Raw genomic sequence first — 56,951 nt, 5'->3', positions numbered from 1 at the left:
GGTTGACAGAATCTAGTATTTGCACAAAAATTCGAGTTGACAGTCCCTAGGATTTGCACCCTTTTGGAGATGATTGATGCCCCAATCCCAGCATCCGAGTGAACTGGAGCTAAGTCTCGAACCTGAGTTCCTTGAAGTGGTCTGTAACAACGCCCTAGACGCTGCTTATCTCGCTCTAGACGCTGCATCTACTGACGACGATACCAACTGGACGAAGGGAACGTTGCCCTATGGTCGGGTACACGGGCGTTTCAAGCGCATGCACCGTGATCACGCGTTGCCTTGGTTCCAGTTGGCCAACCAGACGATGGACTACACCATCAGCGTTAACGGGGTGCTATTGCAGGTGGTGATGGACGACCCGGATGTGCGCAAGAAGTCACATCGTCTCGCAGCCAGTCGCGTTGAACTGTATCAGTCCAGCTTGTTGGGCCCTGCTTGTGACCAGAACCTGACTTGGCGCCTCTATATCGACAGCGATGGGAACCCCGACGGGCCGACGCTCACGGCGACCATTTTGGGGTTTGATACCAACCGGAATGTGGTATGCCATTGGATTCACAACTACGTGCCTCTCGTGTCTGTTCGTACGACTGCGTACCCACAGGAAGTCGAGATCGAGGATCAAATGCCGACTCGCCGGAAGAAGGATGCTGGCCAGGGCGAGTCTCGAGATGTTGATGCGTCAGATGAATGACAGAACAGGTTTTTTGCAGCTAGGCGATGAGTTTTCGCCTGACAAGCTCAGGCTTGCCCGTTGCGCCGCTGGGAAGTCCCTGGCGGACATCGGCGAGCTGCTGAGTGTGACGCGCCAGTACGCCCACAAGCTTGAGGTGAACGCGATCCCATCGCCTACTCAGCTCAAGCAGCTTTCCGAAGTTCTGAAAGTGGACGAGAGTTTTTTCTTTTCGCCTCGTCGAAGCTCTGTTGAATTGGAGCAGTGCCACTTCCGTAGTCTCCGGGCCTCAACTCAGACGCTTAAAAAGACAATTGCAGCTCAGGTCGAGATGTTTGAGTTACTGGTCGACGAGCTGGTTAAGGAGGTCGACTTCCCGGTGGTTGGCTTCAACACTTTCGATGAATCAATCGATAGCTTGAGCAAGATTGAGCAGGCTGCCGAAAGGTTTCGACGCGAGCAGGGGCTTGGGCTTGGTCCCATTTCGAGCGTGACAAAGCTGGCTGAAAAGGTCGGCGTATTGGTGGTCGAGTTGACCGAAGCGGACGAACGGGTCGACGCCTTTTCGCTGTTTAACAAGCGCCCCTTAATCGTTCGTAGCACGGCTAAGGCAAGCCCTGGTCGTCAGCGGTTTGACCTAGCACATGAGCTTGGACATCTAATCATGCATCAGGGAATAGAGACCGGCTGCCGGCTGACGGAAGATCAGGCCAATCAGTTTGCCAGTGCATTACTGATGCCTCGAGCAAGCTTTGCTGCTGAGTTCCCTCCCATGCGTGGTCGTTACCTAAATTGGCCAGCACTCAAGGAGATGAAGCTCCGGTGGAAGGTGAGCTTTAAGGCGTTGATCTACCGCGCGCAGACCTTGGATTTACTCACGGCTGAGCAAGCAAAGTCGGGTTTTACGTACCTCAATCGAAAAGGTTTCACCAAGAGCGAAGAGTTCGATGAACTGATTCCCATGGAATCTCCAGCACTTGTCCAAAGGGCCATTAATCTTCTGGATTACGCCACCTGGAGGCGGGTGCTGAAGGACTCCGGTCTCACTTCAAAAATGGTGACAGAACAATTCTTGCTTGATGTGCCGGTCTCCCCCCTTCGCCTGGTAGCAAGCGAAGTCAAATAGGAGTGCGGAAGCTGTGACCACTCCCCAAGTGGTGGCGCCTCCCAAGCTTCCCGTCAAGCGATGCGACTTAAACAGATGCGGTGCAATTGGGTTTTCTCATTGCATGGGGCGAAGAAGTTGCTACTCGACCGCATCTATCTGAGCGATTAGCTGCTTATCTTGGTGTCTCAGAGTCCACCTGCTCAGTAGAGGTACTTGGACACCAGTGAGAATGACAGCTGTCTCGCTGAGCATGCAGGGCGTTTAGTGGCCCTGTAGAGCGAGGCTTGATAGCTGTCAGCTTTCTCCACTCCATTTGGACATTTCTTCATGGACGATTTTCTGCAATGCGTGGCTCTATTGCGAGCGAAGCACCACCGTCCGGCAGGCTTCAACCTGTTCTCTGTGCTGCGCAGCTCCAGTGATGAAGTGCGGCTGCACTCCCGCTTCTTGGCATTCCTACTAGATCCCAAGGCTGCCCACAACCAAGGTGCTGCACTGCTGAAGCTCCTTCTGGCGCGTCTCGGTATTGAGCAGTTTGATGTAGAGAGCGCCACTGTACTTACTGAGCACCAGAACATCGACATTCTCGTTCGCAACTCCTCCGGTCAGGCTGTGATCATCGAGAACAAGATCTACGCCAGCGATCAGGACGAGCAACTGTGGCGCTATCACCAACGCATGCAAGCTGAAGGTTGTGGGCAGATTTGGACGTCGTACCTCACCCTAGACGGCGCTGAGCCCAGCGAGCAGAGCCGCAAGTCCCTCCCTGTGATCCTCGTCAGCTATGAAGCTGAGATCATCGCCTGGTTGCAGGACTGCATTTCCGTGGTAGCCCGTGAGCCGGGTGTGCGCGAGAGCGTTTTTCAGTACATCGAGCTGCTACAAAAGCTGACGTCCAGTGGTCAAGGTGAGGTCTACATGAGCAAGTTGAAAGAACAGATCCTGCAAGGCGAGAATCTCTTCCTAATTGCAGATATCAACCACGCATTCAAGGCTGTACTGACTGACCTGCAGATCGATCTCTGGGCGCGTATGAAAGCCTACCAAGCACGTCAGTATCCGCAGATGGGCACCCCCGAGACCACAGCCACTAAGGATGCGGTTTCTGCCTATTACAACAAGGCCAAGAACAGCAAGCTCATCGGTATCCACTTCCCCTTCCACTTCATGGAGGGTGGGGTATACATCGAGGTTAACCACCGCCTTTACTGTGGCTACTACTGCGACGGCGAGGAGTTCCCCGAGGGGCGTGATCGCCTGATGGTGCTCAGCCGAAAGGTCGCTCCCACCACTCGAAATGCGGAAGATCTCCACTGGCAGTTTCCGAAAATCAACGTGAATTGCTACACCCCTTCCAATGAGGACTTGGCACTGCTCCGAGATCCGGAAGTGCGGGAGTCGATCGCAATCAATTTGGTCGATGACGCCAACACACTGTGGGAGCTGGCTCGCAAGCACTTCGAAACATTGGCTAGATAGGCATTCGGGACATAAACGAGAAGCCCCGCTGGGAGGCAGGGCTTCAAGACATCCGTCGCAGGGGATTTCAACGGTCGCGCCGATCCTTCGGCAGCAGATTCACTCTAGGCAGGATCCGTAGGGTGTTCCAGTCAGCATGTCGCGCTAGAGGCTCGTACTGGAGTCAATCACCCAGCCTGCCACAACCTCCTAACCAAACTCAGCAACCCATGCTCGGTAGATCAGGCTCTTACCTGCCCGCACTCGAATGCGGACTCCCGTCAGTGGATGGCGGTACGGAGGATCAGGTCCGCTGAAAACAGAGCGCGATGGTTCGTGATGTAACATCTTCAGTAGCTGCAACCGACTAATGCCATATTCCCGCATGAGGGCATTAATGGCGGACAGCAGCGCTCGATCTTCTTCCGAGAGACTAGACATCTGCGGTTCTCTCTGGCGATCTAATGGACAATGCCACACCGGTGCGCTGGGCATGCTGCCAGCTGTCGGTAGAAAATGACCCCGTCAGCACCTGGCATGAAATCGGCAGCAAGGAGCTATGCCATGACTAACCTTTCCAGCGCTCGTCCACTCCACCTGGATCAAATGGCGGCCGGCAAGCTGATTGATTGCTTCGTAGAGTGCGTCGAGGGCTCCAGCAGGCCGGCGTTCACTCGCACGCTTGATCGCACTGGCCAGAGGGACACCTCTGCGACACATATCGGACTGTTTCTTGCCTATCTGGAGCGGATGTATAACCACGCCATGTCCGAGGATGTCGAGTCCAGCAGTGAAAAGCTGCGGACCTTCCGAGAGGCCTTCAGAGGTATCGGAATCGAGTCCGGCCTGGGGGAAACTGTCTTTCTGGATGAAAGCGAAGGTCGTTACCTGACCCCTGAGGAAATGATGAACCTGCTGGTGAAGCGAATTCGTCTCAACAGCCAGGCATTACTGCCCGTATACCGCTGATAAGGACATAAGCAAGGCTTCCCTGGAGAGAGACTCCTGGGAAGCCTGTTGTGGTTGTCGTCTGTATTTTTCGGTCTGCCCCAGTCGCCAGTATGACCAATGCAGGGATGCCTCCTGCTGTCGATCAACCAAATGAGTTTGTGGGGGCAACGGCTCATTGATCGTGGCTGTCGAGTCTCTGCAGTCCCGTAGAAAAAAACCAATCCAGCACCTGGTATGAAACCAACAACCAGGTGCCACGCCATGACCACTGAATCCCTTTCCCAGTCCGCAATATCCATCGAGATCAAGAGGCTCGTAAACGCCTTTCAGTATTCGCATACTCAGTCGTTTCAGATGGCGACCGACACCACTGGTGAGTCGGTCGCAGTGACGACCTCGCTGACCCATGACATTTGGAACCTGCGGCGGATGTACGAGTTTGTCGTCGCTGCTGTGGATGGCTATGAGCTGAGCAGGCACCTTTCGGTCTTTCTGGAGGGATGTCAGAGCATCGGCATTGAGTTCAGCCCCTTGGTAGGCATGACCTGCCTCGATGAGAGCGAGAGCAGGTATCTGAGTCCCGAGGAAACCTTGGAGCTGCTGGTGCAGCGTATTCATGAGCTCACTCTCAGCCCTTCGTTTCAGCGTCTTCAGAATGACTGGAAGTACCACACCAAGCGGAGCGGGCGTAATGCGGTCAGCTATCTGCATCGATTGTTGGATCGCCACGGTCGGCTAGTGATCGTGCGAGCCCTGCTCACCTATTTGCCAGAGGCTGCTGAAGCGTTGCGTGTAGAGCAGGTTTTTGCAGACCTGGAGCAACTGATGCGTGAAAGAAAACGTCGCTCGATCAGTCGCTACGAGGTAGGCCACCTTTGCTCCGTGGAGCAAGACGGTACCGGCTTTTTCATCCCTGTAACGTTCTTCTTTGACGCGACCTACGTCAAAAGTGACTGGAACAAGGCCCATAGCCTCGGGGAGCTCTGGCGAGAGGTTACCGAGGGCAGGGGAGGTTACTGCTGCTGGAACCATGACAAGACGGTCAGCGCCGCGGATATGGGCATCGGTACACTGGATCGGAATGATGAGGTCGCGAAGGAAATTGCTGCCGACGTCCTAGAGCATCTCGCTCAAGCGAGTGGGCGACTGCAGATCAAACCATTGAGGGCTAAGCGAGTCCGCATTGGGTCGACGTGATAACCATTGAGCAGAGGAGAACGAAATGTCTGACTTTTACATCGACGATGATCGCGAAGGTACGCTGGACTTTGATCATGAAGCGGCAGCCAAGGCAGGCTATTTTGGCATTCCCATCGAGGACCTTGATGATGTTGCCTACAGGGAAATTGAGAAGGTGAGAAAGGGGCTGTAGGAGGGGCTGTACGGTCTTGCTCAACAGAATGCAGTTCACTGAGCTCTCGTTTCTCGACTGTGGATTCAATCGGCTCACACCAGATGCTGCGCGTTGCGTGAGCCGGAGATGGTCCTGATCGTCTCGCGCTGAGACGCGCTATTCGGACAGCGTGAACATCAGCGCCGCTGTCCCGCAAGGAAAAGTTGCTCCAAGCCTTGAAGGGTGCTGTCTACGAAGCGTTCGTTGGTGGTACCGGCAGGGAAGTGCAGCACATTGTGAATCACCAGCGAGGCCAAGCCGTGGATGTATGACCAACTGGAGAGCGATGCCCGCCGCACTTCGGCGCTGTCGACCTTGCTATCAAGCAGCTCGGCGATAATGCGGCGGAGTTCGCCAAAGGCTTCTTCACGCGCGTTTTTCAGCTCGATTGTCATGTTCCCATCCGCGAATTCCGGGCCAAACATCAGCTGATATAGGGCTGGATTACTTCGAGCGAAAGCAAAGTAGGCGAGGCTGGCGTTGCGCAACCTCTGCGTGCCAGCACTGTTCGCATCCTTGATGATCAGAACGCGAGCCAGTTCCCTGAATCCCTGTGCAGCCAGGTGGCCGATTAGCTCCGCCCGATTGGCATAGTGGTGATAGGCCGCTGTGGCGCTAACCCCCACTCGCTCCGAGACCGCTCGGAGCGAAAGCTTCGTCGGCCCCACTTCCTCAAGCATTTCCCGTGCGGCAGCCAGTAGCTGTGGGGCCAGGTTGCCCACGTGGTAGGTGTCACGAGTGCGGGGGGCGGTCTTGGACATCGGCGAGGACGCATGGTGATCTGAAGGTGGACTGGATCTTAACATGGGAAAATATCTTGACAGTGTAAAGATTGAATCTTAACTTGCGCTCCATAACAAAGCCGCTGGGGGCCTCCCCCTTGGCAACAGCCCGGAAGCCGGTGTGTGCAGGAGCCCTCCCACGCATTGCACAACCAGGAGCAGAAAATGACCGCGAACACGCCTGAGCTCGAACTGCCACTCGATCCTCTCCGCCAGAGGATCCATAGCGCCTTTGAGTCCCAACGAGTCTTCGCTCCGTCCTTGCGCGCGAGCACCGCCAGCGAGCGCATCACCAAGATTCGTCGACTTAAGACGACATTCCTGGCTTCCCTGAATGAGTTGAGAGCTGCTGCACAGGCGGATTTCGGCAAGCCTTCTGCCGAAGTGGATTTCTGGGAAGCCACCGCCGTGGTGGCGGAAGCGAACCATGTGATTCGCAACTTGGCGCGCTGGATGAGGCCGCGCAGAGTTGCCTCGACACTGGCACTGATGGGGACCTCCAGCCAGGTTCGTTGCGAGCCACGGGGTGTTTGCTTGATCGTGGCGCCGTGGAACTATCCGTTCAACCTCAGCTTCGTTCCGCTGATTGACGCAATCGCTGCTGGCAACACAGTAATCCTCAAGCCGTCGGAATTGGCTCCGCACATGTCGGCAGTCATCGCGAAGATTGTTCGAGAAACATTCGATGAGCATGAGGTGGCAGTTTTCGAGGGAGATGCGGAAACAGCAGCGGCGTTGTTGGAACTGCCCTTCGATCATGTTTTTTTCACCGGCAGCCCTAGATTGGGCAGCGTGGTGATGGCCGCCGCCGCCCGGCATCTATCGAGCGTCACCCTGGAGTTGGGTGGCAAGTCACCGGCAATCGTCGATGAGAGCGCCGACTTGGACCAGGCGGTGAGTCGGTTGCTGTGGGGCAAGTTCAGTAACGCTGGCCAGACCTGCTTTGCTCCGGATTACGTGCTAGTGCACGAGAACGTGCAGGAGGCATTCCTGGCTCGCTTCAAGGCTGCGATCGAGCGCACTTATGGCAGCGATGCGGAGACGCGCATGGCAAGCAGTGACTTTGCCAGGATCGTCAATGACCGACACTTCCTGCGCCTGCGCGCACTGCTGGATGATGCCAAACAGCGTGGGGCTACGGTGATCGTAGGAGGGGAGGTGAGCAGTGCTAACCGCTACATCGGGCCGACCGTGATCGCTGGTCTTCCGTCCGATGCGGCGGTGATGCAGGAGGAGATCTTCGGTCCCTTGTTGCCCGTACAGAGCTTCCAGCACCTGGATCAGGCGATTGCCGAGATCAACCGGCGCGATAAGCCGCTGGCGTTATACCTGTTCAGCAAGCAACGGAAGCGCATCGGACAAGTGCTGACGCAGACCTCTGCCGGTGGAACCTGCATCAATGGCACGGGCCTGCAGGCGATGAACCCTAATCTGCCTTTTGGCGGCGTGAACTCCAGCGGTATCGGGGCCTACCACGGCATTCACGGCTTTAGGGCGTTTTCCCATGAGCGCTCGGTGATCCGCGTTCGGTTCACCAGTCTCGATATGTTCCACCCTCCGTACACGAACCTGGTGAAACGCATGATCGCTTTCTCCATGAAGTGGTTCGTCTGATCCTCCTTGCCTAACGCGAGAACCGACCATGGCTGCACCCTACGAATGTTTCGAGATTTCCGTCGAGGACGGAATCGCCCACCTGCAACTGAATCGTCCGGACAAAGCCAATAGTCTGACTTTGGCCTTCTGGAGCGAACTACCCGAGGCAATCGACAGCCTCAACCGATCCGGCAAGGTGCGGGCGCTGGTGGTGTCCGCCCAAGGCAAGGTGTTCTGTGGTGGTCTGGACTTGCAGATATTTGCTACGTCAAAGGAGTTTCATGCCACCAGCCCGGTGGAGCGTGAAGCCATGCAGGCCGGTCTGGAGAAGATGCAGGATGCCCTGAACGCCCTGGAACGGGCCCGCTTCCCGGTCATTGCCGCCGTACAAGGAACCTGTGTTGGCGCGGGGTTCGACCTGATTGCAGCTTGTGATCTGTGCTTTGCCTCGGAGGCCGCCAAGTTCCGCATCGAGGAAACCAACGTGGGCATGATGGCTGACCTCGGGGTGCTGCAGCGTTTGCAACACCTGGTGCCCGCCGGCGTGGCTCGCTACCTGGCACTGACAGGTGAAACCCTGTCAGCGGCCGAAGCATTCCGCCTCGGCCTACTAGTGAATGTCTTCCCAACCAACGAGGCGCTGCTGGATGGCGTGTTTGCAGTCGCCAAGCGTATTGCCGAGCGTCCGCCAGTTGCTATCAGCGGTATCAAGAAGGCGATGCTCTACAGCCGCGACCATGGCGTCTATGAGTCGCTGCAGCATACGGTGTTGCTACAGAGCGCCATTCTCAGCGGCGAGGACATCCTGCGCTCAGTGCAGGCCAGGGCGGCGGGTACACCTGCACGCTTCGCCGATCTGGCAGCGCTAGGGAAAACCTTGTAAGCCATTTTTTGACTAAATCTTAGCAGTGATAAGTTTGAGGTGAGAAATGAAGCACTATGACGCCGTAGTGATCGGCGCCGGGAATGCCGGGTTAACGGCGGCGGCGGCCTTGCAGCGAGGAGGTTGCAGAACGCTGCTGCTGGAGCGGCACAACATCCCCGGTGGCTGCGCGACTTCCTTTGTGCGTGGTGACTTCGAGTTCGAGGTCGCTTTACATCAGCTCAGTGGTCTGGGCACCGAGGACAAGCCGTTCATCATGCGCAAGCTCTTCGAGAAGCTCGGCGTGATGGATAAGGTGGAGTTCGTACAAGAGCACGCTCTGTATCGTCTGGTAGTGCCGGGCGAGATCGACGTCACTCTGCCGGCGAGTTGGTCCGGATTGAAGCGCACGCTGCAGGAGCTGTTCCCTGCGGAAGCTGAGGCAATCGAACGTTTCCTAGTGGTTTGCGAGAGGGTCACGCTCGAGAGCTTCACCACCTTGCCTCAGGCGCGTCGGGCCAACAACGAGGAAGCATTGAAGTCGATGTGCCCGTACTTCGTCGAGTATGGCTTCCGCTCGGTGAAGGAGGTGCTCGACGAGTTCTTTGTCGACGCCAAGCTGAAAAGTGTGCTGGCGACTTACTGGCTCTACCTCGGCGTACCACCGAGCATGCTGCCGTTCCCTGATCTGGCCGCGATGATCTACGCCTACGCGGTGTTCAAGCCCTGGCACATCAAGGGTGGATCCCAAGCAATGTCCACCGCGCTGGTGGAGTCCTTCCTCGAGGCGGGAGGCGATGTGCGCTTCAACTGCGCCGTGGAGAGGATCATCACTGATGATGGCCGCATCTGGGGTGTACGGCTGGAAGATGGTGAAACCATCACTTGCGCGGCGGTGGTTTCCAATGCCAGCCCGCTGATTACCTTCAACGAGTTGCTGGACCTGGATCAGCCTCTGCCGAAGATCCAGCAGGACTTCAAGTCTCGTCGCATGGGGACATCCGCCTTCGTGGTGTACCTAGGGTTGGACTGCACGCCGCAGGAGTTGGGCGTGGAGACGGCTTCCAGCTTTATCTACGAGACGCTGGACGAGGAGGCGATCCATCAGCGCATGGGCAGCCTGGAGCCACCGCTGGGCGGCATGCTCACCTGCTACAACCTCGAAGATCCCGACTTCGCACCGGCCGGCAAGAGCCAGGTCGTACTGGTGTGCCTGCAGTACGGCGACGTGTGGAAGTCAGTTCCGGCAGAGCGCTATGCCCAAACCAAATATGACTTCGCTGAGAAACTTATCGAGGTGATCGAGAAGGTCTACCCGAAAGTTCGCCAGTACATCGAAGAAGTCGAGGTGGCGACCCCGCTGACCATGATGCGCTACCTGAACACCCCCGGTGGCGCGATCTACGGCTTCCAGCAGAGTGCTCAGGATTCCCCACTTCTGCGCGAGCGCCTGGACGCTGTGCCAGGTCTCTACATCGCCGGATCCTGGACGTCTATGGGGGGCTTCCAGCCGACCTACATGGCGGGCGAGTCCACCGCTAGGGCGGTGCTCAAACAGTTGAAAGTAAAAGAGGTGCAGCATGTCTGAGCAGAACCCGATGAACCTGGTAGCCGGCTATAGCGAAGTTAGTCAGGCCAAGGACGCGCTGGAACGTAGCGGAACCGATTTTTATGAGCTACGCGGTGATGTGCGCAGTACCGTCGTACAGCTGCATCCCAAGCGCCTCGAGCTGGAGGTTGCCGAGGTCATCGAGGAAACCCCCAGCACCAAGACTCTGCGTCTGGTCGCCGCCGACCGCAGGGCTTTGCCGCCGTTCCAGGCAGGACAGTACATCAACCTGTTCGTGACCATCGACGGTGTCGCGACAGCACGGCCCTACGCGATCTCATCGTCACCATCGCAACGAATTTACTACGACCTGACGATCAAGCGCGCGAAGGATGGTTTCGTTTCCAACTACCTGCTGGATCGGGTGGTGGAGGGCCAGCAGCTGCTCAGCTCGGGTCCGATGGGGACGTTCCACCACAATCCGTTGTATCACGGTGATGACCTGGTGTTCCTGGCCGGCGGTTCCGGCTCCGCACCGGCACGCAGCATCCTGCGAGACCTTATCGATCGTGGGTTGAGACATCGATTCCACCTGATCTACGTGAACAGCTACCTGGATGATGTGATTTTCGACGAAGAGCTCCGTGCGCTGGCCATGCGCCACGAGCAGTTTACGCTCTCCGAAGTGATCTCTCGGCCGCCAGCGGGATACCGAGGGTACATGGGGCGCCTCAACCAGGAACTGTTGCAGTCGTTGCTTGGCGAAATCGGCAACAAGATGTTCTACATCTGTGGTCCGACGCCCTTTAACGACAGCTGCATCGAGCTGCTCACAAGACTGGGTGTCAAGAGCCGACGCATCCGTGTTGAGGCCAACGGCGCGCCAAAGGCACCGAACGAGCAGCCCGGCTGGCCAGAAGGAATTGCCCTGAACGATGAAGTTACCGTAACCGTGCAAGGTCGCGGCAGCTTCAAGAGTCGCGTTGGCGAGCCGTTGCTGAACGCCTTGGAACGAAACGGCTTCTCCGCGGAGAACGCCTGCCGGTCCGGCGAATGCAGCCTGTGCCGGGTCAAGCTGGTGTCTGGATCGGTGTTCAATCCTCAGGAAGCCCATTTGCGCAAGTCCGATCGTGACTTTGGCTGGGTGTACTCCTGTGTGGCGTTTCCGACCAGCGATATCGAAGTCCTCCTCTAGTGCGCGAGCCTGACGCCGGGCAGGGATGCCCTGTCCGGTAGCTCATCGACAACAAGAACGAGTCTGGAGACTGGAAATGAATACTGCCCGTCGTTGGGAAAAGAGCTATCCGGCGAGCTTGCAAGGTTATCGACTTGCCCCCGAAACACTGCTAGGAAATGTTGCCGACTTCGCCCGTACAGGTGCCGAACGCTTCGGAATGGCTCCTGCATTCACGCTTGTGCTGCCAGGCGGCCTACAGGCGGATCTCTCATTCGAAGAGGTGGATCGCCTGTCGGACGCATTCGCCGCTTACCTCGTGCGGGAGCGTGGCATGGCAGTAGGGGAGGTAGTGGCTATCCAGCTGCCAAACAGCCTGCACTATCCCATCGCGGTGTTGGGGGCCTGGAAGGCCGGCCTGATTGTGACCAACGTTAACCCGCTGTACACCGAACGCGAGCTGAATCTGCAATTGGCCGATAGCGGAGCCCAACTGCTGATCGCCTGCGACCTCTTTGCCCAACGTGCAGAGTCTGTCGTGAGAGAGCGTGGGATCGGGTTGGTACTGACGAGTCTGGGAGACTTCTTCCCGAGTGCTGTCGGCCAGTCCGTTCAGCAGCGCCTGGAAGAACAGGCAGGGCACAACCTGACACCCAACATCGCTTTCCAGCGATTCGATACAGCTTTGTCGATCGGTAAGGAGCTAGCTCCAGCGGAAGCCAGGCTTCATCCGGTGGCACTGTATCAGTACACCGGTGGCACCACCGGCCGTAGCAAGGGGGCGGTCCTGACTCACGCCAACCTGCTCGCGGTTTTGCGCATGGCAGAGGATTACATCAATGCCTTCGGTGCCTTCATCGAACCCGGCGACACCATCGTTACGGTGCCGCCGCTCTACCATATCTTCGCCTTCAACTTTAACTTCCTGCTGTTCCTCCTGCGCGGCGGCCGAAACCTGCTGATTCCCAACCCGCGCCCACTGGCAAATGTGTTCCCGGCCTTCGACAAATTCCCTGTGCGTTGGATGACCGGCGTTGACACGCTGTACGCCGGGCTGCTCGCCGAGCCCTGGCTGCAGGCTAATCCGCCGAAGCTGAAACTGGCAGTCTCTGGCGGGACCTCGTTGCGCCCCACTACAGCTGAACGCTGGCTGGAGACGGTAGGCCCTATCCTGGAGGGCTATGGTCTGACCGAGACCAGTTGCTTCGTCTCGTTCAACCCACCGGGCGCCGTCTCGCGCCCTGGCACTGTGGGTCTGCCGATGCCGGGTAGTGACGTGCGTGTTGCGAGCGCCGACGGTGATGAACTGCCAGCCGGTACACCAGGTGAGCTACTCGTGCGGGGCCCGCACATCATCGAGCGCTACTTGAACCGCCCAGAGGAAAGTCGCGAGGCGTTCTTCGATGGTTGGTTCCGTACCGGCGATGTCGCGGTGATGGATGAGGATGGCTACATCCGCATCGTCGACCGCAAGAAGGACATGATCCTGGTTTCGGGTTTCAACGTGTATCCCAACGAGGTCGAGGATGTGATCGCCGAGCATCCTGATGTTAGCGAGGTCGCGGTGATCGGGGTGGCCGACGACAGCACCGGCGAAGCCATCCGAGCGTTCGTGGCCTTGCACCGACCCGGCCTTGATGGCGAGACATTGATCCGCCACTGCCGAGAGCGCCTGACCGCATACAAGGTGCCCAAGCAGATCGTGTTTCGCGAGCAGCTACCCAAATCACCGATCGGGAAGATTCTCCGGGCCGCTTTGCGGGTAGAAGGTTGACTCTTTTAGGCCGCCATAAACGAGCGTGAAGGAGGCCGGCGGGATGCCACGCCATCCCGCTTTTTTATTTCAAGGCAGGGCCATGACCCCGGCCGCATCGATGACCTCGACATGTTTGAACTGCTGACCAAGATCACGTTGGGGCCTCTGCTCCTGGCGCAAGGAATGTATACCCGCTGGAGCACGCCAAAATTGCCGGAGGCAGAAGGCGAGCGCGATGGCGTAATGGGTGAGGGAGCACCGCTTCGCCTGCTCATCCTGGGTGACTCCGCTGCTGCGGGTGTAGGCGCCAAGACTCAACAGGAAGCACTGGCGGGTAAGCTGGTCGCGCGGCTTGCGAAAAACCATCGGATTACCTGGAAGCTACTAGCGCAATCCGGGCTCAATTCGAGGGAACTCGTGCAACTGCTGGAGCGCAGCCCGTCCGAGCGTTTCGATGTAGTAGTGGTTTCGGTGGGTGTTAACGATGTGACTGGCAATGTATCGCCGAACGCTTGGGCAGTCGCACTGAGCCGCCTGATCGATCTGCTGCGCTGGAAGTGCGATGCCTCGCTGATCGTGTTTTCCAGGGTGCCACCGATGCATGCCTTCCCCGCCTTGCCGCAACCCCTGCGTTGGTATCTGGGGGCTCGGGCCAAGCGTCTGGATCACCGTCTGGCAAACATCGTGGAGCACCGTCGTGGCTGCGTACGACTCAATAGCCGTTTCCCCTTGCTAGAAGAGTTGATGGCCGCAGACGGATTTCATCCCGGGCCACCACTTTACTCCCTCTGGGCCGACGACGTGATGGCACTACTAGGCCGTCACTGGAGCGCGGACATCACCCCCATTTCGCCTTAAGGAGACTGGAGCCAATTCAGCAGGCCGGGATCCGCCCAAATCTTATCAGTGTAAACATCAAGGCTGTCAGCTATCGCCGGCAGTTGTTTCCACCACCACAGATGGAGTTGCGTCAATGACAAGAACAAGAACGCCATGGCGCCCGGCACTTCTGCCGTTGGCCTTTGGGTTGACGACGAACCTGATTACGCCGGCTTACGGGAGTACCTTCCAGATTGGCGAAATAGAGGGCCGCTTTGACTCTTCGCTGTCGCTTGGCGCCAGCTGGAGCACCAGTACGCCCGACAAGGATTTGATTGGCTCGGCTAATGGCGGAACGGGCTTCACCCAGACTGGAGACGACGGTCGTCTCAACTTCAAGCGTGGCGAAACCTTCTCGAAGATTTTCAAAGGTATCCACGATCTCGAGCTGAAGTATGGCGATACCGGCGTATTCGTGAGGGGCAAGTATTGGTACGACTTCGAGCTCAAGGACGAGAGCCGTCCCTTCAAGGACATCGACGACCATAATCGCAAAGAGGGGGCTAAGTCTTCAGGCGCCGAGATTCTGGACGCGTTCGTCTACCACAACTACATGCTGGGCGAGCTACCGGGCAGCGCACGCGTGGGCAAGCAGGTGGTTAGCTGGGGCGAGAGCACGTTCATTCAGAACTCCATCAATAGCATCAACCCTATTGATGTTGCTGCGTTCCGCCGCCCAGGCGCTGAGGTCAAGGAGGGGCTGATCCCCGTCAACATGCTCTATTTGTCTCAGAGCATGACCGATCAGTTGTCGGCCGAGGCGTTCTACCAGTTGGAGTGGGACCAGACCGTCATCGACAACTGCGGCACTTTCTTTGCGCCAAACGATGTACTGGCTGATGGTTGCACGCGCAACTACCGCGTGCTGGATCGCGCATCTCTCGCCGCCCTCCAGGCAGGCCCCGGCGCCCGGGTGCTCGCCGGGCGCGGCGTAGACATCGATCGCGAAGGTCTCTTGGTGCCTCGCAGCGCAGATCGAGATGCGCGCGACTCAGGGCAGTTCGGCGTTGCACTGCGCTGGCTTGGCGACTCAGCCGAGTACGCTGCCTACTTCATCAACTACCACAGCCGGACCCCTAACGTCGGTTACCGCAATGCCAATGCTGCCGACATTCGGACAGCGTTGACGGGTCTAGGGGCCCCTGCGTTGACGGCGCCCACGCTCTTGGGACGCGGTAGTTATTACTTGGAGTATCCGGAGGACATTCGTCTCTACGGTCTGAGTTTCTCCACGACCTTGCCTACCGGCACGGCTTGGCAGGGGGAGATCAGCTACCGGCCGAACATGCCGCTGCAACTCAATACCACAGACATGACCGCGAAGCTGACCAGCCCTGCATTGGCCGCTCAGGCTGCTGGCGGTGGGGCTGCGGGGATGGCTGCTGCCCTGGCGCTCGCTGACGCAGATAACCGTGGTTACAACCGCAAGGAGGTCACCCAACTTCAGACGACGCTCACCCATTTCTTCGACCAGGTGCTGAGGGCCGAGCGTCTGACCCTGGTGGGGGAGGTCGGTTACACACGCATTGGTGGTCTGGAGAGTCTGAGCGAGGCTCGCTACGGCCGCGACTCCATCTATGGCTCGCCGTACGGCACACAGGCCTCGAATGCGCTGGCCGCGCAAATGTACGGCTACCACGGCTTCCTCACCTCATCGTCGTGGGGTTACCGCGCGCGCGGCATCCTCGACTACAGCAACGTATTCGCCGGCATCAATCTCAAACCGAATCTCGCCTGGTCCCATGACGTTGACGGCTATGGCCCGGTATTCAACGAGGGCTCCAAGGCCATCAGCTTCGGCATCGATGCCGACTACCAGAACACCTACACCGCCAGCCTCTCGTATACCGATTTCTTTGGCGGGGACTTCAACACCACGACCGATCGCGATTTCGTCGCGCTGAGTCTCGGCGTGAATTTCTGAACCAGCAGGAGACAGAACCCATGCGTTTGAATATTCCTCTGAAGGCACTTTGCCTCGCTCTCGGAATGGCCACTGCGCCTGTTTTTGCCGCTGTACCCGCCAGCGAAGCAGCGAAGTTGGGGGCTTCCCTGACCGCAGTGGGAGCCGAAAGCGGAGGTAGCGCAAACGGCGAGATCCCCGCGTGGAACGGCGGGCTGCCCAAGAGCGCCGGTGCCGTCGATGCCAAGGGTTTCCTTGCTGACCCCTTTGCCGACGAAAAGCCACTGTTCGTAATCACTTCGCAGAATGCACAGCAGTACAAGGAGCATCTCACCCCGGGGCAGCTAGCTCTGTTTCAGCGCTACCCACAGAGCTACCGCATCCCCGTGTACAAGACGCACCGTAGCGCCACTTTGCCCGACCAAGTGCTCCAAGCGACGAAGGGCAATGCCGTTAATGTTCAGCTCGCGGAAGGAGGCAATGGCCTGGTGAACTACCATGCCGGCGTTCCCTTCCCGATTCCCCAGAGTGGCCTGGAGGTGATCTGGAACCACCTCACCCACTACCCGGGGGGCGGCATGCGGCGCCTGTTCATCCAGGCCACGCCGCAGCAGGGTGGTGACTTCAATCCGGTCCAGTTCCAGGATGAGATTCTTTCGTTCTACAAGATGAAAGATCCAGGTAATCGCCTGTTCCTCCTGAAGCAGGAGGTCACAGCTCCGGCACGCTTGGCAGGGAACGTCCTGCTCATCCACGAGACGCTCAATCAGGTGGAAGAGCCTCGCCAGGCTTGGCTCTATAACGCAGGGCAACGGCGAGTACGACGCGCTCCGCAGGTCGCTTACGACGGTCCCGGAACGGCATCGGATGGAATGCGCACCAGCGACAACTTCGATATGTATAACGGCGCGCCAGATCGCTACGACTGGAAGCTTGAGGGGAAGAAGGAAATCTATATCCCCTACAACAGCTATCGCCTTGACTCGCCGACTCTGAAGTACGCGGACATCATCAAGGCAGGGCATATTAATCAGGACCTGACACGCTATGAACTGCATCGCGTGTGGCATGTCACAGCGACCCTGAAGCCAGGTGCCCGTCACGTTTACGCTAAGCGCGACTTCTATATCGACGAAGACACCTGGTTGATCGCCGAAGCTGATCACTATGACGGCCGTGGAACGCTCTGGCGAGTTGCCGAGGCTCATCCGCAGTACTACTACCATCGTCAGCTGCCCTGGTTCACCTGCGAGACCTTATACGACCTGCAATCAGGCCGTTACCTGGTGCTCGGTCTGAAGAACGAGGAGAAGCGCGCCTGGGACTTCGACTACTCCCCTGTCGAAAGCGAGTTCACCCCGGCCGCCCTGCGTCAGGACGGAGTGCGCTGAGCCGAGTCGGAGCGCTATCTAGCGAGCGCTCCGGTTGCCTTTCTGTGCACTGCGATCATTCGACTGTCGTTTTCGATCATTGAGAGAGCGACAGTCGAGACGTATCGTCGCCTGATAATAACTTAACAGTGCAAAGATTAATTTGCCGCGAATTGCAAGCCTGGAGAATATCCATGACATCTTCGTTGTACCCACACCTTCTTGCGCCTCTCGACCTGGGCTTCACCACCCTGCGTAACCGCACCCTGATGGGGTCCATGCATACCGGTCTGGAGGAGAAACCCAATGGCTTCGAGCGTATGGCTGCGTTCTTCTCCGAACGCGCCCGTGGGGGCGTCGGCCTGATCGTCACTGGCGGTATCGGGCCGAATGAAGAGGGGAGCGTCTATGCGGGGGCGGCCAAGCTGACCACAGAGGAGGAGGCGGAGAAGCACAAGATCGTCACCCGTGCGGTGCATGAGGCTGATGGCAAGATCTGCATGCAGATCCTCCATGCGGGTCGCTATGCCTATAGCCCGAAGTCGGTCTCGGCAAGTGCTGTCCAGGCTCCGATCAATCCGTTCAAGCCACGTGAGCTGGACGAGGAGGGTATCGAAAAGCAGATTCGCGACTTCGTCACCTGTTCAGTGCTGGCGCAAAAGGCGGAGTATGACGGGGTTGAGATCATGGGTTCGGAAGGCTACTTCATCAACCAGTTCCTGGTTGCCCATGTGAACCAACGTACGGACCGTTGGGGTGGCAGTTTCGAGAACCGCATGCGCCTGCCGGTGGAGATCGTCCGCCGTGTGCGCGAGGCTGTGGGGCCGAACTTCATCATCATCTACCGTCTGTCCATGCTCGATCTGGTGGAGAATGGCAGTACCTGGGACGAGATCGTCACCTTGGCCAAAGCCATTGAGCAGGCCGGGGCGACCATCATCAATACGGGGATCGGTTGGCACGAAGCGCGTATTCCGACCATCGCCACGAAGGTGCCGCGCGCTGCATATGCCAAAGTCACTGCCAAGCTCAAAGGCGCGGTATCGATTCCTTTGGTTGCCACCAATCGTATCAATACTCCGGAAGTCGCCGAGCAGGTGCTGGCCGAAGGCGATGCCGACATGGTCTCCATGGCTCGTCCGTTCCTCGCCGATTCGGACTTCGTGAACAAGGCTGCCGAAGGTCGAGCTGATGAAATCAATACCTGTATCGGCTGCAATCAGGCCTGCCTGGACCATACCTTCTCCGGAAAGGTCACCAGTTGTCTGGTGAACCCGCGCGCCTGCCACGAGACCGAACTGAACTACATCCCGACCACCCACGTGAAGAAGATCGCCGTGGTCGGCGCCGGCCCGGCCGGGCTGTCCGCCGCCACTGTGGCCGCCGAGCGTGGCCACGAGGTGACTCTGTTCGACGCGGCCGGCGAGATCGGTGGTCAGTTCAACGTCGCCAAGCGCGTGCCGGGCAAGGAAGAGTTCTACGAGACCCTGCGCTACTTCAAGCGCAAGGTGGAAATCACCGGCGTGGACCTACGCCTGAACACCCGCGTCAGCGTCGACGACCTGGTCGAGGGCGGTTTCGACGAGATCATCCTGGCCACCGGCATCGTGCCGCGCACCCCGGCCATCCCGGGCATCGACAACGGCAAGGTGATCAGCTACCTGGACGCGATCCTCGAGCGCAAGCCGGTGGGTAACCGTGTGGCGGTGATCGGCGCGGGCGGTATCGGGTTCGACGTCTCTGAGCTGATTACTCACCAGGGGGAGCCTACGAGCCTGAACCGCGATGCATTCTGGCAGGAGTGGGGGATCGACCTCTCCCTCGAGGCTCGCGGTGGTATCGCCGGAGTCGAGCCCCGGCCGCATGCGCCGGCGCGCCAGGTATTCCTGCTGCAGCGCAAGAAATCCAAAGTCGGAGACAAGCTCGGCAAGACCACTGGCTGGATTCACCGGGCAGGGCTGAAGAGCAAGCAAGTGCAGATGCTCAACAGTGTTGAATACCTCAAGGTCGACGATGCCGGCCTGCATGTGAAGATCTCCGACTGGGAGCCCCAGTTGCTGGCGGTGGACACCGTAATCGTTTGTGCCGGTCAGGAGCCGCTGCGCGAGCTCCACGATGGTCTAGTGGCCGCTGGGCAGAACGTGCACCTGATCGGTGGCGCAGATGTTGCTGCAGAGTTGGACGCCAAGCGTGCCATCAACCAGGGCTCACGCCTGGCAGCCGAGCTGTGAGCACTTTCCCGAACGACAACAAGGAATCATCTCTGATGTCCGAGCTTCAACTTAATCCGCGGGCGTCTGCTTCGCTACAACGTTGGCATGCCATGGTCGCTCAGGGCGATCTATCTGCATTGCCTGAAATACTGGCCTCCGATGTTGTATTCCGCTCCCCCATGGCCCATGTGCCCTATCCAGGGAAGATGGTGGTCTCGACCATCCTCAATACGGTCAGCCAGGTCTTTGAAAACTTCGCCTACCATCGTGAATTGGCTTCGGCGGACGGGCTGAGTGTTGTGCTTGAGTTCAGTGCCGACGTAAGCGGTCGGCAGCTCAAGGGTATCGACATGATCCGATTCGACGAGACTGGCAAGATCGTCGAGTTCGAAGTCATGGTTCGGCCACTGAGTGGCCTGCAGGCGCTCGGTGACGAGATGGGACGCCGCCTGGCACCGTTCCTGGCGGCCGCCAAGGGCAAAGGCTGATCGTTCAATCGGGGGAGCCGGTGCTCCCCTTCGTTTATCGCCAGGAGTATGAGGATGACGCAACAACCCGAGTTCGACCTCGTTGTCTATGGCGCTTCCGGATTCACCGGTCGTCTGGTGGCAGAATATCTGGGCCGCATGCGGTTGGCAGGCAGCAAGATTCGCTGGGCCATGGCCGGGCGCGATGCCGCCAAGCTAGCAGCGGTGCGCAGCGAAATCGGTCTGCCTGAGACCATTCCACTGGTGATCGCCGACACCGCCGACCCAGCCAGCCTGCGATCGATGGCAGAGCGTACGCGTCTTGTGCTGACCACCGTCGGGCCCTATCAACTGTATGGGGAGTCGCTGTTGGCCGCCTGTGTCGAGGCGGGCTGCGATTATGTGGACCTGTGTGGAGAGCCGGCCTGGATGCGGAGAATGATTGATCTGCATGAGCAAGCAGCCCAGCGCAGTGGGTCGCGCGTGGTGTTTTCCTGCGGCTTCGACTCCATTCCTTTCGACCTGGGAGTGTTCTATCTGCAGCAAGCGGCACAGCGGCGTTTCGGCGTTCCGTTGGGGCGAATCAAAGGCCGGGTTAGCCGGATGAAGGGCAGTTTTTCGGGGGGCACTGCCGCCAGCCTTCAAGCCACCCTTGCAGCCGCCAAGGCAGACCCGCGGATACGTGAATTGCTGGCTGATCCGTTTGCCCTGACCCCGGGCTTCAATGGACCTCGTCAACCGGCAGCTGACAAGCCCGAATACGACGAGACCCTGGGAAGCTGGGCTGCTCCCTTCATCATGGCGGCTATCAATACGCGCAATGTCCATCGCTCCAATTTCCTGTCGGGGCACACCTATGGCGAGCAGTTCGTCTATGACGAGATGCTGCTAACAGGCGCCGGGGAGCAGGGAAGGGCCATGGCTGAAGCGGTTGCCTCGGATCGATCAATGGCGAGCGACAAGGCGCCCAAACCGGGCGAGGGGCCGAACCGGGAGGAACGGGAGAGCGGCTTCTACGAGGTGCGCTTCCTAGGCGAGACGGCGGACGGTAGAACGCTCGAAGCCATCGTTGCCGGCGATCGTGATCCGGGCTATGGCTCCACCTCAAGAATGATCTCAGAGGCCGCGCTATGCCTGCTGCATGATGCCGAGCGCACACCTGGCGGCATATGGACGACGGCGCCCGCTATGGGGCAGGCGTTGATTGCTCGATTGACCGAACATGCAGGATTGACGTTCCGCTTGAAGGAGGACGCATGAGCCTTATCACCATGCAGGAATTCTTGGTTGATCGTAGCGACCTGGCACATTGTGAGCTTCGCCAGCCGAAGTTGGACTTAACGACCCTGCAGCCAGGTCAGGTCGTGCTGCAAATCGACCACTTTGCACTGACCGCCAATAACATCACCTATGCCGCCATGGGGGAAAGCATGCGCTACTGGCGGTTTTTCCCAGCACTGCAGGGGTGGGGAAGCATTCCGGTGTGGGGCTTTGCAGAGGTACTGGCGTCCCGTTGCGAGGGGGTGGCAGTCGGGGAACGGGTATATGGCTTCTACCCAATGGCCAGCCACCTGGTGATTGCACCAACCCAGCTGCGCAGCGGGAGCTTTGTCGATGGCAGCCCGCACCGCCAGGATTTGCCCGCGCTGTATAACCAGTATCTGCGTTGCGCAAAGGATCCCCTCTACAACCCGGCCAACGAAGGGCTGCAGATGCTTTTGCGCCCGTTGTTTACCACCTCCTTCCTGCTTGATGACTTCTTGACCGAGCAGAACTACTTCGGCGCCGCAACCTTGGTGCTGACCAGCGCCTCAAGCAAAACGGCCATCGGCATGGCCTATTTGCTGCGCCAAGGCCGCGAAGGGAGAGGGCAGCAATACCAGATTGTCGGTTTAACTTCCCCAGGGAACCGGGCCTTTGTAGAGACTCTGGGGTGCTATGACCGGGTCTTGGCTTATGACCAGTTGGCGGAACTGGATGCGCAAACAGCAACAGTGACAGTCGACTTTGCGGGTAATGGCGAGTTGCTTGGGGCTCTGCATGAACGTTTTTCCAGTCATTTGCGCTACAGCTGCCTGGTTGGTGCGGCACACTGGGATAAGCGTCGCGGGTTGCCGAAAGAACTGCCGGGCCCAGCTCCCCAACTGTTCTTCGCCCCGGCGCAAGCCGAGAAGCGTCTCAATGACTGGGGGCCGTTGACCTTCCAGCAACGACTGACTGGTAGCTGGCAAGCATTCACGGCTTTCGTTGAACCTTGGATGCAGGTGGAACAGCAAAGTGGTCCTCTATCGGTGGAGCGGGTATACCGCCGATTGCTTGCAGGAGAGGCGCATCCGCAGTGCGGATATGTTCTCTCATTGGCAACTGCCGGCTAGATTTTCCGTGTTTGCGGAATGGTGACGCCACTATCTCCATTCCGCCTTTTTCCAGACGCTCCGCAGCAATCAAGCGCTAATGCTTATAATGGTGCAATCGTATTGATGATCTAGACGACTGGTCTAATCTTGGATATCCTGCGCACCATGAAACCCAGCTACGACGACACCCGCCAGCAATTGCTCGACACCGGCCATCGAATGATGGCTGTCAAAGGTTTTACCGGTGTCGGTCTTAACGAGATCCTGCAGACGGCGGGCGTGCCCAAGGGCTCGTTCTACCACTACTTCAAATCGAAGGAGCAGTATGGGCAGTCGCTGCTGGAGGACTATTTCCATGATTATCTTGCCGATATGGATCAGCGGTTCGCCGCTCCGGAGCAGAGTGCCCGTGAACGGCTGATGGGATATTGGCAGAAGTGGTTGGACAGCTATTGCGAGCCCTGTGACGAGCAAAAATGCCTGGTGGTCAAGTTGAGCGCTGAGGTTGCAGATCTTTCTGAGGCCATGCGCATCACCTTGCGTGATGGCGCCGATCGGATCATTGATCGACTTGCCGATTGCATCGAGCAGGGCCAGCGCGAAGGGTCTCTGACTCAAGGCAATGCCCACCGCACAGCTACGGCGCTGTATCAGTTGTGGCTCGGTGCAAGCCTGTTGAGCAAGCTGCATCGTAACGGGCGTCCTCTGGAGAATGCCATGGCAACGACTAAAGCCATGCTGGGAATCTAAGCGCCCTAGTCAAGAATACCCGCCCGACTGGGCGGGTATTTTTTCGATAGATAATAGTTGACCGGTCTAATTATTCATAAACACAGTGCGCTGTCCTACGCACTCACCGAGCAAAGGAGTCTGATGATGTCCCAATCCAAGCGGTTCAATCGCAGCATCGTCCTGGCATCGCGTCCCCATGGAGCTCCAGTAGAAGCGAACTTCCGCGTCGAACAGAGCCCGCTCCCTGAACCAGGAGAAGGGCAAGTACTGCTGCGTACTGTCTACCTCTCTCTTGACCCCTACATGCGAGGCCGCATGAGTGATGCACCTTCCTATGCTCCCCCGGTCGAGGTGGGTGGTGTCATGGTCGGGGGAACCGTGAGTCGGGTCGTCGCCTCGAAGAATCCCGGCTACCGGGTCGGCGATTGGGTGCTTTCCGCGAACGGCTGGCAAGACTATGCACTGTCCGACGGTACCGGTTTGACGCACCTTGGGGACGCGCCCGAGCACCCATCCTACGCTCTGGGGGTATTCGGCATGCCCGGGTTCACCGCCTACATGGGGCTGCTGGACATCGGCCAGCTCAAAGCGGGAGAGACCCTGGTTGTCGCTGCGGCCACGGGACCCGTGGGCGCCACGGTGGGGCAGATTGGCAAGATCAAAGGCTGCCACGTGGTCGGCGTCGCCGGTGGCCAGGCCAAGTGTCGCCATGCGGTGGATGTGCTCGGCTTTGACGCCTGTCTTGACCACAACGCCCCTGACTTTGCCGAGCAACTGGCCAAGGCCTGCCCGGCAGGAATCGACATCTACTACGAGAACGTCGGCGGCAAGGTGTTCGATGCGGTTTTCCCGCTGCTCAATACGAAAGCGCGCATCCCTGTCTGCGGCATCATCGCCCACTACAACGACACGGCATTGCCTGTAGGCCCTGATCGCCTGCCCGCACTGATGGGCACCATCCTGCGCAAGCGCATCAAAGTGCAGGGTTTCATCATCTTCGACGACTACGGACACCACTTCGACGAGTTCCAGCGTGACATCAGCAAATGGTTCGCCGAAGGGCGCATCCACTATCGCGAGGAGCTGGTCGATGGTCTGGAAAATGCACCGCAGGCATTCATCGGCCTCCTGCAGGGAACGAATTTTGGAAAGTTGGTGATCCGTGTGGGGACGGATGACTGAAGCGACATTTTCGTTCTCTGGTCGCCAGAGAGAAGCGCGTCAATGTTTTGCCTCGCCACCTCGAGCTCCTGGGTGGCGGGGCGTTTCTTCCCCCGACTGGCGCAGAGCGCCTGAAGGTAATTTTCCATGCAGTCGCGTAACAGCAGTGGACTGAGATCGGTCCCTGCGCTGAAACGGATTCTGGTGGGCTACCTGGGGCTGTACCCGACCTTGCTGGTGGTGCTCAGCATCCTGACACCTTTCACTCGGCACCTGAGTTTCCCTCTCACGGTTTTGGTCGAAGTACTCGTTCTTGTACCCATTACCCAGTTGCTGTCCTACCCCTTGGCCGGCTGGCTGGTTGCGCGTGTGCGCCGCCCCCAGCCGTGAGGAGCGAGCGGTCGCTTGCCAGGACCCACTCTCAACGACCGTCACAGAAGAGGTGACGGCGCTACCAAAATCAGCCTGAGGAAAGACCATGCAAACGTTAACGATCAACGACCAACCACGGCAGGTCGATGTACCCGACGACATGCCGCTGCTATGGATTTTGCGCGACGTCCTGGGCATGACCGGCACCAAATATGGCTGTGGCATCGCCCAATGCGGCGCTTGCACCGTGCATCTCGATGGACAACCGATCCGTGCCTGTGTGACCCCGGTGGCCGCCGTGGCCGGGCGTGCGATCACTACCATCGAGGCGATCGGCGAGACCCCGGTTGGCCAGGCCGTGCAACAGGCCTGGTTGGAGCACGAAGTAGTGCAATGCGGCTACTGCCAGTCTGGGCAGATCATGGCCGCCACCGCCCTGTTGCAGCACCAGCCACACCCAGACGACCAGGCCATCGACACCGCCATGGCGGGCAACTTGTGTCGTTGTGCGACCTACACACGCATTCGCGCGGCCATCAAGAGCGTAGGGGAGAAGACAAATGCAAAAGCCTGACGAGCAAACCCTTGCGCTTTCTCGTCGCCGGCTCCTTCAGGGTAGCGGTGTCGCCCTTGGTGGACTGGTTCTGAGCACCTGGCTGCCGCCGCTGGTGAGCCGTAGCGCCGCAGCTGAGGCCGCCGCTGCGGGACAACTGGGCGATCGCACTGCGGATGGCTTTGGCGCCTTCGTCCGGGTGGCCCAGGATGGTCGGGTAACGGTGATCTCGCCAAAGATCGAAATGGGCCAGGGCGCCCAGACCGGTATCGCCATGATGGTCGCTGAGGAGCTGGAAGTGAGCCTGGACCGCGTGAGCATCCAGGAAGCACCGCCAAACTCGGCGCTGTACACCGACAGTATCCTGCTGTTCCAGGCGACCGGAGGCTCCACGTCTACCCGCTATACCTGGGAGCCGCTACGCCGGGCCGGGGCCACTGCGCGCATTCTGTTGCTGCAGGCGGCAGCACTTCGTTGGAAAGTGGCGCCTAGCCGGTGCCGCGCGGAGAACGGTCGAGTGCTGGGGCCAGATGGTCAGCAAGCCGATTACGGTGAACTGGTCGATGCCGCCGCGAGCTTGCCGCTGCCGCAGAACGTACCGCTGAAAACACCGGAACAATTCAAGCTGCTGGGCACGCCCGCCCGCCGCCTGGACACACCGGACAAGATCAACGGTAAGGCCCGTTTCACTATCGACCTGCAGGTCCCTGGCATGCTGGTCGCCTCCAGCCTCACTTGCCCGGTGCACGGTGGACGCCTGCGCGCTCTCGATGAGGGTCTGGCCCGCCAGGTTCCCGGGGTGCGCGATATCGTGCGGCTGGATAATGCCGTGGCGGTCACCGCGAGCAATTTCTGGGCGTGCCAACAGGCGCTCAAGGCCCTGCATATTGAATGGGATCTGGGGCCGCACGCCGCGACTAGTTCTAAGCAATTGGACCAGGCACTGATCGAGGCGAGCAATCGCGATGGTGTGGTGGCCAAGCGTGCAGGAGATATCGAGCAGGCCAGGAAGCAGGCTGCAAGTCAGTTCGAGGCAGTCTACGAGCAAGCGCTGCTGTCTCATTCCCCCCTGGAACCGATGAGTTGCGTGGCCCATGTGCGCACCGACGGATGTGATCTCTGGGTTGGAACCCAGGTACCCGTCTTCGCCCAACAGACTGCCGCCAAGGTCACCGGCCTGCCAGCGGAGAAGATCCAGGTGCACAACCAATTGATCGGTGGTGCCTTTGGCCGGCGCCTGGAGTTCGACTTCATCACCCAGGCCGTCGCCATCGCCCGCCAGGTAAGCTACCCGATCAAGCTCATCTGGAGCCGTGAGGAGGACATGACCCATGACCTCTACCGCCCGCTCTACGCCGACCGACTGCAAGCCGCGTTGGATGAGCAGGGCCGTCCCCTGGGCTGGGAGCATCGCATCGCTGGCGCCTCAATCCTTGCTCGCTATGTGGGCAGCCTGCCACCCAGCGGAGTGGATGCCGACGCGGTGGAAGTGGCAACCGATCCCATCTACCGACTGCCGCACCTTCAAGTGCGCTACATACGCCAGGATCCAGAGGTGGTCCCCGTTTCCTGGTGGCGCGGTGTGGGCCCGTTGCGTAGTACATACGCATTGGAGTGTTTCATCGACGAGCTGGCGCACAACGCCAAGGCCGACCCATTGAGCTACCGCCTGGGCCTGATGGAGGGCCAGCCTCGCGCCCAAGCAGTGCTTCGCCTACTTGCCGAGAAGAGCGACTGGAACCGTCCGCTGCCGGCTGGGCAGGGCAGGGGCGTGGCAGTCAGCGCAGTATTCGGCAGCTATGTCGCGACCCTCGTTGAGCTGGAAATGCACGGCGATTCGGGCTTACGCATCAAGCGCCTGGTCAGCGTGGTCGACTGCGGCTTCGCTACCAACCCAACCTCAGTGATCGCGCAAATCGAAGGTGGCACGTTGTTCGGCCTGTCCGCCTCGTTGTTTAACGAGATCCTCGTCGAGAACGGCCAGGTACAACAGAACAACTTCCACACCTACCGGCAGCTGCGCATCAGCGAAGCGCCACCGGTGGAGGTGCATCTGATGCCTAGCCTGGAAGCGCCCGGCGGCGTTGGCGAGGCCGGCACCGCCCTGATCGGGCCCGCGCTGGTCAACGCCCTGCATGCTGCGTCCGGCAAGCGTATTCGCCGTCTGCCGTTGAGCCGTTCCGGCTACTACCCGGTTTGAGGACTCTCCAATGAAGCTAATAACGACCCTGATGGCATTGGCCGGCGGCGCTTTGCTGGCGCAGGCAGTGCAGGCCGATGACGAACTGCTGAGAAAGGGTGAATACCTGGCCCGCGCTGCCGACTGTGTGGCCTGCCATACGGCACCGGGCGGCAAGCCGTTTGCTGGTGGCGTCGAGTTCAAGCTGCCGTTCGGCTCGTTGTTCTCACCCAATATCACCCCCGACAAGAACACTGGCATTGGTGCGTGGACCGATGACGAATTTGTCAGTGCCCTGCAGAAAGGTGTTGGACGCGACGGCAAGCACTATTACCCCGCGTTCCCCTATACGTCGTACACGAAGATGTCACGGGATGACATCCTGGCCATCAAGGCCTACCTCGGCAGTCTGGAGCCAGTCAGCCAGACGCCGCCGGAAAACACCTTGAGCTTTCCGTACAACCAACGGTGGGGCATGGTCTTCTGGAACTTGATGTTCCTCGATGATCAGCGCCTGCAGGCGGACTCCCAGCGCTCTGCGGAGTGGAACCGCGGACGCTATCTGGTGGAGGGCCCGGGCCACTGCGGCGAATGCCATTCGCCGCGCAATCTGTTCCAGGCTGTCAGCGCCGACCGCTCGCTGGCCGGCAATCTGATCCAGGGCTGGAACGCCTACAACATCAGTTCCGATCCGAGTCACGGCGTCGGCGCCTGGCCTGTGGACGTGCTCGCTCGCTACCTGAAAGAAGGCGCCGCACCTGGCTGGGGCGTTGCTGCCGGGCCCATGGCAGAGGTGGTGGAGCACAGCCTGAAGCATCTGAGCGACGCTGACCGCCAGGCGATTGCCGTTTACCTCAAAGACACGCCAGCCCGGGATGAGGGCGCGGCGCGCCCGCAGCATCCAGCAGTGGTAGAGCAGACGTCAAACAATCCGCTCGGCCACAAGCTCTTCGCTGATGCCTGCTCCAGCTGCCATCGCTGGGATGGCTCCGGTGCGCAGAGCCCCACGGCAGCACTGGTGGGCCTGAAAACACTCAACGATCCCAGCGCGAGCAACCTTCTGGGCATGCTGTTGAGCGGCCACGGCTCGGCCAATGCCAGTGTGGATCGGCGCATGCCGGCGTTCGGCAGGATCTACGGCGACCAGGAGCTTGCTGCCTTGAGCACCTTCCTGCTGCAGCGTTTTGGCGAAAGCGGCGCCCAGGTGTCGGCGCAGGCGGTCGCCACGCGCCGCGGCGAGTCCCTGCATTGACAGGAGGTCGCCCATGTCCAGCCTGATCTCACTGCTGAATGCGCTGCTGGCCGAGCGCGACACCGGCCAGGAAAGCGTGCTCGCCACCGTCGTCAAGGTCGAAGGCTCCGCCTACCGGCGTCCCGGCGCACGTATGCTGGTCTCGCGCTTCGGCCGTCCGGAGGGCACCATCAGCGGCGGTTGCCTGGAAGCGGACGTGGCCAGGAAAGCCTGGTGGCTGACAGAGAAAGGGCCCGTGGTGCGCAGTTACAGCACTGCAGTAGAGGATGAGGACGGCGAAGAGGCGCTGAGCTTTGGCCTGGGCTGTAACGGCAAGGTCCATGTTCTGTTCGAGCGGCTGCTGGCCAACAGGCCCTGTCCGTTGCTCGACACCTTCGACCAGGTTCGTGACACGCAGCAGCCGGCAGCCATTGCTACCGTGATCGCCAGCCGTGGCGATGGCGCGCCTCCGGTCGGGGCGCGCCTGTTGCTGGCACCGGAACGGCCTGCCGCCGGCGAGCTGCTGCATTCCCCGCTGCTCGGTCAGATAAGTCGGAACTTGCAAAGCGCACTGTTGCAGGGCCGCTCCTCACGAGCGCTGTATCACTGCGACCAAGGTGAGCTCGAGGTGTTCCTGGAATACCTGCCGGCGGTTCGACGTCTGGTGATATTCGGGGCCGGGCACGATGCCCAGCCAATGGTGCGCATGGCCAAGCAACTGGGTTGGCACGTCACGGTGATCGACGGCAGAGCGCACTTCGCCAGGACCGAGCGCTTTCCCGAAGCCGATCAGGTGCTTGTGGGCGATGTCCAGCAGCCATTTGCCTTTGCCGAGCTGGTGCGAGGTGCATCGGTAGCCGTGATGACCCATAGCCTGGCGCAGGACGCACACTGGCTGGAGGGCGTCCTACGAAGCGAGCCCTGTTATGTCGGTCAATTAGGCCCCCGCGATCGGACAGAGCGGCTATTGGCCGGCATGGGCGAGTTGCCGGGCGTGGAGCGCCTGCATTACCCCATCGGCCTCGACCTGGGCGGGGACACCCCGGAAAGCGTAGCCATGGCAGTACTTGCGGAAATCCAAGCGGTACTCAACAGCCGCACTGGCGGAAGCCTGCGATTGCGCTCTTCGAAGATCCACGAGATCGATTCGCTAACTAGCGATGACTCAGAGAGCGAAAGAACCAACTCTCCTGCAGGGCGGCTGTTTGCTTTGCATCGCTGATGTACAACCATCGAGTGAAGTCGACATGAATCAAGAAATACGGGTTGTTGCGGTACTACTGGCACGGGACGGCAAAGAGCAGGAGGTAGAGCGGATTCTGCGCGCCTGTGTCCTGCCATCGAGGGCCGAGAATGGGTGCTTGTCCTATGTATTGCATCGTGACCTCGACGAGCCGGGGCGCTTCGTGTTCATCGAAGGTTGGGCGGACCATGCAGCTATAGATCGGCATCGCCTGACTCCGCATTACAAGGCAATGGCCAATGCTCTCATCGACTTGTTGGTCGATCGCCAAGTATTCCTTCTTGACGAGTTGAACGCGGAGCTCCACGCACCTTCGGCCTCAAGCAAGAGACTCGTGGAGTGATAGCAGACCGGTTTGGCCGACGCTTTCGCAAGCTCCGGGTGAGTCTGACCGCTGCGTGCAATTACGCCTGCACTTACTGTGTGCCGGATGGCCGTCGCTTGGTGGCAGCGCGTGATGAGCTTTCCGCAGTAGCAATGCTCCGGGCCATCGAGATGCTGGTCGACGTTGCGGGTATCGAGGCGTTGCGTTTCACCGGTGGTGAGCCGTTGCTGAGTGAGAAGCTTGGCCCACTGCTCGAAGGGGCCAGCACCCTAGGTCTGAGAGACCTCAGCCTCACAACCAATGGACAGTTGCTCGCGAGAAAACTGCCTTTGCTGCGTGGCGCTGGCATCAAGCGGATTAATGTTTCGCTGGATACGCTTGACGCAGCCGGCTTTCGCCTGATTGCCAGAGGAGGGGATCTGCTGAGTGTGCTACTGGGTTTGGATCAGGCGCGCTTGGCGGGCATCGATATCAAGATCAACATGGTTCCGATGCGCGGCCAGAACCTAAATCAGGTGTTACCCATGCTTGAGTTCTGCCTTGAACAAGGTTTTGAACTGCGCTTGATCGAGCTCATGCGCATGGGGCACCTGGCTTCCCAGAGAGATGTGCTAGCCAGGCAGTTCGTCAGTCAGCAGGAGCTTCTGGATCTCATTGGCCAGCGCTACGCTTTTACGCCGGAGGAAACTCCGTCAGGCTCTACCGCTGCACGTTACCGAGTTAATTCCCAAGGCTTCTTTGGCATCATCGCTAATGAGAGCAGCCCATTCTGTAGTGGTTGCGACCGGCTCAGACTGTCTTCCTCCGGCTGGCTCCATGGCTGCCTGTCGTCGGGGCATAAACACTACCTGGGCGACTTGCTCGACCGTCCGCTCAGTGAGGCGAGAGGTCCGCTTCGGCAGCTCCTCGGCAAGGCGCTTGCGGACAAGCAGGAGGTTGCCTTCACGGGGAGCCGGTTGATCATGAAGGCAGTCGGTGGATAGCACTTGCTTCGCGGAATCCCCGGGCGCCTTTCGGGGCCAGGGGTTTGGTATGCCGGCCTAGAAGTGATAGGTCAGCTGGGCGGTAAGCCCGTGCGCACTATTGTCATACTTGGCGCTGTATGCAGGCTGTAACCCGGATTCGTTGGCCTGGTGGAGCGACGCGGTGTTTTCCCAAAGATAGGCGTAGGCGACATCCAAGGTCAGGGTTTCACTTGGTGAATAGCCAAAGCCCAAGGTAACCGTTTTCCGATCTCCCACTGGAATGCGGACAGTGCGATCAGCGTTGGTCGTGGGGGATGGGTCATAGGCGAAGCCCGCGCGCAGGATCCATTGGTTGTCGAGCTGGTAGGACCCACCAACCGCTAGCGCCCAGGTGTCATGCCAGTTCATCGGTTCGGCGATGTGCTCGAACCCTAGGCGCTGGCCCAATGCAGGCACACCCTTGTTCACGGCCTCGATCTGGTCAAGTCGGCTCCAGCGCGTCCAGGTCGTTCCCAGGTAGCCGGTCCATCGCTCATCGAAATGATGTGTGAAGGAGATATCCAGCGACTCGGGCAGCGTGACGTCCAAGCTGGTGTCGTACTTACCATTCAGACCGAGGAAGGACGGCGAGTTCTCGACTTGGGTATGCCCCTTCAGGTGGTAATCGACCTTGGAGTGATACGTCATGCCGAAGCGAGTGGCATCGTCCAGGTCGACCAGCAGACCGATGTTGTAACCAACGGCGGTGTCATCCCCCTCGATCTTCAGGCGCGCATCTCCCTTGCCCGGATTCAGCGCCGCGGTGGCCAGATCGTTCTTCAAGGTGCCTTCGATGCGGTTGAACGTGGGGCCAAAGCCAATGGCAAACCGATCGTTGATCTTGTAGCTCAGCGTCGGCTGCACAGTGATCACCTGTACCTTGCTGTAAGACCCATGGTACCGGCCTTGGAAGCGGCTCTCGTAGTCATTGATGATGCCATAGGGAACGTACATACCGAGGCCGAAGCTGAAGCGGTCATCAATAGGGGTGGCAAGGTAGGCAAATGGCACCGCGGCCAGCGGGACCGAGTCCCCCTTGCTGGTACCTGCCGCAGCGCTTTGAGCGCCACTGATGTCATCTTTCGCATCGACGACAGCAAGACCGGCACTGATTTGCGTGCCCTTCAGTTTGGACAGCCCCGCCGGATTGCCATAAAGGGTACTGACATCCAGAGCCGAGGACGCACGACCAGCATAAGCTGTTCCAGCACCGCTGGCGCTTTGTTCGTTGATTGCAATGCCATTGGCAGAGGCGTTCAGCGACAGCGCGCTAGCCGTGAATGCCAAGGCGCCCTGAATCAGGTGTTTGTTCACTGCGAGTACTCCGAACAGGAAAAGCGCGACTGCCCCTCCTGCCTACCAGACCGGAGAAAGGTGTCACGAATGAAGCGTTTTTTTTGGGGGGGCGAGGGGAGGTCGATCTCAGTTATGTCACGATCTTATCAGCGATAAGATTAGGTCGCCGTCTTTCAACCTTGCAATGATCCAAAGTGACAGATTCATGATCCTGAACAACAGGCCAGCAGATCAATCGATCGGCATGCCGGATGATGCGGCTTGCGGATCGGATAACCGGATGATGCATTCCGCAGTAACCAATCCCGCCAGCACGAAGGAGGCGGCAACGAACTCCAGGTAAGCAAGCGCAAGCTTTCCAATTACCATCCCTCCAATAGCAGCTGATGCGGACACGCCGAGATAAATGGCGGTGGTATTCAAGCCGAGTACCACCGCTGCACTTTTAGGTGCGGCATTGACCAAGCGATGCTGTAAGGGAATCAGCGTACCCCAGCCGCAAACGCCCCAGATGACGAGCGCAAGTATGGCGGTGGCGAGATATTGGCTGCTCCAGGGAAGCAGAGCGAAGTCGGTGATCAGCAGTAACAGACCGATGTTGATGATCGTGCGTCCCCCCAGTCGGTCGGTGAGGCTTCCCGAGGCGAGATTTCCCACGGTAGCAGCAAGTCCCCAGATGGCCAGGAGTATCGCCAGGAGCTTCGCATTACCATGCGTAGCTTGCTGGAAAATGATGCTCGAGTAGCTGTGAATCGTGAAGGCGCCGACCATGATCAGCATTGTGGTTAGCAATGTTCCGAGAATGCGCACGTCGGCTATGGGGGCGAGGCGATCACGTATGCGAATGCTCGCTTGCTTCGGAATTTCCGGTAGGCACGTTGCAATACCGAGCATCGCCAGAAGACCCAGCGCGGAGACAAACCACATGGTCAATCGCCATGCTGTACCGCCGCTACCAATCAGTGTTCCCAGCGGAGCGCCCACGGCGGTCGCACCACTGAGCCCAGCCATGACCATGGCCAGACCTCGTCCCCATTGCTCGCGAGGAACCAGGGCTGTCACTGAGGCACCCGCCAGAGGCATGAAGACAGCGGAGCCCAGCCCGGAAAGTACGCGGCCGGCAAGCGCGAATGGCAGGGTCGGAGCAACAGCAGCCGCCAGGTGGCCGAGAGTGAAGAGCAAAAGACCGCTCAGCATGACCTGGTTGCGTGGCAGGTTGCCAGTCAGCGTGGCCGCGAAGGGTGTCAGTAAGGCGTAGGTCAGCGCGAAGGCTGTGATCATACGTGCAGCGGCCCCCACCTCTACATCGAGCGAAGACGCCATGCCTGGCAGGATACCGGCCATGACGAAGCTACCGGTACCAATAGCGAACATGCCCAGGGTAAGGGCCAGTAACTGAGTCATCTGCGTCCTATTTTTCGTGCGACAGTTATCGAAGGCTGGGAGGGAAGAGGGCCGGGCAGCCAATGCTTGCCACCCGGCAGGTGCTCAGTCGGCGTAAGTCGGGTAGTCCGTGTAACCAGCCTCGGCCCCGCCATACATGGTCTCAGGGTCCAGCGGGTTCCACGGCCAGCCGTGGGCGATACGCGCCGGCAGATCGGGATTGGCAATGAAGGGGCGCCCGAAGGCGATGAGGTCGCCGAGATTCGCCTCCAGAATGTTCGCGCCACGTGTCGCGGTATAGCGACCGGCGTAAATGATGCAACCGCTGAAGGCGTTTCTAACGTCTCGGCGAAAGTCTTCAGGCAGATCCGGAGCGTTGTCCCAATCGGCCTCGGCGATCGAAAGGTAGGCGATGCCCGCGGCCTCCAGCATATTGATGGCCTCGATATAGGTGGTGTGCGGGTCCTCCTCGACAAGCCCTAGGTAGACACGCGCTTCATCGGTACTGGCGAACAGCGGCGCAAAGCGGACACCAAGTCTGTCGGGGCCTACCACACCGACCACGGCCTGGACGATCTCGCGCAGGAAACGCAGTCGATTCTGAAGCGAACCACCATATTCGTCGTCGCGTTGGTTGGTTTGTGCAGAAATGAACTGATTGACCAGATACCCGTTGGCGCAATGAATTTCCACACCGTCGAAACCTGCATCCAAGGCATTCCGGGCTGCTTGGGCGTAGAGTTGTACTAGCTCCTTCACTTCTTTCGTGCTCAAGGCGCGCGGTATTGAAGGAGTAGCCAAGGTGCCTGTGCCAGGGCCCGTCTCGATGAACACGCTGACTTGATTCGCAGGAATGGCCGAGGGAGCGACAGGAGCGTCGCCATTGGGTTGCAATGAAGTATGTGACACCCGGCCGACATGCCAGAGCTGAGCGAAGATGATGCCTCCCTCCGCGTGCACGGCATTTGTGACCTTACGCCAACCATCGATCTGCTCGGGGGTATGGATGCCTGGTGTCCAGGCGTACCCTTGGCCCCGCGGCTCGATTTGGGCCCCCTCACTGATCAGAAGGCCGGCACTGGCGCGTTGCCGATAATAGGACGCCATCAGTTCGTTGGGCACATTTCCGGGCTGGCTGCTGCGTTGGCGGGTCAGCGGAGGTAAGGTGATGCGATTGCTTAGGGTATAACGCCCGAGTTTCACGGGTTGAAAGAAGCTCTGGGTACTCATGTCTATGGTCTCGAAGTGCAAGTGCGTCCGGTATTGGCAATAGGGACCCGCCTCCCGCCAAAACGGCAGGAGGTCAGGAGGTAGTCGGGATTAAAAGGGCGCGTCGATATCGACGACGTCGATCAGCTTATGGTTGACGAATTCCTTGATGCCCAGGCCAATGAGCTCGCGCCCGTAGCCAGAGCGCTTGATGCCACCAAAGGGCAGATCGGCTTTTGAGGTGCTGGGATGGTTAACGAACACCATGCCAGTGGAGATGCGCTTGGCCACCTCGGCACCGTGCTTGGCATCGGCGGTGAACACCGAGCCGCCCAGACCAAACGGCGAATCGTTGGCGATACGCACGGCGTCCTGCTCGTCCTTGGCGCGGAAGATCATCGAGACGGGACCGAAGAACTCCCAGTAATAGGCCGGATTTTCAGGGGTTACGTTGGTCAGGATAGTTGGCTGAACGAAGGCGCCCTGACTCGGCACCTTGGGCCCAACTTCGATGGCTGTTGCACCGTCCTCGACGGCGTCGCGGATCTTCTGCCGAAGATCGTCAGCCGCGGCCTGCGAGGACAGCGGTGCCAGCGTGGTGTCCGGGGCAAAGGGATCTCCGGCCTTGAGCTGGGCTACCCCGTCCGTGTAGAGACGCAGAAACTCGTCATAGACCTCGTCCACCACAATCATGCGCTTTGAGGAAATGCAAACCTGCCCCGCATTCCAGTGACGTCCGAGCACAGCCCATCTCACCGTCTTTTCCAACTCCGCGTCGCGCAGCACTATGAAGGCGTCCGCACCACCCAATTCCAAGGTCGACTTTTTCAGTGCCTTGCCAGCCTGCGCGGCAATGATTGCACCGGCCCCTTCGGAACCGGTCAGAGCCACACCATGGACGCGGTCGTCATTGAGGATGGTCTCGATCTGTCGACGCGTGGCGTACAAGTTGCGAAATGCGCCCGAGGGCAATCCGGCGTCGTGGAGCAACTTCTCAAAGGCTGCGGCGCATTGGGGTACGTTTGATGCGTGCTTGAGCAACAAGGTGTTGCCGGCGGCTAATTGCGGCGCGAGGATGCGCGCGATCTGATAGTAAGGAAAGTTCCACGGCTCGATGGCAAGGATGATACCCAGGGGCTCGTGAACAAGCGTTGCATCTCCCTCCGAGGGATCCGCCACTGGGAGTTTTTCGGGAGCCAGCAGTGCTTCTGCATGTTTGGCGTAGTACTCCAGGATGCGCGCCGAGATCTCGACCTCCCCGAGAGCTTCTGCAGTGATCTTGCCCATCTCCAAGGTCAGCAGATGAGCATAGTCGTCGGCCTGACTGCGAAGCAGGTCGGCGGCCCGCTGAAGAATGTCGCCGCGCTCAGTGAAGGAGCGCTCTTTCCAGTCGAGGAACGCGTTGTGGGCATCGTCCAACGCCTGCTCGACTTGAGCGTCAGTAGCCTCGGGGAAGGTCTTGAGCAATTCCCCGGTATAAGGGTTGATAGTGGCGTAGGCCATGTGTTTCACCTTCTTGTGGAATGAAATTTTCTACCGTGCGAGAGGTCCAGCCAGGAGTTGAAAATCAGCTCATTCAACTGGTGTGTAGCGTTCCAGCCAGTGGGCATACGGAGCCGGCAGCACCCATGTTGGGCGCTCAAGACCTAGGGCGCGGGCAGCCACATATGGCCAATGCGGATCAGCGAGGTGGGCGCGGCCGACCATGACCAGGTCCACCTGTCCATCGCGTACTACGCGGTCGGCCAGGGCGGGGGAGTCGATACCCCAAGCTGTTGCAACGGGAATATCAGCCTCACGACGAATCCGTTCGGCGATTGGCGCAAGGAATGCGGGAGCCCAAGGAATGTCTGCGTCCGGGATGTTGAATCCCATGCTCACATCGATCAGATCGGCGCCTGCATGCTTGAGGCCTCGAATCAGGGCAATGGCTTCGAGCAAGGTCTGCTCGTCCTGCCCGTCGTACTCGATAACGCCGAGCCGTACCGTCAGTGGAAGATTGTCTGGCCAGACTTCGCGTACCGCGGACAGCGTTTCGATTAGGAATCGACCGCGGTTCTCTGCAGAACCACCGTAGATATCGGTGCGCCGGTTGGCGTGTGCCGAGAGGAAACTCTGGCCCAGGTAGCCGTGCGCGAAATGCAGCTCTAGCCATTCAAAGCCCACTGACAAGGCCCTGCGTGCTGCCATAACGAAGTCTTCACGCACTCGCGCAATGTCGTCCAAACTCATCGCCTTTGGGACCTTCGGCAAATGAGCGCCAAAAGCGACGGCCGATGGTGCGATGGTTTGCCAGCCTCGAGGGTCGTCGTCGGCGATATGGTCATCGCCCTCCCATGGGCGATTGGCGCTGGCCTTGCGACCTGCATGAGCGAGCTGAATGCCTGCCACGGAGCCGGCAGCTTTGATCGCCTGAACAACAGGAACGAATGCTGCAGCTTGTTCGTCGCTCCACAACCCCGCGCAGCCGGGCGTGATGCGCCCTTCGGGGGAAACAGCGGTCGCTTCCACTATCACCAGCCCTGCGCCACCACGGGCTATACCCGCGTAGTGGGCATAGTGCCACTCGTTGACCAGCCCTTCGTTGGCGAGGTACTGACACATGGGCGGTACGGCAATCCGGTTGCGTAGAAGAGTGCCTTTGAGCTCGAATGGTTCGAAAAGCGCAGACATCTTGGTTCTCCGATTGAATTCAGGGAAAAGCTCACCCACATCGCCTGGCTGGAGCCTTGCAATGGAGCGTCGGTAACGCTTGGCCGATATGTGGAAGTCAGCCGGGAGTCAGTTCAGAGAGCAGGGTCGTCCAACTGCAGCCCGTAGAGCATGTAGGGCTTCACTCGCTCGTCCTTGCCATCGTGAAATAGCGCCTGTCGGTGCAATTGGTTGGCGGTGAAGTAGAGCCAACCACCGTGCAGAGCGAGGGTGTCTGGCCACTGGATCCGCGGATCTCGAGCGAGTGTCGTCCAATGCCCTGCGGCATCACGGCGGCGAATGGAACCTTGCTCGTAATCGGTGGCGTAGATGCGACCCAATGAGTCGGCCTCTATGCCGTCGGAGGCACCTTTCTCCCCAAGATCTTGTACGGCGGTCGCGATCTCGCCGTCCGCGAGGCTTCGATCACGCAGCAATTTGGTAGGGACCGAGAATAAGTGTCGGCTTGAAAGGGGCGAGTAGTACAACGTTGCACCATCCTTCGACAGGGCTATCCCGTCGGCCCCCACGGCGAATCGGGAGGGCGTCTTACCCGGCAACCTGAGCATTAGCGCCTGCCCTTCCAGTTGCGGCACAAAGTCAGGATCCGGCTGGACCGATACATGGCCACTCAACCGGCGCCATGCATCGCCGCTGGCCAGATCCACCACTATCAGAGCCGCTGGGCCCCGGCTTGCGGAGTCGGTGATATAGGCATAGCCGGCAGAACCAACATGGAAGTCAAAGCGCACATCGTTGAGGTAGGTTGTAGGCAGCACTGCGGATGCGGGAAGCACCAGTCGGCGCACGACCTTGTTGGTCTTCAGGTCTACCTGGACCAGTTTGGCGCCACCGGGGATGGGCTGTCCGAGGCCGGGCGCCGCCGTATCTAGAATCCAGAGGCTGCCCCGTTGATCGGCAACCACGCTTTGCACGCTGATGAGACCTTGCCCTGGATTCGCCAAGTCTTGCTGATTGATTGTCAAGTCGGGATAGGGAACAACGTTTTGTCCTCGAATCTCTCCGACGGTGTAGGGCACTTCATCGCCCCAACGCGGAAAATTGACAAAAAACCGACCATCCTCGCTGACCGTTATGCCTGTTGGCATCGCTCCTTTGAAGGCGAAAATTGGCCGAATGCTATTGCTGACTTGAGCCTTGGCAGGAGCGATGTCGCTCGCAGACTGTGATGCTTGGGCCTCTACCGCCGCAGCGAAGAGCAGCGACACCACGACAAAGCGAAGTCTTCGGGAACCAGTGCCCCGATTCTGGGCTGCCGAACTTGGCATGGGATACCTCTCCATATCAGCGCAAGGCGAAACCCAGCGCGTTCAAAGCATCACGCAAGCGGTGTCGGCCGCTCAGTGAATCCGGTCCTTGTACTTGCTCCACAGCCTGGCTCGACCAGGAACGATCATCGCGTTGTTGACGCCGCTGGAAGTCACTCATCTTCAGGTCGTAGGCAGCAACGGCTTCCGCCTCGGCGGCGGCGTCATAGCGCTCGCGGTGAAGCACTACGGATTGCGCCAGGCGCGGCTTGATCTCGGCGGGCTGTTCCGGATGGGGATAGCCGACACACATGCCGAACACTGCAAAGGTGCCACTCGGCAAGTTCAATTCTTCAGCCACTGCTTCCGGGTGATTACGCATGCCGCCGATGTAGACGATTCCCAGTCCTTGGGCTTCGAAAGCGAGCGCGGCGTTCTGAGCGGCCAGCGCCGCATCCACGACACCGACTGTGTAACTTTCCAGGTAATCGGTACCCGCTGTTGGCGCGCGCAGGGCTTGGCCTAACCGGCGTAGACGCGACAAGTCCACTAGCCAGACCAGGAGCAGGGGAGCTTGCTCAACATGGCGCTGGTTTCCGGACAGCCGGGCGAGTCTCGCCAGACGCTCGCGATCTCGCACAGCGAGCACGCTCCACGCTTGCAGGTTCGAGGAGGTCGAGGCTGACTGGGCTGCGGCGATTGCCCAATTCAATGTTTGCTCATCAACAGCCACATCGCTGTAGGCACGTACCGAGCGATGCCGAAGAATCTGCCCGATCAACATGTCGGGCATGGGTAGGGCGGCTGGCTCGCCATAACGGGCTTGCCAGGCATCAAGAACTTCGTGTTGAAGGTTCATGGTGTAATTCCCGGGGGAGGGTGCCTGCACAAGTCGTGATCAACAACGCTGATCGCGACTTGTGCGGGCTGGTCAGGCTGGTGAAATGTCAGTGCCTTCGATTAGGAAGACGCGGTACTCCGCCCCCTTGAGGCGATGCTGCAATGCCGCCTGATAGGCTGAGCTGGTGTACCAGGATCGAGCGGCTGCCATATCCGGGAAGCGTAGGATGACTGCCCCCTCGATTGGCGCACCTTCCAACACTTCCAACTGACCGTAGAAGGCCAGACGGGTGACGTCATGGCCTTCTCGTGCGGCCGGAGCCTCCTGCGCATAACATTGCAGTTCGGCAGCGTCAGTCGTGCGCTCGCGGGTGAAGACCACAAAGGCGGACATCCGGGCCTCCTTAGCTCAGGATCTGCAGCAGCGCGCGAGCTGTCGCTTCGGAGGAAGCCGGGTTCTGACCGGTGACGAGCAGCCCATCGACTTCCACGTGGGAGTTCCAGTCGGCAGCCTTGGTATAGCGCCCACCGTTCGCCTTGAGCATGTCCTCTACCAGGAACGGCACGACCTGGGTCAGGCCTACGGCGTCTTCCTCGCTGTTGCTGAATCCGGTGACCGCTTTACCGAACACGAGTGGCTTGCCATCACCTCCCTTGACGTGACGAAGCACAGCCGGAGCATGGCAGACAGCGCCAACGGGCTTACCGGACTGGATCGCCCTCTCGATCAGGGCAATCGAGGAGGGATCCTCGGCCAGATCCCACAGCGGGCCATGCCCCCCCGGGTAAAAGATTGCATCGAACCCGCCGACGCTGACGTCGCTCAGCTTCTGCGTATTGGCCAGTGCCTGGGTGGCAATCGGATCAGCCTCGAAACGGCGAGTAGCCTCGGTCTGAAAATCGGGAACATTGCTTTTCGGGTCCAGCGGCGGTTGGCCGCCTTTGGGAGATGCCAGGGTCAGTTCTGCACCGGCATCAATGAAGGCGTAGTAAGGCGCTGCCAGCTCTTCGAGCCAGAAGCCGGTCGGCTCACCGGTGTTGCCCAGCTTGTCGTGAGAGGTTAGGACGACGAGGATCTTCATGAGGATTTACCTATTGGTACGGGGGAAAGGGTTGTTCCTGGAGGCCCGATCGATGGCCTGTCACAGTGTCAAAGGCTTGCTTCCAGGACGCGCCGACTCACTTCGAGCGTGACGTCTCCTGATTCACCGAGCTTGGTCAGTCGGTGGGTTTCGAGTTGACTCATCAGAACATCAATGTCTTTGACGCCCAGTTGGTAGTCCGCCAGATGCGTCGGTAGCCCAAGGCTCTCGAAGAACGTACGAGTTCGCTCAATAGCGGCATCGATACGCTGTTCTTCATCCCCTTCAGTGATCTGCCAGACACGCGCGGCGTATTGCAGCAATTTGTGGCGCTTGGCTTGGCGCCGAACCTGAAGGTTGGCAGGAAGCACAATGGCAAGAGTGCGCGCATGATCGATGCCGTGAAGTGCAGTGAGCTCATGCCCGATCATGTGGGTGGACCAGTCCTGCGGAACGCCAGCTCCAATCAATCCGTTCAATGCCAAGGTGGCGGACCACACGAGATTGGCGCGACTGTCGTAATCGATGGACTCTTCCAGAACTTGCGGAGCGATTTCGATCAGCGTCTGCAGCAAGCCCTCGGCGAATCGGTCCTGAACCCGGGCGTCGACGGTGTAGGTCAGGTACTGTTCCATCACATGGGTGAAGGCATCTGCCACTCCGTTTGCCAGCTGGCGAACAGGGAGCGTGTAGGTTTTGCTCGGATCAAGAATCGAAAAGCGCGGGAATACATGCCGACTGCGGAACGGTAGCTTGGTCTGGGTTTCCCGGCGGGTAACCACTGCACTCTGGTTCATTTCCGAGCCGGTTGCCGGGAGAGTCAGCACAGAGCCAAATGGCAATGCTCGCCGTATATTTGCCCCCCGTGTCTCCAGAATGTCCCAGGCATCACCGTCGTAGCCAACAGCCGCGGCAACGAACTTGGTGCCATCGATGACCGAGCCCCCACCGACAGCCAAGAGAAAATCCAAGCGGTGGCTGCGAACCAGCTCCACAGCTTGCATAAGCGTTTCATAGCTGGGGTTTGGCTCTATACCGCCGAACTCATGCACTTCCCGGGAGCCTAGCGCCTCGCGGGCCTCACCGAGCGTGCCGTTCACACGGGCGCTCTGGCCGCCGTAGAGCAGCAGAACACGCGCCTCGGAGGGAACCAGTTCATCCAGGCGGGGGATAGTCTCGTTGCCGAAGACAATTCGTGTAGGGTTGTAAAATTCAAAATTGAGCATTGTGCTTACTCCATTTAAGTAGACCGGTCGTCTAATATCTGGGTAAATTTTTTACGTCGATAGGCTCACTAACTGGATGCCGGACTGAGCAACAGAAGGGTGGTTTCGAATGCAGCCTCTAACGGCACCCGATCGCGGGTGATCTTGGCGTGCAGACTGGCTCCGAGCCAAAGCTGGTACAGCATGGCTGCCAAACCACGAGCATCGGTAGTATCCGGCAGAGAACCTTCGATGACGGCTTCCTTTACGGCAATGGCTAGGCGATTAATAACGCGTTCAGTGCCATCCCGGAGCACCACGCGCATCGGTTCCGACAAGTCACTGACTTCGGCTGCCAGCTTGACCGCCAGGCATTTCCCCTTTGGATCGCAGGTTGCCTGGGTTTCCAGCCAGTTTGCCCAGTAGCTCAGCAGTTGCTGCGCGGCGGATGAGCTAGTGCAGCTCAATAGAGTTTCCAATTGCGCCATGTAGTCGCCGAAATAGCTCTTCAACAGCGCCTCACCGAAGGCCTCCTTCGAAGCAAAGTAGTGATAGAACGATCCTTTGGGCACATTCGCCGCTTGAAGGATTTCATTCAGACCAACAGCAGTGAATCCACGACCAGCGATGATGATCTGGGCCGTGTCCAAGATGTGTTGGCGGATATCGGTGGAGGTCTGCGTGTTCATGGGGCGCACGTTAACAACAATTAGACCAGTCGTCTACTTTTGTTTTGATCAATTGACCTACGGCTAACTGTAGACAGCGGTGTTCTTCGCCCGCGGCGGTGGCGGGAATAAGGATCAATGGTGCGAACTGCAGGCTGAGGGCTGCAGCCTGGTGGCCTGAAACGCCCGTACCCAGATGACCCCGGGTAAAAGTCCCACAAAGATGTTCGGAGGCGGCTGTGACAAGCTATGTTTCGGGCAACCACTCTATACCAGCGCCTATCACGCACTCACAAGGATGTGCCACAGCATGAGCCAGTACTTCGATCACGTTACACAGCAGTTGCACAGCAAAATTAGGCAGGCAAAGGTTTACATCACCAAGCACAACCCCACGACGGGGGGGCTGGCGGAAGCCGTGCTGCGCCAGTTCCTTCAAGAGCATCTGCCAAGGGGGGTTAGCGTAGAGCAGGGCTTCATAACCAATCCGGAGGGGGGACTTTCAAAACAGTGCGATATATTGATTTACGACTCGCAGCGGTACGCCCCTTTCTACCGGGCAGGTGAAATGGTAGTGATTCCTTCTAAGGCTGTGATCGCTCTAATTGAGGTCAAAACCTCGATCAATAAGGGCGGCTTTCGCGATGTGATCAAGTACTTCCAATCTTTTGAGGCTGTTGGAGGGAAGTTTCGTACATATCTGTTCATGTTCAATGCTCCGCGGTTGCAGACTATAGCCTCTTGGTTTCACTCGTACCCGCATTCAGGGCACCATAAAGAATTCGACTACGACACGTTTGAGGTCTTACCTGATGAAATCACTGGTCTCGACTCCTCATACCATCTAAAAAAGGGCCATGTGTTCCATCCAAGAGATGGAATTGGGTATTTGTCTTATTTTTACCAAGATCAGGAAGGTACTGCGATCAGTGCTTTGGAGTTGTTCTTTCTCTCTGTCTATGGGGTCGTTGAGGGGCACATCCAGGCCCACACTCCAGTACGCCTGGAATCTCGGGCGGAATTTCACAAAAACAGGGCCTCGCATAGCATTGCTGCCATCGACCTTTTCCCAATGTGAGTGAAGTGTGGAGTTGGGGGCTATCGCCAGTGTTAGAGATTCACCCCATGGGAGGTGTGCCCCCAATATTTTGAAAGGCATTTGGCTGCCCCCTATTACATCCCGGTTGGAAGCGAAGTTCTAGACAAAGCGGTCGTAGTTCTACGCCGCATACCAGTGGCTTTTAAGCTGCCGAGCACCAGGTATTTCCGTGGTGTGCGGTCATAGGCAGTGACGCCCGACGCCGTAGGTTTGGCTTGGCGGCAGGGCGTGTAGGCTCAACTGGGATGACGTCAAGTAATTCGACGGGATCTCGAATCGGCGACTGGTCGCTTCGGGTCGGAAGCGGGCGTATCTAATCTCAGGCGGCAGGGTCGGAGTAGTGTTCAAGCGCGGCATCACACTCACCGTGCTGAGAGGGGGGCCGGCCTCACTCCTTGTCATCCTGCACCGTGTCAAAGTATGCGGGCGTGCCTTCGAGGTGATAAGGGTGAAAAATCTTTGAATCGATTAGAATTTTGTGTCGTGGGCGGTCGCTTGGAATCTCTCGCTGAATTTTTTGCCTGGGCTTAAGTGTATAAATTAAGTTCACTAGCTATTTTCTATGGAGACAATAAATAATTTAGTTGTATGCTGTGATTCTGGATAACCTATTCTTTAAGAGGAATGACAAATGTCCAAGCTTGCTGAATTTCGTGCCGCTGAAAGGGCGCTAGCAGAACAACTGGCTTATCTCGAGTCGCTAAAGAATGACCGCACACTCAAAAAAGAAATCGAATTTGAAGAGAAGCTGAAGGGGCTGATGAGCCAGTATGGCAAGTCGCTGCGTGACGTGATCACCATCCTCGATCCGGACCCTGTGCGTGATGCAATTCGTCGTGGTCCACGTGGCGCACAGTCGACTCGTCGTGCGCGTGTGATCAAGGTCTACAAAAACCCACACACTGGCGAGGTTGTTGAGACTAAGGGTGGTAATCACAGGGTGCTCAAGGCTTGGAAGGCCGAGTACGGTAACGAGACCGTAGAGTCCTGGCTCAGCGCTTGAGGTGAAGCGCTTGATGTATTGCGTCGCTTGATTCGAGCGACGCAGCATTGGTTCGTTGTATGCCGCTGGGAAGAGGAGTAAGCAAAACGTTAGGAGCTCACTGTAGTCACGGCTCTGTAGCATTCAGCACATCATTCACCTAGCAGCAACGTGGAGATCACCACGAAGCCGACAGCGCGAGCGCGCAGATAAGTTTGTTGATGCGACCCGTCTTTGTTCGGCCTCAGGGCGTTTGAGTTACTATGCCCACAAATCAGTAGCGTACTGGTTACTTTAGACTGACACAGTGTTTCCTTCGTCCATGGCTAGGTTCTTTCCAACCTTCGATGATGCGGAGTTCCGCAGCAAAGGCGAGTTCACCCTCTTTCAAGAGCTAGCGGCACTCGACGATGGGTTCGTCGTCATCCACTCGTTGCCTTGGCTGCGAGGCAGGACGAAGCGGGTGTATTCGCAGGAGCTGCAGGAGTACTTGCGGGTCTCCTTGGACAAGAAGCATTTGTCCGGCGAGGTGGACTTCGTGATTCTGCATCCCGAGCTGGGCATGCTTTGCATCGAGACGAAGTCTGGGCTGTACAAGCCTTCGGGTGTTCGATTCATTCACGAGCGTGATGGATACGAAATCGACCCCCTGAATCAGGTCAAGGACAACACCTTTGTCCTCAGCGAGATGCTGCAGTCTTGGCAGCTGAAGTGCCCAGTCGGCTATGCGGTTCACTTTCCTGACTTCGATCTTGAGAGGTCGCAGATCGCCAGCGCATATTTGCCGCTCGGCCGGCCGCTTCCCGACGGCATTTTGATCCTGCAGAAGCATCGGCGGGACATGCCCTCGCGCATCGCGCAGCTGATGGCACACTGGAAGGCTGCATTGAATTACGGCAACGAAGCCAACTTCAGTGGTGAAATCAATCAGTTCCTCGATGCCGTCTGGCCAAAAGAAATGCGGGACGGGCATCTCGGTCGTAAGATCGTTGCGGACGGCGAGTTGTGGCTTCGATTAGACGACAAGCAAGCGAGTCAGGTGGCCCAGTGTCTCAATTCTGATCTGCGGCTGATGGCGGGATTCTCAGGCAGCGGCAAGACACTCATTGCACGCTCCCTTGCCGAGCAGTTTGTGGCCCAGGGCCTCAAGGTGCTCTTCCTTCTAAAGAACCGCCTGATAACGCAGAAGGTGGCAACTCAATTGAGCCATCTTGGCCGGACTGTCATGGTTCAGACCTTCCATTCCTACTGTGATTCTCTGGGGGCGCGGAACAGAGATAACAGCTTTGGCGAGCCCAACTATGATGAGCATCACCTGGCCTTGCACGGGACGGTAGACCAGCAGTACGCGGTACTGATAGTCGATGAGGCTCAGGCGCTCAACGAGGCTGATCACTTGGCGTTGCACGCTCATTTCGCCAACGCACGCAAGTTCGTCTTTGCCGATGAGCTTCAGGTGCTGCCTGGGATCGAGAAGGGCAGTTCCTATCGATTCTTGGAGGACGCTTACGGCGAGCGATTCTTTTATCTTGCGACTGTCTACCGGAACCCCGGAGGCATCACTCGAACAATGATGGAGATGCGACCGCCACGACATGAGGTGATCTGCCCTCGCCCGACCTCCGAGGAGGACTTGTCTAGAAGCATCAGCAAGGATGTCTCCAAAAGCATCCAGACGATGGTGGCGGAGCTTTCCAAGGCTGGTGTATTGATGCAGGACATGATCGTGCTCAGTCAGTTCACTCTGTCGACTGAGGGGATCGAAGTTTCGCGCTCCACGATTTCGGCGTATCGCGGCATGGAGAAGCCAATCGTCATCGTGGTGGCGGGCTTCGACATGGACGACACCACATTGGCTTGCGCTCTCGGGCGGGCTACCACGCGTGCCTACATCATCGTGCCCGTTGACCTGCTCGTGGGGCTGATTGGTGTGAAGTCGGATTTCCTGCGCAAGAGGTTGGAGAAGATCGATCGTGCATCTGTGCTTGATCACGATGCCCGTGATCCGGCTCCGCGATTCATCGCCAACAGAGTGGAGAAGTACGCAGGCGTGGCCGCAAGACATGAGATCTTCGGCGAAGGGTTCTTCTACGCAAGGCGATGGAGGCGATGGGTCTATGAAGGCAGCGCCAGGTGGAGCAACCGCGGAGTTCAGTTTTGGGGGTGGTGGCTTTCGCTATCGACAAATCTCCCTATTTCTGGGATTGACCCCGTACGTAATGAGCTGACCGACTGTGTTCTCCGCTTCTGCGCCGAATGCAACACCATCACACCGCATAGCGTGTTTCACGATTGCCTGACATGCCAGGCTTTACCATTGGACGAGAGCGTAGTCTCTGAGATCGTCCAGCAGGCAGCCGAAATGAGTATCACACAACCAAGGGCGCGGGGGCGGGGGCAATCGTTAATTCGTGCGGCGGGGCTGGTCGGAGATTTCCGATTTCCGCGCTCTATCGACTCTGTGTCGGGGGTGACCGAAGTACCTGTTCTATTCCTCGCCACCACGATCGTCGAGTTTCAGATGCGTCACGCGGCTACAGTGGCCACCAAATCCCAAGTGGTGCAGTGGCTGCGAGATGTGTTGGTGCCCGGTGACTTGGATTACTCCATCGAGAGCCTTGCGGGCCGTACGATCAGTAGCCTCTGCGCGCAGAAAATCTTGGTGAAGATCGGCACCGGCCGATACCGACTAATGGATCCTTAATAGACTGCGAAGAGCTGAGGCTTCGTGAGCTGGCCTGCCGGATCAGAGCAAGGTCTCAGTCTTCGACAGGACTGCATTGCTCAACAGTAGCTGCCAGATTTCCTTGACCGGGGCGATAAAGCTCGCGCTTAGCTAGACCGGTGTGGGAGCCGGCATGGCCGCAGAACCCAAGCACCTCTGGGCCCAGGGCATACTGCTCTGAGGGCACGCCAGTGCGTTGCAGCGTGGTCACCATACTCCGCAAGTTGAGCGTCCTCCTTCTCGCACGATTGCCGACGTCGATCGATAGCGCTGTGATCACCGTTGCTGGACGCGGTGACAATCTCCTGTGGTGATCAGTGTGGGAAACGAAGTGCCAACAAGCAGCCGATGGTTGGGGCGTTCTTCGGAGATGGCTGACTGTCGATCAACAAAAAAATAGGCGCAGCAGGAGCCCGACTGGGCTCCTGCATATGACAATTTAACGCTGGGTGGAATGCGCCCGCCGAGACGCCAGCTGAAATACAGCGAGGGTCAGTACGATGATCAGCATCAGTGGCCAAAAGCGCACGGCCAGAATTAGCACGGCCACGACGGCTGCCGTCCCGGCGAAGATGCTGACCAACACAAACAGCAGGGCCAGAAAACGCAGTAGATCCATAGTGAACCTCCAGTGTGGAAGCGGCTTAGGAGGATTGCTGCTGGTTCGCCTGGATGCGCTGATAGACCTCATCGCGGTGCACTGTGACGTGAGGCGGTGCGGATATTCCGACGCGCACCTGGTTCCCTTTGACACGAAGAATGACGATCTCGATGTCATTGCCAATGCGGATAGTTTTTCCGACGCTGCGGGTAAGGCTGAGCATGGTTCGTACTCCTGAGGGTGTAGGTCAGCCCCAAGCGGAGCTCGGTAGCTGTGTTCGTTACTCTGTGAGTTACTGATTGCGCGCTGCGGCGCGATCGCGCAGCAACGCCGAGAGCGTTGGGCGATTGGTGGGATTGGCAGGAGCGTCTGTTGTAATCGGTGATGGGGTGGTGCTTGGCTGCTTAGGAAAGAGTTCTTCTACGATGGCTTCGCCTTCCTCTTCGCTGTCCTCGAAAGCCCCATTGGCAAGGCCCGAATACGCCGCGGCGTCCAGGGCGTTCTGATTAAAGCCTGCTGCCTGCCGTGCCTCATCGACTTCTCGAGCATGTTGTAACGCTTCTTCCACCGACATACCGTTACGCACGGTTATATCGACGTAGAAGATTGGCAGTCCATGGCTCTGCCGTGTCGATTTCCCACGCAGACGTAACTCCAATGGAAGGCAAGCCAAACGATCGCCGGAAATCGCCTGGAGATATTGCAGTCGGGCAGCCAAGGTACGAATGCTGTTGAAGCCCGTTGTGCGAAACACGAAGCTGCCCAGCGCATCCTCATCATCGATGGCAACGTTGAGTCGTCCGTAGGGCTTGCAGGCGCCTCCCTTTGCTAGAGGGCAACCGTCAGGCGAAGGGCAGGGAAGTGACTCGATTCCGTCATTGCCACGGCGCTTGCAAGTTTCGCCATTTCCGACACAGATCGGCCGGCCAGTCTGGCGGTCGAACAAGCAGTACTCAGCGCGAAAGTTTAGATCCGGAGCATTGAACAGCAGCCGAATCGGAATCCTGCGAATCTTGCCGCCTTGGGCTTTGCGTAGATCTTCGTCGAGAGGGTGTACCAGCCAGTGATCTCGCAACTGAACCTGCGTGGTGATGGTGAATTGGTCGTCCTTCTCCGGCAGGCGCTTGCCGTTCTTCTCGACGACCTTGCCGATGGAAATCCGCCCGAGCACTGGCGGGGTGATAGCCAAGCCTTTGAGCATTGGTGGTTCTCCAGTGGATGAATAAAAAAGACCACCCAGGCGTGCAATTGCGCCGGGATGGCCAATGGGGAAACGCATTCAGAGGATCAGGAAGCGGCGGCTGCCGGTTTTTGTGGTGGGGTAACGGGCGAGCAGATAAGGCTTCTCTTTAATGAGCTGGGTGACGTCGAGCGTTACGCTGTCTTTGGATTTGCGCCAGGAGACCATTCCATTGGCGAACACAGCTCGACTGGCATCTCCCATAGCCTGTTGCAGTTGCTGCTTTAGCTCCGTCTCGCGCTTGCTTTGCCGGTCGAGATTGGCGCGCACAGATTTCAATTCGTCGAACGCAGCCGATAGAGCGACGTCCCCAGAGAAATCCAGTGTGCGTCCTTGGTCGAGGGGGTAAAGACAACGCAGGGCGCGTTCTGCCGATTCCGATCCATCTGCGGGTGGTGGAGTGTCGCGCTGTACGTAGCCCCAGAACTCCTTCTCCAATTCGATCAGCCAATGGATGAGCTCGTCATCGCGCTCGATGCGGTGGATCTCTAGCTGCTGACCTCCGAGCAGCACGGCCACATCGGCAGCCTGCTTTCCAGTGACCGCCAGTTGGTGCATTACCTGCAACTGTACGTAGACCGGTACGCCTTCTTTCCACAGGCGTGCTCCGTTAATGCCAGCGGTTTTGCACTCAAGGATTTGCACATCCTCAGCGCCGATGACTTCGCGATCGATGTTGGCCAACATCCATTCGAGCTTGGTGTCGGGATGCTGCAGCACAGCGTTGATACGACGCACGCGGTTTCCGGTGCGCTGGGTGTAGTGTCGAGCGACGATCGACTCGAGAATGTTGCCCCAGTAAGTCGGGCTTTCCTCGTCGTTCACATCGCACTTGGGCAAAGCAGAGTCGCGACCGGTTTTCTCTAGCCACAATTCTAGCTGCGACTTGTAGGGGTTAAGACCGACGGCAGCTGCTGCATCGGAGCTGCCAATGCCCCGCTTACGAACAGCAAGCCAGTCATCGCGAGAGAGATCCTTGGTGCCAACTAAACGCAGGGCGGGGCGGTTGTGTTCTGAGTTGGGGGTGAAATAGGCATGAGCCATAGAGGTCTCCGGGCATAAAAAAGCCCAGCAGGTCTTCACCGGCTGGGCGTCCAAGGGATTTGAGGCTGGTGCGTGAGGGCTTAGCCCTGATGAGCACCGATGCTGATGAAGAAGCAAACGATCCAGGTGATGAAATAGGCGAGGTTCTGGTTCAGCAGCTTGGATCGCTGATACAGATAGACCGGGACCACAAATACCCAGCCCTTGAAGCGACTGACATCGTGACCGGCTTGCTTGAGGTGCTTGGAGTCGAGCACCGACAAGCCAATGTTCAATGCCAGGGTGACGTACCAATAGCGGTTCTCTGACATGGCGCGCTCCCATTGAGCTTCATTTGCACCGAACAGGCCTGCGACGAAGGATTCCAGCAAGTAGCCAATGATCGGAGCGAAGGCCAACAGCCAAACGATCTTGTTGTTCACACCGGAGCCGGTAAGTGGTGGCGGGCCGAACTCCTCCAAGTGCTGGCGCAGTTCGGTTTGCTCGACCTTGACCCAAGTGGGCATGCCCTTCTTCCAGACCATCGAGCCATAGGTCAGTGTTCCATTGCTAATCAGGTCGATGATCTGTTGCTGATCGAAGCCGCCTTTGCGTTCTCCGTTTTGCTCGTAGTGCCATTGATTGCCGGCCGGATCGATGTCGTTGGATTGGGCGTTATCGAAACTGATGCTCATGACATTTCCTTAGGGTGAGCGAGTTCGCTGCAGAAGCTGACTTCCACAGTGCTTTGGGGGGGAAAGTGGTTATTTCTTAGGAAGCATGTCGGCATTCACACCGATCTGATTGCCGCTCTTGTCGTAGCACATGGGGATGGAGTCACAGTTGCCCCCTTTGGCCACCACGTCCGCTTCATTGACAACCGGGATGCCGGCCTCTGCCAGGTTGTTCAACTTTACGGTGAGGAGCCCGAAGTCAGTTTCAATGGTGCAGTACTCGCTGTCGTTTACAGGGCACACCACATGAAATTTCTCGCTGGGGGTACGGTTCCCCGCGGGAAAGGCATAGTGGCGCTTGCCATTGAATGCGGGGCCCGTGCCGTTGGCATAGGAAACGGGGTTCCCAGCCGTATCGGTTCCCATGTACCAACCCGAGGCGACTATGTAGTTCCCTTTCGGAGCGCTGCCATAGAACTCCTTCCCGAGGGCGCAGATTCCATCCTGGCCACACGTGACTGGCTTGTAGCCATACGTATTTCTCACTTCCCCATTTGGCATAACGAGTCGCACCTCTCGCGGTGCATCGATCGGTAGACACATGCTGACCAGCTCATCGCTGGAAAGGAACACTGTTCCCATTGGCGTGTTTCTGAGATCCCGCGGTTTGGAGCAAGGCATGACGTCGTCAGCCGCTTGAGTGGCCATTGCTGCGGTAGCCAAGAGCATGGCTACGAGTGCTGCGATTTTCATGGATTCCCTCTCTGAATTTTTCCTACTGGATAGATCGGTAATGGGGGAACCCTTGTCGCCAGGTTCCCATTTCCTCTCGTCGAAATCGTCGGCTCTCGGTCACGTGGCCAAGAGCCGCGATCTGTTGTTCTGCGAAGCTGCAGTCGCGCTCGTGATGCTTATCGAGGATGACCAGGCTCCGTTTGTTGAAAATCAACCTGAAAAGTAGATATTCAAATTTCTATGTACTTAATGTCAACCAGGCGATGGCCAACCATTCGAGTTGAATGGAGGGTTGTATGCTCAGTGACGATGTGAAACGACTGGCGCTACTGACAGGTCAAGCGATTGCCAAGCAGCGCAAGCGAGCCGGAATGACTCAGGAAGAGGTGGCCGAGCTGTTGGGGCTTGGCAATGAAGCGGTATCTCGGATTGAGCGAGGGCTCGTTAAACCGAATATTGAGCGGTTGATTGAGCTATCTACGATTTTTGGGTGCGACCTTGTTGAGTTGTTGACCGAGTCAAGCCCGCGTGCAGTGGATCAAGCCAATCGCATTCATGACCTCTTAGAGCCGCTTGCCGTTGAGGACAGGGAATTATTGGTCGAAACGCTTGAGCGCTTTGCTGACCGATTGAAACCTCCGAAGAAAAAGCGCTGATCCCTGTACAGGAATCAGCGCTATGGTCTGCCGCGTTCGCGTACTCAGGCTGCCAGCCCCAGCGCGGCATCCAACGCCTTCTGCTTGATCACAGCTCCCTGACCAAACCAGGCCGAGTCCATCCGGTACTCCGTGCTGCGTGCGCGACGCTCGTGATCGACGTACTCAGTAACTGCATTTAGCAGCCCCCAAGCGGTGCCGTTGGCTGCTTCGAGTCGCGAGCCACGTCCTCGACCTTCATACAAGCTCTGCACTTTGCGCATGGCGCGCTCGTTGACCAGCTTGTCTGGCATATTTCCGTTGAAGGGCGTGTCGCACATCACTTCCATGAAGTACTTCAGCGCCTCGTTTGGCCGTACCTTACGGTCTGCCAAGATGCGCATGCGGTACATGAACTCGTCCCATTGCGAGACGGCGATGCCCAGTTGCTTCTTCACAGCTTGGGCGTCGAAGCGAGTGCTGTGCGGGACTTTGATAGCCCGGGTAGCGCCATCGACAGCGATGGTGAGGGTGTTATTGCAAACGACCCTTACGGTTGTCGGGGTGGCAGTTGTGGCCAGAGTCCCGTCGCAGGAGGTGGCCAACAGCAGATACCCATTGACCAGGTCATTGCCCTTTAGCGAGGTGTTTTGCCCGGTGCGAGCGAGTGCCCAAAACTTGCGGCCGCCTTTGAGCACCCCGGCGGTTTCCAGCTCGTAGCCGGAGACCTGGGTGAGGTCTCGGTAGAACTCGAGCACTTCCCGCGGTTGCACCACTTGGTAGCGCTGAGATACCACGGAGAGTGGAGCTTTCGTATCGGAGCGGTAGAGTACCTTCTGTTCGGGGAAGGAGTGAATGCTGCCGAGGTGGCCAGCGGCGTCTGATTTGAAGTGAACGGGGCTTTCCTGGATTTGCCAATCCATGCCGGCCTCACGCTGCCAGACTTCCAGCGGTTGCCGTTTGGAGAGTTGGCTACCCAGACCATGCCAAGGAGCTGCGCCGACATAAGCCATGCTTTCTACAAGATGAGCCATGATGATTTTCCTTTTGGGCAATAGCCGGCATAAAGCGCTGCGTCAGACGCAGCACCGGCGGGTGGTTACGAGGGATAGGAAAGGTGGAGTCCGATCAGATCGGCAGGTTGAAGCGGGTGCCGCAGGCTAGGCAGATGTTGTTGGCTAGAGCAGAGCGGTCGAGTTGCTTTCCAACTTGGGCCCCGAGTGTGCAGCCACTGATGGCGCCTGCCAGGCCTCCGAGGATCGCCCCAGAAATTGATCCGAGAGAGAGGCTAAGCGGGCTTAGGTTAGGGCTAGCTAAGCTGGCCCGACTTGCTGCTAACGCAGCCGAGGCGCCACGAGCTGCACCACAGAGAGTGCCAGCGATGATGCCGAACTTCATCGCGGGATTCGCAGACGCGATCCTGAGCGATCGGCAGCGAGGGCAATTCAATGACATGGGCGGAATATCTCCTGGTGGTGTGTCATTGCAGTGATGTAGGACTGAGTTTTTTTTGAGTGAGATTTTCCCGATACTGCTTCGATGATGCTGCGGCGATCTGTGCTGCAGGCTTTCGTCAAGCCAAGAAGGAATATGGGAGTGCTGCGGGTGAGTGAGAAGGGAGATCGATGCCTGCAGCATTACTTGCTGACGTACAACAAGGCCCTAGCGATCGGTAGCAGAAGCCGCGCGCTCGATGAGTGCCTACATCACTTCCTAGATCAGCGACCTTCCGGTAAGCACACTTCGGCTCATGACCGAGCTTTGGGCTTGGCTTCATCTCCGTTCTGGTTGGACCTGCAGGCCGTCCAGGGCTCCGAGCTGGCCAGCTTGGCATTAAGCCGAGTGCTCCATTTCGACGATGCAATCAGGCTCGACCTACTGGTGCATCTGGCTACCCAAAATCCTGAGACGCTCAGGTGGGCGATTCGCTATTCGAAGCTTTTTGAACGTGCCGATTCGCCGCTTTGGATTGGACTGCGATCAGCACTGGATGATGAGGAGTGGCGAACCTTCTTCGGAGTCTGCGACCGCTTGCTCGAGCAGCTTGAGCCATTCGATGCACTGATCCTCCACGCCGAGAGTCAGCTTGAGCATTTGTCTCTACTTGAGCTGCTTTCTTACCTCAGCGTGCTTGCCTATCAGTCGTTCACGGGGGACGCCGAGGACGACCCTTCCGGCGAGCAATGGGAGGTCTACAACCGCATCATTCTGCGGAAGCTCCAAACCTGCAAAGAGGAGGATTTCCGCCTGAGCGAGTTGCGGTTGGGGGATTCCCTGAAACAGCATCTCGCGCCAATTCTCTTTACCGGTCCGCAGCCAGCAGCCTCGGCGGAGTGTCGTGCGAATCTTGAATCGCTGGCTGTACTGGTCGCCGCCACACACGAGCGAGTCGACTACGATGGCTCGATCAATTGGTTTTGCTTCGACCCTGAGTGCCGGTACCAGTTAGCGCCTGGCGAACCTGTTCTCTACAACGCCACGGAAGAGGGAGTTGAGCGGTGGCGGCGAACTGAGCGTAAGCATGACCTGCTGTGGCACTACTGGATGAAGCGCGCTGTGCAGGAGCTCATCGACTCCGGTATGGCAGGGGAGGTGATCGGCTCCGCTGAGAATCACGAGCTGAACCAACTTGCCTATATCAAGGCACGTCGCAGCAAGTTACAGCTGCAGCAGATTTACGGTGTGGGAGAGCAGCTATCGCTGGGTGATGGCTCACGTGTCCAGCTTCAGCACGTGCTCTTGGCAAGCGAGCTAACCTCCGTTTTCTTCCAGCAGGCATTCATCCATCCATTCCAGGATCACTTCCGTGAATCGGGCGTTGTCGCCCATGCACTCGGTCGATTGGCCCTAGCGGGTATGGCGGTGGGAGAGAATCGATTTCCAATGACCTGGTCGGAGGATGAGGAGAAGACCCAGAGGATCAAGGGATGGACTGTCTGTGAGGAGCATCCCAAGGGCAGCATCGAGTCGGCCAGATCGATTCTGAAGTTCTGGACCAGCGACCTTAAGTCCTTGTCACAGCAATTGAAGGCGCAGCCTCGAATGCCTGTGCCCAGGCTCTATGAGCGGCCCTTCTACAAAATTGGGCGCTATAGCTTTCAGTTTCCCTGGATTGTCGCGCATCAAAACAACCTGACCGCGACCCTCAACAATTTGAGGAGAGTGGGTGCTCGCAGAGCCGGCATGCAGGTAGAGACTAAGCAGGTAGAAGTTCAGTTGGCCGAGGGCTTGAGGTGTCGTGGCTTCGCCGTAGAGGTTGGCTATCTACCGCTGGCAACAGAAGACGATGATGCCGGTGAGGTAGACCTAATCTGCTACCGAGATGGCGTCCTGCTGATCTTGGAGGTCAAGTCCGGGTATATCCGCTCAACCACTCATGAGGTCTGGCTCCATCGGACGAACACTTTACGTAAGGCCGCTTGGCAGCTACGACGTAAACGCGCTGCAGTTGTCGATGCTCTAGTGAGAGACCAAGACCTCCGATCAAGGCTGGGCTATTGCGGTCGGGAGCCACAAGAGTGCATGCATGCCTGGATAGTCGACACGTCCATTGAACTAGACGGGCAGGCAGTTGATGGATTCAGGATTGTGTCTCGTGAGGGGCTTGAGGTCATCCTCAGGGACGAGAAGCACCTGCTGCATTCAGCAGAGCGTGCAGTCACTGAAGACACAGAGGTGCTGTTCCCTGACGGTTTTTCGGCAGGCCGCTTCGTCGAGCTTGTCGAATCAGGAGAACCTTGGTGGGATCGCTGTTAGCGAGGGCTATCCGCTCAAGAGCGCTTAGCACCCGAGAAGGACGATTTTTTCGATGCTATTGCTGGGCTTTTTCGCTTCGTCGCGGGACAACGATGGGCCCCAAATGAGGCCCATTGCCTGTAAGGAATCTACTTCAGATTTTTTATGTAGTAGCGGCCAGATCTGAGTCGTCCGCTAACTCGATCTTCAAGTAGGTATTCTTGATCTCTGTACAGTGGCAGCGCTGAGATGGTTATGAATTCGCCGTTTTTTGTTCTAGGTTCTTCTTCAGTTAGAATTGACTCTTTGAAGTTGTAGTGTCCCCCATCTTTAACTATGTGGCCAAGGTCCTTTAGTAGCTCTATAGCTGCCGCCAGCCGTTCAGCGTTGGCTCGGCCACGAAGCCTATATGGGCCACGTTGTTTTATTTGGGTGAGAGTGACTTGTGTCTTGAATTGAATCGCCCCGGCTTTCCTAGACACTTTCCAAGCTCTGGAAATAGCGTTTCTCAAACTCCACTGGCGATAGCTGCATAGCGCTGCTGTGCCGGCGTTTGGGGTTATAAA

General features: G+C 58.3%; 53 protein-coding genes. 32 read left to right on the top strand and 21 right to left on the bottom strand.

Annotated elements, in window-relative coordinates; all coding sequences use genetic code 11:
* Positions 1–76: 76 nt before the first annotated feature.
* From ACNFIA_RS30240 to ACNFIA_RS30215, 6 genes are all read left to right on the top strand, one after another.
* Complete coding sequence (locus ACNFIA_RS30240) at positions 77–697, top strand: hypothetical protein (protein ID WP_416790776.1); 621 nt, start codon at positions 77–79, stop codon at positions 695–697.
* Complete coding sequence (locus tag ACNFIA_RS30235) at positions 690–1,802, top strand: ImmA/IrrE family metallo-endopeptidase (RefSeq protein WP_416790794.1); 1,113 nt, start codon at positions 690–692, stop codon at positions 1,800–1,802. Before ACNFIA_RS30240 ends, ACNFIA_RS30235 begins: the two co-directional genes overlap by 8 nt.
* Positions 1,803–2,111: 309 nt before the next feature.
* A complete protein-coding gene (locus ACNFIA_RS30230) occupies positions 2,112–3,263 on the top strand; it encodes a PD-(D/E)XK nuclease family protein (RefSeq protein ID WP_416790775.1) in 1,152 nt (383 codons plus the stop codon).
* Between the two features lie 543 nt (positions 3,264–3,806).
* Positions 3,807–4,211: a hypothetical protein gene (locus ACNFIA_RS30225; RefSeq protein ID WP_416790774.1), complete on the top strand. Its 405-nt coding sequence runs from the start codon at positions 3,807–3,809 to the stop codon at positions 4,209–4,211.
* 243 nt (positions 4,212–4,454) lie between these two features.
* A complete protein-coding gene (locus ACNFIA_RS30220) occupies positions 4,455–5,390 on the top strand; it encodes a hypothetical protein (RefSeq protein WP_416790773.1) in 936 nt (311 codons plus the stop codon).
* Positions 5,391–5,415: 25 nt separating this feature from the next.
* Positions 5,416–5,565: a hypothetical protein gene (locus ACNFIA_RS30215; protein ID WP_416790772.1), complete on the top strand. Its 150-nt coding sequence runs from the start codon at positions 5,416–5,418 to the stop codon at positions 5,563–5,565.
* A gap of 158 nt (positions 5,566–5,723) precedes the next feature.
* On the opposite strand, the gene ACNFIA_RS30210 is transcribed toward ACNFIA_RS30215, so the two are convergent.
* Complete coding sequence (locus ACNFIA_RS30210; protein WP_416790771.1) at positions 5,724–6,347, bottom strand: TetR/AcrR family transcriptional regulator; 624 nt, start codon at positions 6,345–6,347, stop codon at positions 5,724–5,726.
* Between the two features lie 186 nt (positions 6,348–6,533).
* Between ACNFIA_RS30210 and ACNFIA_RS30205 the strand changes: the two genes are divergently transcribed.
* From ACNFIA_RS30205 to ACNFIA_RS30105, 21 genes are all read left to right on the top strand, one after another.
* The gene (locus ACNFIA_RS30205) at positions 6,534–7,982 is read left to right on the top strand and encodes an aldehyde dehydrogenase family protein (RefSeq protein WP_416790770.1); all 1,449 of its coding nucleotides are present in this window, start codon (positions 6,534–6,536) and stop codon (positions 7,980–7,982) included.
* Between the two features lie 28 nt (positions 7,983–8,010).
* A complete protein-coding gene (locus ACNFIA_RS30200; protein WP_416790769.1) occupies positions 8,011–8,847 on the top strand; it encodes an enoyl-CoA hydratase-related protein in 837 nt (278 codons plus the stop codon).
* 46 nt (positions 8,848–8,893) lie between these two features.
* On the top strand, positions 8,894–10,414 hold the full coding sequence (locus ACNFIA_RS30195) for a phytoene desaturase family protein (protein ID WP_416790768.1): 1,521 nt from the start codon (positions 8,894–8,896) through the stop codon (positions 10,412–10,414).
* On the top strand, positions 10,407–11,570 hold the full coding sequence (locus ACNFIA_RS30190) for an FAD-binding oxidoreductase (protein ID WP_416790767.1): 1,164 nt from the start codon (positions 10,407–10,409) through the stop codon (positions 11,568–11,570). Before ACNFIA_RS30195 ends, ACNFIA_RS30190 begins: the two co-directional genes overlap by 8 nt.
* A gap of 76 nt (positions 11,571–11,646) precedes the next feature.
* Positions 11,647–13,323 (top strand): AMP-binding protein, encoded by a 1,677-nt coding sequence (locus ACNFIA_RS30185; RefSeq protein WP_416790765.1) that lies wholly within the window; start codon positions 11,647–11,649, stop codon positions 13,321–13,323.
* Positions 13,324–13,434: 111 nt separating this feature from the next.
* Entirely contained in the window at positions 13,435–14,163 is a 729-nt protein-coding gene (locus ACNFIA_RS30180; RefSeq protein WP_082033787.1) for an SGNH/GDSL hydrolase family protein, read from the top strand.
* 115 nt (positions 14,164–14,278) lie between these two features.
* Positions 14,279–16,108 carry a DUF1302 domain-containing protein gene (locus ACNFIA_RS30175; protein WP_416790763.1) on the top strand — a complete coding sequence of 610 codons (1,830 nt, stop codon included), beginning with the start codon at positions 14,279–14,281 and terminating at the stop codon, positions 16,106–16,108.
* A gap of 20 nt (positions 16,109–16,128) precedes the next feature.
* On the top strand, positions 16,129–17,478 hold the full coding sequence (locus tag ACNFIA_RS30170; protein ID WP_124082565.1) for a DUF1329 domain-containing protein: 1,350 nt from the start codon (positions 16,129–16,131) through the stop codon (positions 17,476–17,478).
* Positions 17,479–17,651: 173 nt separating this feature from the next.
* Positions 17,652–19,688: an FAD-dependent oxidoreductase gene (locus tag ACNFIA_RS30165; RefSeq protein ID WP_416790760.1), complete on the top strand. Its 2,037-nt coding sequence runs from the start codon at positions 17,652–17,654 to the stop codon at positions 19,686–19,688.
* Between the two features lie 35 nt (positions 19,689–19,723).
* Positions 19,724–20,158, top strand: coding sequence for a nuclear transport factor 2 family protein (locus ACNFIA_RS30160; RefSeq protein WP_043314819.1), 435 nt, complete (start codon positions 19,724–19,726; stop codon positions 20,156–20,158).
* A 54-nt stretch (positions 20,159–20,212) separates the two neighbouring features.
* Positions 20,213–21,397, top strand: coding sequence for a saccharopine dehydrogenase family protein (locus ACNFIA_RS30155; protein WP_043314818.1), 1,185 nt, complete (start codon positions 20,213–20,215; stop codon positions 21,395–21,397).
* Positions 21,394–22,512 carry a DUF2855 family protein gene (locus tag ACNFIA_RS30150; RefSeq protein WP_170859699.1) on the top strand — a complete coding sequence of 373 codons (1,119 nt, stop codon included), beginning with the start codon at positions 21,394–21,396 and terminating at the stop codon, positions 22,510–22,512. The genes ACNFIA_RS30155 and ACNFIA_RS30150 overlap by 4 nt, the downstream gene beginning before the upstream one ends.
* A gap of 147 nt (positions 22,513–22,659) precedes the next feature.
* Complete coding sequence (locus ACNFIA_RS30145) at positions 22,660–23,244, top strand: TetR/AcrR family transcriptional regulator (RefSeq protein ID WP_124082582.1); 585 nt, start codon at positions 22,660–22,662, stop codon at positions 23,242–23,244.
* Positions 23,245–23,370: 126 nt separating this feature from the next.
* Positions 23,371–24,408: an NADP-dependent oxidoreductase gene (locus ACNFIA_RS30140; RefSeq protein WP_416790755.1), complete on the top strand. Its 1,038-nt coding sequence runs from the start codon at positions 23,371–23,373 to the stop codon at positions 24,406–24,408.
* Between the two features lie 126 nt (positions 24,409–24,534).
* On the top strand, positions 24,535–24,777 hold the full coding sequence (locus tag ACNFIA_RS30135; protein ID WP_052267723.1) for a hypothetical protein: 243 nt from the start codon (positions 24,535–24,537) through the stop codon (positions 24,775–24,777).
* A gap of 88 nt (positions 24,778–24,865) precedes the next feature.
* Complete coding sequence (locus tag ACNFIA_RS30130) at positions 24,866–25,333, top strand: (2Fe-2S)-binding protein (RefSeq protein WP_124082560.1); 468 nt, start codon at positions 24,866–24,868, stop codon at positions 25,331–25,333.
* A complete protein-coding gene (locus tag ACNFIA_RS30125) occupies positions 25,320–27,512 on the top strand; it encodes a molybdopterin cofactor-binding domain-containing protein (RefSeq protein WP_416790752.1) in 2,193 nt (730 codons plus the stop codon). The genes ACNFIA_RS30130 and ACNFIA_RS30125 overlap by 14 nt, the downstream gene beginning before the upstream one ends.
* A gap of 10 nt (positions 27,513–27,522) precedes the next feature.
* Positions 27,523–28,743, top strand: a complete 1,221-nt coding sequence (locus tag ACNFIA_RS30120) for a cytochrome c (RefSeq protein WP_416790750.1) — start codon at positions 27,523–27,525, stop codon at positions 28,741–28,743.
* A 13-nt stretch (positions 28,744–28,756) separates the two neighbouring features.
* Positions 28,757–29,944 carry an XdhC family protein gene (locus tag ACNFIA_RS30115; protein ID WP_416790747.1) on the top strand — a complete coding sequence of 396 codons (1,188 nt, stop codon included), beginning with the start codon at positions 28,757–28,759 and terminating at the stop codon, positions 29,942–29,944.
* 25 nt (positions 29,945–29,969) lie between these two features.
* A complete protein-coding gene (locus tag ACNFIA_RS30110; RefSeq protein ID WP_416790745.1) occupies positions 29,970–30,308 on the top strand; it encodes a putative quinol monooxygenase in 339 nt (112 codons plus the stop codon).
* A complete protein-coding gene (locus tag ACNFIA_RS30105; protein WP_416790742.1) occupies positions 30,305–31,273 on the top strand; it encodes a GTP 3',8-cyclase MoaA in 969 nt (322 codons plus the stop codon). The genes ACNFIA_RS30110 and ACNFIA_RS30105 overlap by 4 nt, the downstream gene beginning before the upstream one ends.
* Positions 31,274–31,330: 57 nt before the next feature.
* Here ACNFIA_RS30105 and ACNFIA_RS30100 read toward each other — a convergent pair whose 3' ends face one another.
* From ACNFIA_RS30100 to ACNFIA_RS30050, 11 genes are all read right to left on the bottom strand, one after another.
* Complete coding sequence (locus ACNFIA_RS30100) at positions 31,331–32,608, bottom strand: outer membrane protein transport protein (protein WP_416790740.1); 1,278 nt, start codon at positions 32,606–32,608, stop codon at positions 31,331–31,333.
* Positions 32,609–32,821: 213 nt separating this feature from the next.
* Positions 32,822–33,994, bottom strand: coding sequence for an MFS transporter (locus ACNFIA_RS30095; RefSeq protein WP_416790738.1), 1,173 nt, complete (start codon positions 33,992–33,994; stop codon positions 32,822–32,824).
* An 84-nt stretch (positions 33,995–34,078) separates the two neighbouring features.
* The gene (locus tag ACNFIA_RS30090) at positions 34,079–35,203 is read right to left on the bottom strand and encodes an alkene reductase (protein ID WP_416790793.1); all 1,125 of its coding nucleotides are present in this window, start codon (positions 35,201–35,203) and stop codon (positions 34,079–34,081) included.
* Positions 35,204–35,293: 90 nt separating this feature from the next.
* Positions 35,294–36,685, bottom strand: a complete 1,392-nt coding sequence (locus tag ACNFIA_RS30085; RefSeq protein WP_416790735.1) for an NAD-dependent succinate-semialdehyde dehydrogenase — start codon at positions 36,683–36,685, stop codon at positions 35,294–35,296.
* A 69-nt stretch (positions 36,686–36,754) separates the two neighbouring features.
* Entirely contained in the window at positions 36,755–37,855 is a 1,101-nt protein-coding gene (locus ACNFIA_RS30080; RefSeq protein ID WP_416790734.1) for an NADH:flavin oxidoreductase/NADH oxidase, read from the bottom strand.
* Between the two features lie 113 nt (positions 37,856–37,968).
* Complete coding sequence (locus tag ACNFIA_RS30075; RefSeq protein WP_416790732.1) at positions 37,969–39,162, bottom strand: L-dopachrome tautomerase-related protein; 1,194 nt, start codon at positions 39,160–39,162, stop codon at positions 37,969–37,971.
* A 16-nt stretch (positions 39,163–39,178) separates the two neighbouring features.
* The gene (locus tag ACNFIA_RS30070) at positions 39,179–40,000 is read right to left on the bottom strand and encodes an NADPH-dependent oxidoreductase (protein WP_416790731.1); all 822 of its coding nucleotides are present in this window, start codon (positions 39,998–40,000) and stop codon (positions 39,179–39,181) included.
* Between the two features lie 72 nt (positions 40,001–40,072).
* The gene (locus tag ACNFIA_RS30065; protein ID WP_124082547.1) at positions 40,073–40,375 is read right to left on the bottom strand and encodes a DUF1330 domain-containing protein; all 303 of its coding nucleotides are present in this window, start codon (positions 40,373–40,375) and stop codon (positions 40,073–40,075) included.
* A 10-nt stretch (positions 40,376–40,385) separates the two neighbouring features.
* Complete coding sequence (locus tag ACNFIA_RS30060; protein ID WP_416790729.1) at positions 40,386–41,063, bottom strand: type 1 glutamine amidotransferase domain-containing protein; 678 nt, start codon at positions 41,061–41,063, stop codon at positions 40,386–40,388.
* Between the two features lie 68 nt (positions 41,064–41,131).
* A complete protein-coding gene (locus ACNFIA_RS30055; RefSeq protein ID WP_416790727.1) occupies positions 41,132–42,289 on the bottom strand; it encodes an iron-containing alcohol dehydrogenase in 1,158 nt (385 codons plus the stop codon).
* A gap of 68 nt (positions 42,290–42,357) precedes the next feature.
* Entirely contained in the window at positions 42,358–42,957 is a 600-nt protein-coding gene (locus ACNFIA_RS30050; protein ID WP_416790724.1) for a TetR/AcrR family transcriptional regulator, read from the bottom strand.
* A 289-nt stretch (positions 42,958–43,246) separates the two neighbouring features.
* On the opposite strand from ACNFIA_RS30050, the gene ACNFIA_RS30045 reads away from it, so the two are divergent.
* From ACNFIA_RS30045 to ACNFIA_RS30035, 3 genes are all read left to right on the top strand, one after another.
* On the top strand, positions 43,247–44,014 hold the full coding sequence (locus tag ACNFIA_RS30045) for a DUF6602 domain-containing protein (protein WP_416790723.1): 768 nt from the start codon (positions 43,247–43,249) through the stop codon (positions 44,012–44,014).
* A gap of 652 nt (positions 44,015–44,666) precedes the next feature.
* A complete protein-coding gene (locus tag ACNFIA_RS30040; protein WP_170859682.1) occupies positions 44,667–45,038 on the top strand; it encodes a histone-like nucleoid-structuring protein, MvaT/MvaU family in 372 nt (123 codons plus the stop codon).
* Positions 45,039–45,339: 301 nt separating this feature from the next.
* Complete coding sequence (locus ACNFIA_RS30035; protein WP_416790721.1) at positions 45,340–47,721, top strand: AAA family ATPase; 2,382 nt, start codon at positions 45,340–45,342, stop codon at positions 47,719–47,721.
* 460 nt (positions 47,722–48,181) lie between these two features.
* Here ACNFIA_RS30035 and ACNFIA_RS30030 read toward each other — a convergent pair whose 3' ends face one another.
* The 6 genes from ACNFIA_RS30030 to ACNFIA_RS30005 all read right to left on the bottom strand — a co-directional run bounded on the left by ACNFIA_RS30030 (position 48,182) and on the right by ACNFIA_RS30005 (position 52,033).
* The gene (locus ACNFIA_RS30030; RefSeq protein ID WP_416790720.1) at positions 48,182–48,361 is read right to left on the bottom strand and encodes a hypothetical protein; all 180 of its coding nucleotides are present in this window, start codon (positions 48,359–48,361) and stop codon (positions 48,182–48,184) included.
* Positions 48,362–48,386: 25 nt separating this feature from the next.
* Entirely contained in the window at positions 48,387–48,566 is a 180-nt protein-coding gene (csrA, locus tag ACNFIA_RS30025) for a carbon storage regulator CsrA (RefSeq protein WP_170859679.1), read from the bottom strand.
* A gap of 69 nt (positions 48,567–48,635) precedes the next feature.
* Positions 48,636–49,544 (bottom strand): hydrolase or metal-binding protein, encoded by a 909-nt coding sequence (locus ACNFIA_RS30020; protein WP_416790792.1) that lies wholly within the window; start codon positions 49,542–49,544, stop codon positions 48,636–48,638.
* 78 nt (positions 49,545–49,622) lie between these two features.
* Positions 49,623–50,627, bottom strand: a complete 1,005-nt coding sequence (locus ACNFIA_RS30015; protein ID WP_416790718.1) for a YqaJ viral recombinase family protein — start codon at positions 50,625–50,627, stop codon at positions 49,623–49,625.
* 80 nt (positions 50,628–50,707) lie between these two features.
* Positions 50,708–51,301 (bottom strand): DUF4339 domain-containing protein, encoded by a 594-nt coding sequence (locus ACNFIA_RS30010; RefSeq protein ID WP_416790717.1) that lies wholly within the window; start codon positions 51,299–51,301, stop codon positions 50,708–50,710.
* A gap of 69 nt (positions 51,302–51,370) precedes the next feature.
* Positions 51,371–52,033, bottom strand: a complete 663-nt coding sequence (locus ACNFIA_RS30005; RefSeq protein ID WP_416790715.1) for a hypothetical protein — start codon at positions 52,031–52,033, stop codon at positions 51,371–51,373.
* Between the two features lie 278 nt (positions 52,034–52,311).
* Between ACNFIA_RS30005 and ACNFIA_RS30000 the strand changes: the two genes are divergently transcribed.
* Entirely contained in the window at positions 52,312–52,671 is a 360-nt protein-coding gene (locus ACNFIA_RS30000) for a helix-turn-helix domain-containing protein (protein WP_416790714.1), read from the top strand.
* Positions 52,672–52,715: 44 nt separating this feature from the next.
* On the opposite strand, the gene ACNFIA_RS29995 is transcribed toward ACNFIA_RS30000, so the two are convergent.
* Complete coding sequence (locus ACNFIA_RS29995; protein WP_170859673.1) at positions 52,716–53,684, bottom strand: DUF932 domain-containing protein; 969 nt, start codon at positions 53,682–53,684, stop codon at positions 52,716–52,718.
* A 94-nt stretch (positions 53,685–53,778) separates the two neighbouring features.
* The gene (locus tag ACNFIA_RS29990) at positions 53,779–54,048 is read right to left on the bottom strand and encodes a hypothetical protein (RefSeq protein ID WP_240967342.1); all 270 of its coding nucleotides are present in this window, start codon (positions 54,046–54,048) and stop codon (positions 53,779–53,781) included.
* Positions 54,049–54,189: 141 nt separating this feature from the next.
* Between ACNFIA_RS29990 and ACNFIA_RS29985 the strand changes: the two genes are divergently transcribed.
* On the top strand, positions 54,190–56,406 hold the full coding sequence (locus ACNFIA_RS29985; protein ID WP_416790712.1) for an NERD domain-containing protein: 2,217 nt from the start codon (positions 54,190–54,192) through the stop codon (positions 56,404–56,406).
* A gap of 128 nt (positions 56,407–56,534) precedes the next feature.
* On the opposite strand, the gene ACNFIA_RS29980 is transcribed toward ACNFIA_RS29985, so the two are convergent.
* Positions 56,535–56,951 (bottom strand): hypothetical protein (locus tag ACNFIA_RS29980; RefSeq protein ID WP_416790797.1); only part of this gene is annotated, 417 nt, incomplete at its 5' end.

The sequence above is a fragment of the Pseudomonas sp. NY15437 genome (assembly GCF_048068435.1).
GTDB lineage: Bacteria > Pseudomonadota > Gammaproteobacteria > Pseudomonadales > Pseudomonadaceae > Pseudomonas > Pseudomonas nitroreducens_B.
This window is presented reverse-complemented; position numbering and strand designations above follow the sequence as displayed.

Excerpts from the sequence above, each read along its gene's own strand:
- ACNFIA_RS30170 (WP_124082565.1), top strand. The coding sequence starts at position 16,129 with ATGCGTTTGAATATTCCTCTGAAGGCACTTTGCCTCGCTCTCGGAATG.
- ACNFIA_RS30080 (WP_416790734.1), bottom strand. The coding sequence starts at position 37,855 with ATGTCTGCGCTTTTCGAACCATTCGAGCTCAAAGGCACTCTTCTACGC.
- ACNFIA_RS30145 (WP_124082582.1), top strand. The coding sequence starts at position 22,660 with ATGAAACCCAGCTACGACGACACCCGCCAGCAATTGCTCGACACCGGC.
- ACNFIA_RS30180 (WP_082033787.1), top strand. The coding sequence starts at position 13,435 with ATGTTTGAACTGCTGACCAAGATCACGTTGGGGCCTCTGCTCCTGGCG.
- ACNFIA_RS30125 (WP_416790752.1), top strand. The coding sequence starts at position 25,320 with ATGCAAAAGCCTGACGAGCAAACCCTTGCGCTTTCTCGTCGCCGGCTC.
- ACNFIA_RS30075 (WP_416790732.1), bottom strand. The coding sequence starts at position 39,162 with ATGCCAAGTTCGGCAGCCCAGAATCGGGGCACTGGTTCCCGAAGACTT.
- ACNFIA_RS30045 (WP_416790723.1), top strand. The coding sequence starts at position 43,247 with ATGAGCCAGTACTTCGATCACGTTACACAGCAGTTGCACAGCAAAATT.
- ACNFIA_RS30210 (WP_416790771.1), bottom strand. The coding sequence starts at position 6,347 with ATGTCCAAGACCGCCCCCCGCACTCGTGACACCTACCACGTGGGCAAC.
- ACNFIA_RS30000 (WP_416790714.1), top strand. The coding sequence starts at position 52,312 with ATGCTCAGTGACGATGTGAAACGACTGGCGCTACTGACAGGTCAAGCG.
- ACNFIA_RS30150 (WP_170859699.1), top strand. The coding sequence starts at position 21,394 with ATGAGCCTTATCACCATGCAGGAATTCTTGGTTGATCGTAGCGACCTG.
- ACNFIA_RS30200 (WP_416790769.1), top strand. The coding sequence starts at position 8,011 with ATGGCTGCACCCTACGAATGTTTCGAGATTTCCGTCGAGGACGGAATC.
- ACNFIA_RS30225 (WP_416790774.1), top strand. The coding sequence starts at position 3,807 with ATGACTAACCTTTCCAGCGCTCGTCCACTCCACCTGGATCAAATGGCG.
- ACNFIA_RS30095 (WP_416790738.1), bottom strand. The coding sequence starts at position 33,994 with ATGACTCAGTTACTGGCCCTTACCCTGGGCATGTTCGCTATTGGTACC.
- ACNFIA_RS30035 (WP_416790721.1), top strand. The coding sequence starts at position 45,340 with ATGGCTAGGTTCTTTCCAACCTTCGATGATGCGGAGTTCCGCAGCAAA.
- ACNFIA_RS30030 (WP_416790720.1), bottom strand. The coding sequence starts at position 48,361 with ATGGATCTACTGCGTTTTCTGGCCCTGCTGTTTGTGTTGGTCAGCATC.
- ACNFIA_RS30115 (WP_416790747.1), top strand. The coding sequence starts at position 28,757 with ATGTCCAGCCTGATCTCACTGCTGAATGCGCTGCTGGCCGAGCGCGAC.
- ACNFIA_RS30090 (WP_416790793.1), bottom strand. The coding sequence starts at position 35,203 with ATGAGTACCCAGAGCTTCTTTCAACCCGTGAAACTCGGGCGTTATACC.
- ACNFIA_RS30005 (WP_416790715.1), bottom strand. The coding sequence starts at position 52,033 with ATGAAAATCGCAGCACTCGTAGCCATGCTCTTGGCTACCGCAGCAATG.
- ACNFIA_RS30140 (WP_416790755.1), top strand. The coding sequence starts at position 23,371 with ATGTCCCAATCCAAGCGGTTCAATCGCAGCATCGTCCTGGCATCGCGT.
- ACNFIA_RS30015 (WP_416790718.1), bottom strand. The coding sequence starts at position 50,627 with ATGGCTCATGCCTATTTCACCCCCAACTCAGAACACAACCGCCCCGCC.
- ACNFIA_RS30055 (WP_416790727.1), bottom strand. The coding sequence starts at position 42,289 with ATGCTCAATTTTGAATTTTACAACCCTACACGAATTGTCTTCGGCAAC.
- ACNFIA_RS30235 (WP_416790794.1), top strand. The coding sequence starts at position 690 with ATGAATGACAGAACAGGTTTTTTGCAGCTAGGCGATGAGTTTTCGCCT.
- ACNFIA_RS30195 (WP_416790768.1), top strand. The coding sequence starts at position 8,894 with ATGAAGCACTATGACGCCGTAGTGATCGGCGCCGGGAATGCCGGGTTA.
- ACNFIA_RS30120 (WP_416790750.1), top strand. The coding sequence starts at position 27,523 with ATGAAGCTAATAACGACCCTGATGGCATTGGCCGGCGGCGCTTTGCTG.
- ACNFIA_RS30130 (WP_124082560.1), top strand. The coding sequence starts at position 24,866 with ATGCAAACGTTAACGATCAACGACCAACCACGGCAGGTCGATGTACCC.
- ACNFIA_RS30230 (WP_416790775.1), top strand. The coding sequence starts at position 2,112 with ATGGACGATTTTCTGCAATGCGTGGCTCTATTGCGAGCGAAGCACCAC.
- csrA (WP_170859679.1), bottom strand. The coding sequence starts at position 48,566 with ATGCTCAGCCTTACCCGCAGCGTCGGAAAAACTATCCGCATTGGCAAT.
- ACNFIA_RS29985 (WP_416790712.1), top strand. The coding sequence starts at position 54,190 with ATGATGCTGCGGCGATCTGTGCTGCAGGCTTTCGTCAAGCCAAGAAGG.
- ACNFIA_RS30085 (WP_416790735.1), bottom strand. The coding sequence starts at position 36,685 with ATGGCCTACGCCACTATCAACCCTTATACCGGGGAATTGCTCAAGACC.
- ACNFIA_RS30215 (WP_416790772.1), top strand. The coding sequence starts at position 5,416 with ATGTCTGACTTTTACATCGACGATGATCGCGAAGGTACGCTGGACTTT.
- ACNFIA_RS30190 (WP_416790767.1), top strand. The coding sequence starts at position 10,407 with ATGTCTGAGCAGAACCCGATGAACCTGGTAGCCGGCTATAGCGAAGTT.
- ACNFIA_RS30050 (WP_416790724.1), bottom strand. The coding sequence starts at position 42,957 with ATGAACACGCAGACCTCCACCGATATCCGCCAACACATCTTGGACACG.
- ACNFIA_RS30110 (WP_416790745.1), top strand. The coding sequence starts at position 29,970 with ATGAATCAAGAAATACGGGTTGTTGCGGTACTACTGGCACGGGACGGC.
- ACNFIA_RS30220 (WP_416790773.1), top strand. The coding sequence starts at position 4,455 with ATGACCACTGAATCCCTTTCCCAGTCCGCAATATCCATCGAGATCAAG.
- ACNFIA_RS30070 (WP_416790731.1), bottom strand. The coding sequence starts at position 40,000 with ATGAACCTTCAACACGAAGTTCTTGATGCCTGGCAAGCCCGTTATGGC.
- ACNFIA_RS30240 (WP_416790776.1), top strand. The coding sequence starts at position 77 with ATGCCCCAATCCCAGCATCCGAGTGAACTGGAGCTAAGTCTCGAACCT.
- ACNFIA_RS29995 (WP_170859673.1), bottom strand. The coding sequence starts at position 53,684 with ATGGCTCATCTTGTAGAAAGCATGGCTTATGTCGGCGCAGCTCCTTGG.
- ACNFIA_RS29990 (WP_240967342.1), bottom strand. The coding sequence starts at position 54,048 with ATGAAGTTCGGCATCATCGCTGGCACTCTCTGTGGTGCAGCTCGTGGC.
- ACNFIA_RS30135 (WP_052267723.1), top strand. The coding sequence starts at position 24,535 with ATGCAGTCGCGTAACAGCAGTGGACTGAGATCGGTCCCTGCGCTGAAA.
- ACNFIA_RS30160 (WP_043314819.1), top strand. The coding sequence starts at position 19,724 with ATGTCCGAGCTTCAACTTAATCCGCGGGCGTCTGCTTCGCTACAACGT.
- ACNFIA_RS30040 (WP_170859682.1), top strand. The coding sequence starts at position 44,667 with ATGTCCAAGCTTGCTGAATTTCGTGCCGCTGAAAGGGCGCTAGCAGAA.
- ACNFIA_RS30175 (WP_416790763.1), top strand. The coding sequence starts at position 14,279 with ATGACAAGAACAAGAACGCCATGGCGCCCGGCACTTCTGCCGTTGGCC.
- ACNFIA_RS30185 (WP_416790765.1), top strand. The coding sequence starts at position 11,647 with ATGAATACTGCCCGTCGTTGGGAAAAGAGCTATCCGGCGAGCTTGCAA.
- ACNFIA_RS30060 (WP_416790729.1), bottom strand. The coding sequence starts at position 41,063 with ATGAAGATCCTCGTCGTCCTAACCTCTCACGACAAGCTGGGCAACACC.
- ACNFIA_RS30165 (WP_416790760.1), top strand. The coding sequence starts at position 17,652 with ATGACATCTTCGTTGTACCCACACCTTCTTGCGCCTCTCGACCTGGGC.
- ACNFIA_RS30010 (WP_416790717.1), bottom strand. The coding sequence starts at position 51,301 with ATGAGCATCAGTTTCGATAACGCCCAATCCAACGACATCGATCCGGCC.
- ACNFIA_RS30020 (WP_416790792.1), bottom strand. The coding sequence starts at position 49,544 with ATGCTCAAAGGCTTGGCTATCACCCCGCCAGTGCTCGGGCGGATTTCC.
- ACNFIA_RS30205 (WP_416790770.1), top strand. The coding sequence starts at position 6,534 with ATGACCGCGAACACGCCTGAGCTCGAACTGCCACTCGATCCTCTCCGC.
- ACNFIA_RS30065 (WP_124082547.1), bottom strand. The coding sequence starts at position 40,375 with ATGTCCGCCTTTGTGGTCTTCACCCGCGAGCGCACGACTGACGCTGCC.
- ACNFIA_RS30155 (WP_043314818.1), top strand. The coding sequence starts at position 20,213 with ATGACGCAACAACCCGAGTTCGACCTCGTTGTCTATGGCGCTTCCGGA.